This is a genomic window from Kitasatospora sp. NPDC048286 (assembly GCF_043201735.1).
In the GTDB taxonomy this organism is placed as follows: domain Bacteria; phylum Actinomycetota; class Actinomycetes; order Streptomycetales; family Streptomycetaceae; genus Kitasatospora.
Genome location: NZ_JBICZE010000008.1, coordinates 371,610 through 427,129 on the forward strand (window position 1 = coordinate 371,610; position 55,520 = coordinate 427,129).

General features: G+C 73.9%; 54 protein-coding genes (1 of these 54 only partly in view). 11 read left to right on the forward strand and 43 right to left on the reverse strand.

Translation table 11 applies throughout. The annotated features are described in order from the left end of the window. Nucleotides 1–120: 120 nt before the first annotated feature. The 8 genes from ACGF13_RS21670 to ACGF13_RS21705 form a co-directional block, all read right to left on the reverse strand. Nucleotides 121–981 (reverse strand): universal stress protein, encoded by an 861-nt coding sequence (locus tag ACGF13_RS21670; protein WP_392877447.1) that lies wholly within the window; start codon nucleotides 979–981, stop codon nucleotides 121–123. Nucleotides 982–1,129: 148 nt separating this feature from the next. Continuing rightward, the gene (locus tag ACGF13_RS21675) at nucleotides 1,130–1,921 is read right to left on the reverse strand and encodes a universal stress protein (RefSeq protein ID WP_392877449.1); all 792 of its coding nucleotides are present in this window, start codon (nucleotides 1,919–1,921) and stop codon (nucleotides 1,130–1,132) included. A gap of 44 nt (nucleotides 1,922–1,965) precedes the next feature. Next, nucleotides 1,966–4,341: a phosphoketolase gene (locus tag ACGF13_RS21680; RefSeq protein WP_392877451.1), complete on the reverse strand. Its 2,376-nt coding sequence runs from the start codon at nucleotides 4,339–4,341 to the stop codon at nucleotides 1,966–1,968. 226 nt (nucleotides 4,342–4,567) lie between these two features. Beyond that, on the reverse strand, nucleotides 4,568–5,347 hold the full coding sequence (locus tag ACGF13_RS21685; RefSeq protein ID WP_392877453.1) for a GntR family transcriptional regulator: 780 nt from the start codon (nucleotides 5,345–5,347) through the stop codon (nucleotides 4,568–4,570). Between the two features lie 210 nt (nucleotides 5,348–5,557). Further along, nucleotides 5,558–6,412 (reverse strand): sulfite exporter TauE/SafE family protein, encoded by an 855-nt coding sequence (locus ACGF13_RS21690; RefSeq protein WP_392877455.1) that lies wholly within the window; start codon nucleotides 6,410–6,412, stop codon nucleotides 5,558–5,560. Then, complete coding sequence (locus tag ACGF13_RS21695) at nucleotides 6,409–7,830, reverse strand: rhodanese-like domain-containing protein (protein WP_392877457.1); 1,422 nt, start codon at nucleotides 7,828–7,830, stop codon at nucleotides 6,409–6,411. Before ACGF13_RS21695 ends, ACGF13_RS21690 begins: the two co-directional genes overlap by 4 nt. A gap of 116 nt (nucleotides 7,831–7,946) precedes the next feature. After that, nucleotides 7,947–9,146 carry an FAD-dependent oxidoreductase gene (locus ACGF13_RS21700; protein ID WP_392877459.1) on the reverse strand — a complete coding sequence of 400 codons (1,200 nt, stop codon included), beginning with the start codon at nucleotides 9,144–9,146 and terminating at the stop codon, nucleotides 7,947–7,949. Nucleotides 9,147–9,291: 145 nt separating this feature from the next. After that, on the reverse strand, nucleotides 9,292–9,423 hold the full coding sequence (locus tag ACGF13_RS21705; RefSeq protein WP_392877461.1) for a hypothetical protein: 132 nt from the start codon (nucleotides 9,421–9,423) through the stop codon (nucleotides 9,292–9,294). Between ACGF13_RS21705 and ACGF13_RS21710 the strand changes: the two genes are divergently transcribed. From ACGF13_RS21710 to ACGF13_RS21725, 4 genes are all read left to right on the forward strand, one after another. Next, nucleotides 9,422–10,549, forward strand: a complete 1,128-nt coding sequence (locus ACGF13_RS21710; protein ID WP_392877463.1) for an NADH:flavin oxidoreductase — start codon at nucleotides 9,422–9,424, stop codon at nucleotides 10,547–10,549. The genes ACGF13_RS21705 and ACGF13_RS21710 overlap by 2 nt on opposite strands. A 121-nt stretch (nucleotides 10,550–10,670) precedes the next feature. Beyond that, nucleotides 10,671–10,904 (forward strand): DUF4279 domain-containing protein, encoded by a 234-nt coding sequence (locus ACGF13_RS21715; protein WP_392877465.1) that lies wholly within the window; start codon nucleotides 10,671–10,673, stop codon nucleotides 10,902–10,904. A 663-nt stretch (nucleotides 10,905–11,567) separates the two neighbouring features. Then, complete coding sequence (locus ACGF13_RS21720; RefSeq protein ID WP_392877467.1) at nucleotides 11,568–12,875, forward strand: aldehyde dehydrogenase family protein; 1,308 nt, start codon at nucleotides 11,568–11,570, stop codon at nucleotides 12,873–12,875. A 63-nt stretch (nucleotides 12,876–12,938) separates the two neighbouring features. Then, nucleotides 12,939–13,700 carry a maleylpyruvate isomerase family mycothiol-dependent enzyme gene (locus tag ACGF13_RS21725; RefSeq protein WP_392877469.1) on the forward strand — a complete coding sequence of 254 codons (762 nt, stop codon included), beginning with the start codon at nucleotides 12,939–12,941 and terminating at the stop codon, nucleotides 13,698–13,700. Between the two features lie 40 nt (nucleotides 13,701–13,740). Here the strand turns inward: ACGF13_RS21725 and ACGF13_RS21730 are convergent, their stop codons facing one another. From ACGF13_RS21730 to ACGF13_RS21765, 8 genes are all read right to left on the reverse strand, one after another. Next, nucleotides 13,741–15,018, reverse strand: coding sequence for a hypothetical protein (locus tag ACGF13_RS21730; protein ID WP_392877471.1), 1,278 nt, complete (start codon nucleotides 15,016–15,018; stop codon nucleotides 13,741–13,743). A 133-nt stretch (nucleotides 15,019–15,151) separates the two neighbouring features. Next, the gene (locus tag ACGF13_RS21735; protein WP_392877473.1) at nucleotides 15,152–16,828 is read right to left on the reverse strand and encodes an ABC transporter ATP-binding protein; all 1,677 of its coding nucleotides are present in this window, start codon (nucleotides 16,826–16,828) and stop codon (nucleotides 15,152–15,154) included. Continuing rightward, complete coding sequence (locus ACGF13_RS21740) at nucleotides 16,825–17,814, reverse strand: ABC transporter permease (protein WP_392877475.1); 990 nt, start codon at nucleotides 17,812–17,814, stop codon at nucleotides 16,825–16,827. The genes ACGF13_RS21735 and ACGF13_RS21740 overlap by 4 nt, the downstream gene beginning before the upstream one ends. Continuing rightward, a complete protein-coding gene (locus ACGF13_RS21745) occupies nucleotides 17,811–18,872 on the reverse strand; it encodes an ABC transporter permease (protein ID WP_392877477.1) in 1,062 nt (353 codons plus the stop codon). Before ACGF13_RS21745 ends, ACGF13_RS21740 begins: the two co-directional genes overlap by 4 nt. A 31-nt stretch (nucleotides 18,873–18,903) precedes the next feature. After that, on the reverse strand, nucleotides 18,904–20,622 hold the full coding sequence (locus tag ACGF13_RS21750) for an ABC transporter substrate-binding protein (protein WP_392877479.1): 1,719 nt from the start codon (nucleotides 20,620–20,622) through the stop codon (nucleotides 18,904–18,906). Between the two features lie 147 nt (nucleotides 20,623–20,769). Next, nucleotides 20,770–20,862: an Ms4533A family Cys-rich leader peptide gene (locus tag ACGF13_RS21755; RefSeq protein WP_317620150.1), complete on the reverse strand. Its 93-nt coding sequence runs from the start codon at nucleotides 20,860–20,862 to the stop codon at nucleotides 20,770–20,772. A gap of 147 nt (nucleotides 20,863–21,009) precedes the next feature. Next, nucleotides 21,010–21,273 carry a hypothetical protein gene (locus ACGF13_RS21760; protein ID WP_392877481.1) on the reverse strand — a complete coding sequence of 88 codons (264 nt, stop codon included), beginning with the start codon at nucleotides 21,271–21,273 and terminating at the stop codon, nucleotides 21,010–21,012. After that, nucleotides 21,270–22,442 carry an anion permease gene (locus tag ACGF13_RS21765; RefSeq protein ID WP_392877483.1) on the reverse strand — a complete coding sequence of 391 codons (1,173 nt, stop codon included), beginning with the start codon at nucleotides 22,440–22,442 and terminating at the stop codon, nucleotides 21,270–21,272. The genes ACGF13_RS21760 and ACGF13_RS21765 overlap by 4 nt, the downstream gene beginning before the upstream one ends. A 217-nt stretch (nucleotides 22,443–22,659) precedes the next feature. On the opposite strand from ACGF13_RS21765, the gene ACGF13_RS21770 reads away from it, so the two are divergent. Next, nucleotides 22,660–23,391 carry a hypothetical protein gene (locus ACGF13_RS21770; RefSeq protein ID WP_392877485.1) on the forward strand — a complete coding sequence of 244 codons (732 nt, stop codon included), beginning with the start codon at nucleotides 22,660–22,662 and terminating at the stop codon, nucleotides 23,389–23,391. A 459-nt stretch (nucleotides 23,392–23,850) separates the two neighbouring features. Here the strand turns inward: ACGF13_RS21770 and ACGF13_RS21775 are convergent, their stop codons facing one another. Next, nucleotides 23,851–24,069, reverse strand: a complete 219-nt coding sequence (locus ACGF13_RS21775) for a hypothetical protein (RefSeq protein ID WP_392877486.1) — start codon at nucleotides 24,067–24,069, stop codon at nucleotides 23,851–23,853. 116 nt (nucleotides 24,070–24,185) lie between these two features. Between ACGF13_RS21775 and ACGF13_RS21780 the strand changes: the two genes are divergently transcribed. From ACGF13_RS21780 to ACGF13_RS21790, 3 genes are all read left to right on the forward strand, one after another. After that, nucleotides 24,186–25,277 carry a DUF5937 family protein gene (locus tag ACGF13_RS21780; RefSeq protein ID WP_392877488.1) on the forward strand — a complete coding sequence of 364 codons (1,092 nt, stop codon included), beginning with the start codon at nucleotides 24,186–24,188 and terminating at the stop codon, nucleotides 25,275–25,277. A gap of 163 nt (nucleotides 25,278–25,440) precedes the next feature. After that, nucleotides 25,441–25,989 (forward strand): pyridoxamine 5'-phosphate oxidase family protein, encoded by a 549-nt coding sequence (locus ACGF13_RS21785; RefSeq protein WP_392877490.1) that lies wholly within the window; start codon nucleotides 25,441–25,443, stop codon nucleotides 25,987–25,989. 90 nt (nucleotides 25,990–26,079) lie between these two features. Next, complete coding sequence (locus ACGF13_RS21790) at nucleotides 26,080–27,036, forward strand: helix-turn-helix transcriptional regulator (protein WP_392877492.1); 957 nt, start codon at nucleotides 26,080–26,082, stop codon at nucleotides 27,034–27,036. 16 nt (nucleotides 27,037–27,052) lie between these two features. Here ACGF13_RS21790 and ACGF13_RS21795 read toward each other — a convergent pair whose 3' ends face one another. Next, nucleotides 27,053–27,688 carry a hypothetical protein gene (locus ACGF13_RS21795; RefSeq protein WP_392877494.1) on the reverse strand — a complete coding sequence of 212 codons (636 nt, stop codon included), beginning with the start codon at nucleotides 27,686–27,688 and terminating at the stop codon, nucleotides 27,053–27,055. A gap of 415 nt (nucleotides 27,689–28,103) precedes the next feature. Here ACGF13_RS21795 and ACGF13_RS21800 point away from each other — a divergent pair, with 415 nt between their 5' ends. Further along, nucleotides 28,104–28,790: a prolyl oligopeptidase family serine peptidase gene (locus ACGF13_RS21800; protein ID WP_392877495.1), complete on the forward strand. Its 687-nt coding sequence runs from the start codon at nucleotides 28,104–28,106 to the stop codon at nucleotides 28,788–28,790. 30 nt (nucleotides 28,791–28,820) lie between these two features. On the opposite strand, the gene hypE is transcribed toward ACGF13_RS21800, so the two are convergent. The 15 genes from hypE to ACGF13_RS21875 form a co-directional block, all read right to left on the reverse strand. Further along, nucleotides 28,821–29,906 carry a hydrogenase expression/formation protein HypE gene (gene hypE / locus ACGF13_RS21805; RefSeq protein ID WP_392877608.1) on the reverse strand — a complete coding sequence of 362 codons (1,086 nt, stop codon included), beginning with the start codon at nucleotides 29,904–29,906 and terminating at the stop codon, nucleotides 28,821–28,823. 31 nt (nucleotides 29,907–29,937) lie between these two features. Next, nucleotides 29,938–31,089: a hydrogenase formation protein HypD gene (gene hypD, locus ACGF13_RS21810; protein ID WP_392877497.1), complete on the reverse strand. Its 1,152-nt coding sequence runs from the start codon at nucleotides 31,087–31,089 to the stop codon at nucleotides 29,938–29,940. Beyond that, complete coding sequence (locus ACGF13_RS21815; protein ID WP_392877499.1) at nucleotides 31,086–31,379, reverse strand: HypC/HybG/HupF family hydrogenase formation chaperone; 294 nt, start codon at nucleotides 31,377–31,379, stop codon at nucleotides 31,086–31,088. The genes hypD and ACGF13_RS21815 overlap by 4 nt, the downstream gene beginning before the upstream one ends. A 6-nt stretch (nucleotides 31,380–31,385) precedes the next feature. Then, a complete protein-coding gene (gene hypF / locus ACGF13_RS21820) occupies nucleotides 31,386–33,698 on the reverse strand; it encodes a carbamoyltransferase HypF (RefSeq protein WP_392877501.1) in 2,313 nt (770 codons plus the stop codon). Beyond that, nucleotides 33,695–34,462: a hydrogenase nickel incorporation protein HypB gene (gene hypB / locus ACGF13_RS21825; protein ID WP_392877503.1), complete on the reverse strand. Its 768-nt coding sequence runs from the start codon at nucleotides 34,460–34,462 to the stop codon at nucleotides 33,695–33,697. Before hypB ends, hypF begins: the two co-directional genes overlap by 4 nt. Before the next feature lie 5 nt (nucleotides 34,463–34,467). Continuing rightward, entirely contained in the window at nucleotides 34,468–34,848 is a 381-nt protein-coding gene (gene hypA, locus ACGF13_RS21830) for a hydrogenase maturation nickel metallochaperone HypA (RefSeq protein ID WP_392877505.1), read from the reverse strand. Nucleotides 34,849–34,982: 134 nt separating this feature from the next. Further along, on the reverse strand, nucleotides 34,983–35,087 hold the full coding sequence (locus ACGF13_RS21835; RefSeq protein WP_392877506.1) for a DUF6893 family small protein: 105 nt from the start codon (nucleotides 35,085–35,087) through the stop codon (nucleotides 34,983–34,985). Beyond that, the gene (locus ACGF13_RS21840; protein ID WP_392877508.1) at nucleotides 35,081–35,590 is read right to left on the reverse strand and encodes a hydrogenase maturation protease; all 510 of its coding nucleotides are present in this window, start codon (nucleotides 35,588–35,590) and stop codon (nucleotides 35,081–35,083) included. The genes ACGF13_RS21835 and ACGF13_RS21840 overlap by 7 nt, the downstream gene beginning before the upstream one ends. Then, entirely contained in the window at nucleotides 35,587–36,954 is a 1,368-nt protein-coding gene (locus tag ACGF13_RS21845) for a hypothetical protein (protein ID WP_392877510.1), read from the reverse strand. The genes ACGF13_RS21840 and ACGF13_RS21845 overlap by 4 nt, the downstream gene beginning before the upstream one ends. Continuing rightward, complete coding sequence (locus ACGF13_RS21850; protein WP_392877512.1) at nucleotides 36,951–37,592, reverse strand: DUF6084 family protein; 642 nt, start codon at nucleotides 37,590–37,592, stop codon at nucleotides 36,951–36,953. The genes ACGF13_RS21845 and ACGF13_RS21850 overlap by 4 nt, the downstream gene beginning before the upstream one ends. Then, nucleotides 37,589–38,236, reverse strand: coding sequence for a DUF5947 family protein (locus ACGF13_RS21855; protein ID WP_392877514.1), 648 nt, complete (start codon nucleotides 38,234–38,236; stop codon nucleotides 37,589–37,591). The genes ACGF13_RS21850 and ACGF13_RS21855 overlap by 4 nt, the downstream gene beginning before the upstream one ends. Beyond that, the gene (locus ACGF13_RS21860; RefSeq protein WP_392877516.1) at nucleotides 38,233–38,700 is read right to left on the reverse strand and encodes a thioredoxin; all 468 of its coding nucleotides are present in this window, start codon (nucleotides 38,698–38,700) and stop codon (nucleotides 38,233–38,235) included. Before ACGF13_RS21860 ends, ACGF13_RS21855 begins: the two co-directional genes overlap by 4 nt. Then, nucleotides 38,697–40,484, reverse strand: a complete 1,788-nt coding sequence (locus tag ACGF13_RS21865; RefSeq protein WP_392877518.1) for a nickel-dependent hydrogenase large subunit — start codon at nucleotides 40,482–40,484, stop codon at nucleotides 38,697–38,699. Before ACGF13_RS21865 ends, ACGF13_RS21860 begins: the two co-directional genes overlap by 4 nt. A 168-nt stretch (nucleotides 40,485–40,652) precedes the next feature. Further along, on the reverse strand, nucleotides 40,653–41,717 hold the full coding sequence (locus tag ACGF13_RS21870) for a hydrogenase expression protein HypE (protein WP_392877520.1): 1,065 nt from the start codon (nucleotides 41,715–41,717) through the stop codon (nucleotides 40,653–40,655). A gap of 133 nt (nucleotides 41,718–41,850) precedes the next feature. Further along, entirely contained in the window at nucleotides 41,851–43,539 is a 1,689-nt protein-coding gene (locus ACGF13_RS21875; protein WP_392877522.1) for a hydrogenase maturation protein, read from the reverse strand. 148 nt (nucleotides 43,540–43,687) lie between these two features. Between ACGF13_RS21875 and ACGF13_RS21880 the strand changes: the two genes are divergently transcribed. Next, on the forward strand, nucleotides 43,688–44,119 hold the full coding sequence (locus ACGF13_RS21880) for a GNAT family N-acetyltransferase (RefSeq protein ID WP_392877524.1): 432 nt from the start codon (nucleotides 43,688–43,690) through the stop codon (nucleotides 44,117–44,119). A gap of 34 nt (nucleotides 44,120–44,153) precedes the next feature. Here the strand turns inward: ACGF13_RS21880 and ACGF13_RS21885 are convergent, their stop codons facing one another. The 3 genes from ACGF13_RS21885 to ACGF13_RS21895 all read right to left on the reverse strand — a co-directional run bounded on the left by ACGF13_RS21885 (nucleotide 44,154) and on the right by ACGF13_RS21895 (nucleotide 46,973). After that, complete coding sequence (locus ACGF13_RS21885; RefSeq protein WP_392877526.1) at nucleotides 44,154–45,545, reverse strand: amidase; 1,392 nt, start codon at nucleotides 45,543–45,545, stop codon at nucleotides 44,154–44,156. Next, nucleotides 45,532–45,741, reverse strand: coding sequence for a hypothetical protein (locus ACGF13_RS21890; protein WP_392877528.1), 210 nt, complete (start codon nucleotides 45,739–45,741; stop codon nucleotides 45,532–45,534). Before ACGF13_RS21890 ends, ACGF13_RS21885 begins: the two co-directional genes overlap by 14 nt. 92 nt (nucleotides 45,742–45,833) lie before the next feature. Beyond that, on the reverse strand, nucleotides 45,834–46,973 hold the full coding sequence (locus ACGF13_RS21895) for a PP2C family protein-serine/threonine phosphatase (protein WP_392877530.1): 1,140 nt from the start codon (nucleotides 46,971–46,973) through the stop codon (nucleotides 45,834–45,836). A gap of 289 nt (nucleotides 46,974–47,262) precedes the next feature. Here ACGF13_RS21895 and ACGF13_RS21900 point away from each other — a divergent pair, with 289 nt between their 5' ends. Next, nucleotides 47,263–47,754: a signal peptide protein gene (locus ACGF13_RS21900; protein WP_392877532.1), complete on the forward strand. Its 492-nt coding sequence runs from the start codon at nucleotides 47,263–47,265 to the stop codon at nucleotides 47,752–47,754. Between the two features lie 76 nt (nucleotides 47,755–47,830). On the opposite strand, the gene ACGF13_RS21905 is transcribed toward ACGF13_RS21900, so the two are convergent. The 7 genes from ACGF13_RS21905 to ACGF13_RS21935 all read right to left on the reverse strand — a co-directional run. After that, nucleotides 47,831–49,882, reverse strand: a complete 2,052-nt coding sequence (locus ACGF13_RS21905) for a transglycosylase domain-containing protein (protein ID WP_392877534.1) — start codon at nucleotides 49,880–49,882, stop codon at nucleotides 47,831–47,833. A 218-nt stretch (nucleotides 49,883–50,100) separates the two neighbouring features. Next, nucleotides 50,101–51,120, reverse strand: coding sequence for an ArsR/SmtB family transcription factor (locus tag ACGF13_RS21910; RefSeq protein ID WP_392877536.1), 1,020 nt, complete (start codon nucleotides 51,118–51,120; stop codon nucleotides 50,101–50,103). A gap of 28 nt (nucleotides 51,121–51,148) precedes the next feature. Next, complete coding sequence (locus ACGF13_RS21915; protein ID WP_392877538.1) at nucleotides 51,149–52,426, reverse strand: zinc ribbon domain-containing protein; 1,278 nt, start codon at nucleotides 52,424–52,426, stop codon at nucleotides 51,149–51,151. A gap of 3 nt (nucleotides 52,427–52,429) precedes the next feature. Further along, entirely contained in the window at nucleotides 52,430–52,993 is a 564-nt protein-coding gene (locus ACGF13_RS21920; RefSeq protein ID WP_392877540.1) for a phage tail protein, read from the reverse strand. Further along, nucleotides 52,990–54,948 carry a putative baseplate assembly protein gene (locus tag ACGF13_RS21925; protein ID WP_392877541.1) on the reverse strand — a complete coding sequence of 653 codons (1,959 nt, stop codon included), beginning with the start codon at nucleotides 54,946–54,948 and terminating at the stop codon, nucleotides 52,990–52,992. Before ACGF13_RS21925 ends, ACGF13_RS21920 begins: the two co-directional genes overlap by 4 nt. Then, a complete protein-coding gene (locus tag ACGF13_RS21930; RefSeq protein WP_392877543.1) occupies nucleotides 54,948–55,385 on the reverse strand; it encodes a GPW/gp25 family protein in 438 nt (145 codons plus the stop codon). Before ACGF13_RS21930 ends, ACGF13_RS21925 begins: the two co-directional genes overlap by 1 nt. A gap of 78 nt (nucleotides 55,386–55,463) precedes the next feature. Then, nucleotides 55,464–55,520: the final stretch of a PAAR domain-containing protein gene (locus ACGF13_RS21935; RefSeq protein WP_392877545.1), read on the reverse strand. Its footprint extends 255 nt past the window's final position; the window shows 57 of its 312 coding nt (coding positions 256–312); its start codon lies off the right edge, out of view; its stop codon occupies nucleotides 55,464–55,466.

The following is a 55,520-nucleotide window of genomic DNA, read 5'->3' on the forward strand; positions in this document are numbered from 1 at the left end:
CGACCCGTCCACCCCCGACACCGCGCTCTCGCCGTGATTGTGGGAGCGATGCTGCCGGCGCGTCGGGCCGTGCGCTCGCAGGTTCCCGCCCCCCCCCCCCGCCCGTCCGCTGGGCCGGTCTCAGTCGTGCGGCACGACCGCGACCGGGCCGTGCGCGTGGTGGAGGACGGCATGGGTGACGGAGCCCAGCCAGGGCGCGGCCGGGTGGAGCCTGGGCCGGCGGCGCCCCACCACCGTCAGGCAGGCGCTCCGGGAGGCCTCCACCAGCGCCCGTCCGGCCGACCAGGCGGTGAGCTCGGCCTGGACCCGGACCTCCGGGTGCTTCTCCCGCCAGGGGGCCAGCGCCTCCTGGAGCCTCGTCAGCTCCGCGGCCTCCAGCGCCTCCCTGACCTCCGGCTGGTAGACCACGCCCTCGGCCGAGTACGGCCCGGCGGGCACCTTCCGACTCTCCAGCACGCGCAGCGTCGCGCCCCGCGCCGCCGCCTGTTCGAAGGCGAAGGCGATGAGGTCCGGGCAGGCCTGGTCGCTGTCCAGCCCGAGCACCACGTCACCGGAGTCCTCGCCCTGACCGTCGGCCCCGGCCCGGAGCACCACGACGGGGCAGTTCGCGTGGCCCGCCACCCGCAGCGAGACCGAGCCGACCAGCAGCCCGGCGAACCCTCCCAGGCCGCGCGAGCCGAGCACCAGCAGGCCGTCGCGCCCTCCGGCGGCGGCGAGCGCGTACGCCGGGTTCCCGGGCACCTGGTCGCAGGTGAGCTCCAGCCCGGGCAGCACGCTCGCGAGGTGGTCCCGGGTGGCGAGCACCGACGGCGGCAGCGGCTCGCCGCCGGTGTCGGGCTCCCCGGGGGCCGGCGAGCCTGTACCCCCGACGTGGAGCAGCCGCAGCGGCCGGCCACTGCGGTGCGCCTCCCGGGCGGCCCACTCGGCGGCGGCCGCGCTCGGTTCCGATCCGTCGACTCCGACCACTACGGCGTACGGCATGATGACGGGCCTCCCTCGTTGGACGGTCGCGGCGAGGACGCCGACGACCCGGTGTGCGATCCACGATCGCGGTTGCCGCGGGCCGTTCCCAGGGGCCGAGCAGCCCCTGGGATGGCCCGAAGGTCCCGGTCATGACTCCGGAACGACGTCAGGACTCCGGGACGACGGCGACCGGGCAGAGCGAGTGGTGCAGCACGGCATGGCCGATCGGGCCGAGCGCGCCGACCAGGAGGGGGCGTCGCCTGCCCAGCACCAGCAGACGGGCCTTGGCCGACGCCTCCACCAGCGCCGGGCCGGCTCCCTCGCCCGTGCCCTCCGCGACGGCCTCCACCCCGGGCCGGGCGGCCCGCCACGGTGCGAGGAGACGGGCGAGGAGTTCGTCCTCGCTGTCCGCTCCCCCGCCGGCCGGGGCGTGCACGACGCGCAGCGGCAGCCCGTGCCGGTCCGCGGCGGCGAAGGCGAACTCCAGAGCGGCCTCGGCGGGCCGGCGGGCGTCCAGGCCCAGCACGATCCACTCCCGCGGGTCCGGGCCGGGCGGGTCCACCGGCAGGACCACCGTCGGGCAGCCGGCCCGGGCGGCCAGGTGGAGGGCGGTGGAGCCGACCCGCAGTCCGGGGAAGCCGCCGGCACCGCGGGCGCCGACCACGAGCAGTTCGGCGTCCTCCGCCGCGGCCAGCAGCGCCGCGGGGGCGAGGTCGTGGACCTCGTCGGCGCGGGTCTCCAGCCGGGGGAACCGCACCGCCAGGACGCGGCAGACCTCGTGCAGCGGGTCGGCGCCGGTCCGCCGCCCGGCGGACCGGCCCGACGGGTCGGACGTCGGGGGCAACGCGTGCAGGACGCGCAGCGCGCGGCCGAGCGACAGCGCCTCGCGGGCGGCCCAGTCGGCGGCGGCCAGGCTGGGGTCGGATCCGTCGACTCCGACGGCGACGGGTAGGTCCACGGTGCTGGTCTCCTGACGGTCGGCCCCCTGGTGGTGAGTCAGCCCTACCAGGTCCAGTCGGTGATCTCGGGCAGGTCGGTGCCGTGCTCGCGGATCCAGTCGTGGTGGAGGGTGCGCCGGTCGGCCATCTCCTGGCGCAGGGCGGCGGCCCGGACGGCGAGGCCGGGGACGCGGTCGATGACGTCCATGACGAGCCGGAACCGGTCGAGGTCGTTGCGGACCACCATGTCGAAGGGCGTCGTGGTGGTGCCCGACTCCTTGTACCCGCGCACGTGCAGGTGGGAGTGGACGGCGCGCCGGTAGGCGAGGCGGTGGATCAGCCACGGGTAGCCGTGGTAGGCGAAGATCACCGGCCGGTCGCGGGTGAACAGGGCGTCGAACTCGGCGTCGGGCATGCCGTGCGGGTGCTCCTCGGCGGGCATCAGCCGGGCCAGGTCGACCACGTTGACCACGCGGACGGCCAGGTCGGGCAGCCGGCCGCGGAGCAGCTGGGCGGCCGCGAGGACCTCCTGGGTGGGGACGTCGCCGGCGCAGGCGAGCACGACGTCCGGTTCCCGGGTGCCGTCCTCGGTGCCGGCCCACTCCCAGATCCCGGCGCCCCGGGCGCAGTGGGCGCGGGCCTGGTCGAGGGTGAGCCAGTCGAAGCAGGGCTGCTTGCCGGCGACCACGACGTTGACGTGGTCGCGGCTGCGCAGGACGTGGTCGGCGGTCGCGAGCAGGGTGTTGGCGTCCGGCGGGAAGTAGACCCGGACGACTTCGGGGCTCTTGTTGAGGACGTGGTCGACGAAGCCGGGGTCCTGGTGGGAGAAGCCGTTGTGGTCCTGGCGCCAGACGTGGGAGGTGAGCAGGTAGTTGAGCGAGGCGATCGGCGCGCGCCAGGGCAGTTCCCGGGTGGTGCGCAGCCACTTGATGTGCTGGTTGACCATGGAGTCGACGATGTGGACGAAGGCCTCGTAGCACGAGAACAGGCCGTGCCGGCCGGTGAGGAGGTAGCCCTCCAACCAGCCCTGGCAGGTGTGTTCGGAGAGGATCTCCAGCACGCGGCCGTCGCGGGCGAGGTGTTCGTCGACGGGCAGGGTCTCGGCCTGCCAGGCCTTGCCGGTGACCGCGTAGACGGCCTGGAGCCGGTTGGAGGCGGTCTCGTCGGGGCCGACCAGACGGAAGTCCCGGCGCTCGGCGGTGTCGGCCATCAGCTGTTCGAGCAGGTCGCCGAGCACCCGGGTGGGTTCGTGCAGTGTGCTGCCGGGCTTGTCGACAGGCACGGCGAAGCGCTCCAGCGCCGGGATCGGCAGGTCGCGCAGCAGCAGGCCGCCGTTGGCGTGCGGGTTCGCCCCGAGGCGGCGGTCGCCGTCGGGGACGCAGGCCAGCACCTCGGCCGCGGGCCGGCCGTGCTCGTCGAAGAGCTCCTCGGGCCGGTAGGAGCGCAGCCACTCCTCCAGCTGGGCGAGGTGGGCGGGGTTGTCCCGCACCTGGTCCAGCGGCACCTGGTGGGCGCGCCAGGTGCCTTCCACCGGCACGCCGTCGACCTCTGCGGGTCCGGTCCAGCCCTTGGGGGTGCGCAGCACGATGAGCGGCCACCGCGGACGCCCGGTGCCTCCCGTGCGGGCTTCGTGCTGGAGGGCGGCGATCCGGTCCAGGGCGGTGTCCATGGCCTCGGCCATGGCCCGGTGGACGGTCAGTGGGTCGTCGCCGCCGACGTACAGCGGGAGGTGGCCGTACCCGCGCAGGAGCGCGTCGAGTTCCTCCTCGGGCAGCCTGGCGAGCACGGTCGGGTTGGCGATCTTGTAGCCGTTGAGGTGCAGGATCGGCAGCACGGCGCCGTCGTGGACGGGGTCGAGGAACTTGTTGCCGTGCCAGGAGGCCGCCAGCGGTCCGGTTTCGGCCTCACCGTCGCCGATCACGCAGGCGACCAGCAGACCGGGGTTGTCGAAGGCGGCGCCGTACGCGTGCGAGAGCGCGTAGCCGAGCTCGCCGCCCTCGTGGATGGAGCCCGGTGTCTCGGGCGCGACGTGGCTGGGCACGCCTCCGGGGAAGGAGAACTGCCGGAACAGCCGGGCCATGCCGGACTCGTCGCGGGTGACGCTCGGGTAGGTCTGGCTGTAGGTTCCGTCGAGCCAGGAGTTCGCCAGGACGGCGGGCCCGCCGTGCCCGGGGCCCCAGACGCAGATCGCGTCCAGGTCCCGCGCCCTGACCACCCGGTTGAGGTGGGTGTGCACCAGGTTGAGGCCGGGCGAGGTGCCCCAGTGGCCGAGCAGGCGGGGCTTGATGTGCTCCGGGCGCAGCGGCTCGCGCAGCAGGGGGTTGGCCATCAGGTAGATCTGTCCCGCCGACAGGTAGTCGGCGGCCCGCCAGTGGGCGTCGAGCGCGCGGATCTCCTCGTCGGAGGGTCCACCGGAAGCCGTGCTGGGGTCGACGGGCATGGGTGCGCACTCCTCGGGTCTGTCGGCTCTCCGGCCGCCGGCGGCCGGCCGCTCCCATCGTCGCCCCTCGGCCGGAGCCTGCTCAGGGCCCAACAGGCCACATTCCACCGGGCGCCGGGGGCCGGTGGTCCCTGCCGTCCAGGTTTTCATCCGGACGGCCCCGCGTTCGTCCGGACGGCCCCGCGCCGCGCGCACCCGCCTGTTCGGCCGGGAGCGTGCGGTCCCGTCAGGGTGTCTGGACCGGGGCGCCCAGCCGGTAGTCGTGGGCGGAGAACGCGGCGGCGACGGCGAAGCGGTCCGCGCGGACGAGCGTCTGCCGCCACTCGATCGCACGCCCGTCGGCATCGCGGCCGAGCCGGTCGATCGCGAGCAGCGCGGTGGTCTCGGGGCAGTCGAGCAGGATGCGCTCCCCCCGGCCGGGGACCACGGCGCGGATGCGTTCCCAGCCGCCGCGGATGCGGGTGCCGCAGTGGCGTTCGAGCTCGTCGTAGAGCGCGGTGTGGGTGAAGTCGACGTCGAGCAGCGGGTCGGCCAGGTCGGCGGGGAGCCAGATCCGGTCGACGGCCAGCGGTTCCTCGTCCGCCAGGCGGACGCGTTCGAGGTAGACGAGCGGCGTGGACTCCTCGAGGCCCAGTCGGGCGGCGATGACGCCGTCGGCACGCCGGTCGAGCGCGCGCACGACACTGCGCTGGACGGCGCCGACCTCCTCGACGGAGCGGAAGAGGCTGTACGCCTCACCGATGTCCTGCTCCAGGGGGCGGCTCGCGGTGAACCGCGAGGCCTTGCCGCGCTGGGCGGTGACGAGGCCCTCCTCGCGGAGCTTGCGCAGGGCCTCGCGGACCGTGTGCCGGCTGACCTGGTACTCGGCGACGAGGTCGTGCTCGCCGGGGAAGACGTCGCGGAACTCGCCCTCGTCGAGCCGGCGCAGCAGGTCGGCGCGCAGCTGCGCCCAGAGCGGATTGCCCGGGGCTCGCGCGAGGGTCCTGGGGCCGGGCTCGGAGGTCACGGCGTCTTCCTGGGGATCAGGGGTCGGGTGGGTGGTGCGGGACACGAGGTGAATGTTCGTACCTCCGGGGGGATAGCACAAAATCGACGGCCGCCGGTCCCGCCGGGCGCGCCGATCGGGCGGCGATCGGGCACGACGGGCGGCGACCGCCGCCCGGGCGGGGTGCCCCGGGCGGCGGTCGCGCGGGCCGCGGTCGTCGTGCGGCGGCCGTCAGGCGAAGGCGCCGACCAGCATGAACGCCGCCACCGCGAGCAGGACGACGGCGAAGGCCCGCTGCAGCGCGGCCCCGGAGAGCTTCGCCGCCAGTCGCTTGCCGTCCCAGGCGCCGAGGACGGCGGCGCCCACGAACGGCCCGAAGATCGCCGGATCGATGGACACGCCCGTGACCGTCAGGCGGGTGGCGAGGGAGACGACCGAGTTGATCAGGACGACCACCAGGCTGGTGCCGACGGCCTTGCGCATCGGCAGCCGGAGCACGGACACCAGCGCGGGCACCGCGAGGAAGCCGCCGCCGACTCCCAGCAGTCCGGTCACCGCCCCGAGGCCTGCTCCGGCCGCGACCGTACTCGCGTACCCCTCCCGGCCGGCCGGCTTCGCGGACGCTCCGTCCGCGGCGCCCTCCTCGGCGCCACCCGCCGCCACGCCACCCGCCGCCACGCCACCCGCCGCCACGCCGCCATCCGCGGCCGGTGTCCGCCCCGCGGTTCGGGTGCCGCGCAGCATCGCCGCGGCGGCCAGCGCGGCCAGGACGGCGAACGCGGCGGTCAGCACCGGTTGCGGGATGCGGTGGGCGAGCAGGGAGGCCCCGATGGCGGGGATGACGCCGGCCGTGGCGAACAGCGCGCCGGTGCGCCACTTGACGTTGCCGGTGCCGGAGTGGCGGACGAGCGCGGTGACGGTGGTGGCGGTGACGATGACCAGGCTGGTGGTCCCGGCCTCGGAGGGCGGCAGGCCCAGCAGGTACACCAGGGCCGGGACCGCGAGCACTCCCCCGCCACCGCCCAGCGCGCCGAGCGCCACGCCGACCACGGCTCCGCAGAGCAGAGCGGTGATCAGGACGCTCACGCCGTGACGCCGTCCGAGGCCTGGTCGGCGGGGTGGAGGACCTCGCCGTGCCAGGCGGCGAAGCCGCCGCGCAGGTCGGTGGCCTCGAAGCCTCGGGCGCGCAGCACGGACGCGGCCACCGAGGAGCGGTTGCCGCCGGCGCAGACCACGGTCAGCGGCTGTTCGGTCGGCAACTCGCCGAGGCGGGCGAGCAGTTCGGGCAGCGGGAGGAGCCGGGCGCCGGGAATGGTGCCCTTCTCGCGTATCTCGCCGGGGCCGCGCACGTCCAGCAGTTCGACGTCGTCCGCGCCCTCGGTGAGTCGGTCCGCGAGCTCGTCGGCGTCCACCCGCACGACCTCGGTCAGGTGCGCGGCGCCGACGGCGTCCACCGGCGCGGCCAGGGCGCCCAGGACGCGGTCGAAGCCGATCCTGGCCAGCCGGTTCCGGGCCTCGAGTGCGGTGTCCGCGTCGCCGCACAGGATGACGGCCTCCTGGGCGTCCAGCACCTGGCCGGCGAGTTCGGCGAAGCGGCCGCCGAGGGGGATGTTGACCGCGCCGTGCAGGTGGGCGGCGGCGAACGCCTCCGGGTCCCGGGTGTCGAGCACGGTGGCGCCGCCGGCCCGGGCCTGGAGGAACTCCTCCGGGGTGAGCGGCGGGACGGGGGTGTCCTCGTCGAGGACCGGGCGGGCCTGGCGGTTGCGCACCGAGGTGAAGGCGAAGTAGGCGGGCGCGGCGGGCTGGCCGTCGGTCACCACGGCGACGAACTCGTCCTCGGTCATGTCGGCCAGGGCGTAGTTGCCGCCGCGCTGGTTGCCGATCGTGCAGCTCAGTTCGGTGGAGAGGTTCTTGCCACAGGCCGAGCCGGCTCCGTGCGCCGGGTAGACGCGCGTGTCGTCGGGGAGGGTCAGCAGGGCGCGGGTGGAGCGGTACAGCAGGCGGGCCATCTCCTCGGCGGAGCGGCCGCGCGAGCTGAGCAGGTCGGGGCGGCCGACGTCGCCGATGAACAGCGTGTCGCCGGTGAGCACGCCGAACGGGACGGCGTCACCGGCCTGTTCGCGCACGACGACGCAGATCGACTCCGGGGTGTGGCCCGGGGTGTGCAGGATCTCCAGGTCGACGGCGCCGAGGCCGAGGTGCTCGCCGTCGCCCAGCGGGTCGGTGTCGAAGTCGAGCGCGGCGGCGGAGCCGTAGGAGATGCGCGCGCCGGTGCGCTCGGCCAGCTCCAGGTGGCCGGAGAGGAAGTCCGCGTGGATGTGGGTCTCGATGACCCGCTCGATGGTCAGGCCGTGCTGTTCGGCGGTGGCGAGGTAGTCGTGGACGTCGCGCTGGGGGTCGACCACGACGGCCCGGCCGGTGGTGCGGTCGCCGACGAGGTACGAGGCGTGGGAGAGGCAGTCCAGGTAGAACTGCACGAAGACCAGGGGTCCGGCGGTCGTCATCTCAAGCTCCTGAGGGTGGGCGGTGGTTGAGCCCCGCGGCCGTGCGGGCGGGGCATGGGGTGGGGTGTCGCGGCGGTGCGGCGGGCTGTGCGGGGGCCGGGGTGCGCCCGTACCGGTCAGGCGAGCCCGCGGAGCATGAGGTTCCAGTAGAGGAACGGCAGGCCGCGCCGCTTGAGGTACCACATGTCGGTGCGCTCGCGGATGGTGTCGATCACCGGGATCGACGGGGTGGGCCGCCCGCTGTAGTCGAACTCCGCGAGCAGCATCTTGTTGCGGGCGGTGGTCAGCGGGCAGGAGGAGTAGCCGTCGTAGGAGGCCTTGGGCACCCGGCCGTTGAGGGCGGCGAGGAGGTTCTCGACGAGTACGGGCGCCTGCTTGCGCACCGCGGCGCCGGTCTTGGAGTTCGGGGAGGAGCCGGCGTCGCCGAGCGCCCACACGTTGGGGTACCGGACGTGCCGCATCGTGTGCTTGTCGATCTCGACGTAGCCGGCCGGGTCGTCGGCCCCGGCGAGCGGGCTGCGCTTGACCCAGTCCGGGGCGCTCTGCGGCGGCACCACGTGGGCGACGTCGTACGGCAGGGTCGTCGTGCCCCCGCTCCCCAGGTCGGTGACGACCACCTCGCGGGCGTCCGGGCGGACCTCGGTGACCTCGCTCCCGTAGTGGACCTTGATGCCGTACCGGCGCACCACGCCGTCGAGCACGCGGGCGAACTCGGGGACGCCGAAGATGGCGGCGCCGGGGATCACCAGGTGGACGTCGATCTTGCCGAGCACGCCCTGCCGGCGCCAGTAGTCGGCGGCCAGGTAGGCGATCTTCTGCGGGGCGCCGCCGCACTTGACGGCGCCGGTCGGCATGCTGAACACCGCGCTGCCGGAGCGGGTCTCGCGGATGAAGCGCCAGGTCGCGGGGGCGTACTGGGGCAGGTAGTTGCTGGACAGGCCGTCCTTGCCGAGCCCGGCTTCCAGCCCGGGCACCCGGTCCCAGTCCAGCTGGATGCCGGGGCAGACCACGAGGTGGTCGTAGGAGACGGCGCCGCCGTCGTCCAGCGTCACTTCCCGGGCCTCGGGGTCGACGGCGACCGCGGCGCGGCGTATCCACTCCACGCCCTTCGGCATGACGGACGCCTGTGACCGGATGCTCTCCGACAGCGGCGCCCGGCCGCCGCCGACCAAGGTCCAGAGCGGCTGGTAGTAGTGACGATCGCTCGGATCGAGCACCGCCACGTCCTGCTCGCCCGCGCGGCGGAGCCTGGCCGCGACGGTGATTCCCGCGGTCCCGCCACCGATGATCACGATCCGGTGATGCCTGGTTATCAAGGGGTCCCTCCCTCACGAAATGTACGGACATTAAAGTAGAGAGACCCCTCATCGACCGCAAGCTATCGTCCGTACATTTGCCTCCGAGGCAGGACGGACGGCGGCGGCCGGCACAGCAGCACGCAGTGGCGCACAGTGGCGCGGATCACAGCGAGCCGAGCGCGCGCGAAGAAATGCCGAGGCCACCGAGGTGGTTGGTACGGGCAACCGTTTCCACCCCGGCGTGCGCCATCGACATCGCCGCCCACACCGTCACCGCAACCGCGAGGAATCCCATGACCGTCACCGAGACCGCCGCCGACCGCGCGGCCGGGATCCTGTCCCGACCCGTCACGATCAACGGGCTGACCGTGCCCAACCGCATCGCGATGGCGCCGATGACACGCCAGTTCTCCCCGGGCGGCGTGCCCGGCGAGGACGTGCGCTCGTACTACGCCCGCCGCGCCGCCGCCGGCGTCGGCCTGATCGTCACCGAGGGCACGTACGTCGGCCACGAGTCCGCCGGCCAGAGCGACGAGATCCCGCGCTTCCACGGCGAGGAGCAGCTGGCCGGGTGGGCCCGCGTCGCCGAGGACGTCCACGCGGCGGGCGGCACCATCGTGCCGCAGCTCTGGCACATCGGCATGGTCCGCAAGCAGGGCGACCCACCGTTCGCCGACGCCCCCGCCGTCGGCCCGTCCGGCATCCGGCTGAACGGCACCGGGGGCACGGGGCGGGCGATGACCCGGGCCGACCTGGACGCCGTCATCGGCGCGTTCGCCGAGGCCGCCGCGGCCGCCGAGCGGATCGGCTTCGACGGCGTCGAACTGCACGGCGCCCACGGCTACCTGCTCGACCAGTTCCTGTGGGCGGGCACCAACCGCCGCACCGACGCCTACGGCGGCGACCCGGTCGCCCGCACGAAGTTCACCGCCGAACTCGTCACCGCGGTGCGCGAGGCCGTCTCCCCGGAGTTCCCGGTGATCTTCCGCTATTCCCAGTGGAAGTCGGACAACTACGACGCCCGCCTCGCCGAGAGCCCCGAGGAACTCGAGGCGATCCTCACCCCGCTCGCCGAGGCCGGCGTCGACGCCTTCCACGCCTCGACCCGCCGCTACTGGATCCCCGAGTTCGACGGCTCCGACCTCAACCTGGCCGGCTGGACCAGGAAGCTCACCGGCCGCCCCGCCATCACCGTCGGCTCGGTCGGCCTCGACGGCGACTTCGTCCGCGCGTTCGCGGGCGAGGGCGCACCGGTCCGGGGCATCGACAACCTGCTCGACCGGCTGGAGCGCGACGAGTTCGACATGGTCGCCGTCGGCCGCGCCCTCCTCCAGGACCCGCAGTGGGCCGCCAAGGTCCTCTCCGGCCGCTTCGCCGACCTGCGCCCCTACGACGCCGCCTCGCTCCGCACCCTGAGCTGACCACCACCCCGAGGGCCCGACCCCACCGCGGACGCAACACGTCGGCGGGGTCGGGCACTTACGGCCCGGCACTGACTGCCCGCCACTTACGGCCCGGCCGGACGGCACCTACCCTTTCCCCGTGCCGGTCGACCAGTACGTCCACTTCGCGCTCTCCAGCCTCCACACCTCCGCAGCGGACATGGCCGCCGTCCTCGGGCTCGAACCCGACGAGATCATGGTCCGCGGCAGCCGCATCCCCGGACCCAGGCCCATCCCCGCCGCCCACCGGTGGAAGATCGTCTGCCGCGAACCGGGCCTGTGCGTCGACGAGCAGATCGCCCGGGTCCTCGAACGGCTCGCTCCCCACACCTAGGCCATCGCCGCCCTCGCCCGCCGCCTGGACGCCGAGGAACCGGAAGGCCCCAGCGCCGTCCTGGAAGTCGTCCGGTACTTCAACGACGAACCCGACCCGCCCGCCGGCAAGGCCGACGCGGACACCGCCGACCCCAACCTCTTCGGCTGGCACCTCGACCGCGGCGTGCTCGACTTCCTGCACGCCACCGGAGCCGTCCTCGACGTCGACGAGTACGACATGACGCCGGACCCCGCCGCCGACTGACCGGCACCCACCGACGGCAGGCCCCTCTCCCCCGCCGAAACCGCCCGCCCCAAAGGCCCGCCGACCGGCGTCTCCCCGGGCGCGTGTGAGCCCCCGACCCCCGACCCCCGACCCGGCCGCCACCCAGGCCGTCTTCGGCAGCGGCTCACACGCCTGCCCCGGCCCGGACGACCCACACCTCCTCCCGCAGTTGCTCGCGCGCGCGACACGGCCCGCTGCCGCTGCCCGGCCACCCACAGGCTCACCGTCTACCGCCCCTGACGTCCGGCCGGCCAGCCGGTCAACCGGCCGGTCAACCCACCCGACGGAGGATGCTTGACAATCTCAACCTTTCATCCCTAGGGTCACCATTACTTCAGGTAGTGAAAATTTCTGCCAGCAAGCACCGTCTCCCCACCTCAAGACCGCGAGACCCTCATGACCGACGCCATCCCTTCCGTGGTCGCCCGCCTGCGGGCCGAATTCTCCACCGGCCGCACCAGGCCGCTCGCCTGGCGCCTGGACAAGCTGGCCGCCCTGCGCGCACTGCTCACCGAGCAGGCCGAGGTGTTCCAGCAGGCCCTGCACGCCGACCTCGGCAAGAGCGCCACCGAGGCGTACCGGACCGAGATCGGCTTCACCCTCAACGAACTCGACCACACCGTACGAAACCTGGCGGAGTGGCTGGAGCCGAGGCCGGCCGCCGTACCGGAGTTCTTCCGCCCCGCCGAAGCCCGGGTCGTCCGCGACCCGCTGGGCGTGGTGCTGATCATCGCGCCCTGGAACTACCCGCTCCAGCTCGCCCTGGCCCCGCTGATCGGCGCCCTGGCGGCCGGGAACACCGCCCTCGTCAAGCCCAGCGAACTCGCCCCCGCGACCTCCGCGGCCATCGCCGAACTGCTGCCGCGCTACCTCGGTGAGGAGGCGGTCGCGGTCGTCGAGGGCGCCGTCCCGGAGACCACCGCTCTGCTGGAGCAGCGCTTCGACCACATCTTCTACACCGGCAACGGCACCGTCGGACGGATCGTCATGGCCGCCGCCGCCCGGCACCTCACCCCGGTCACCCTGGAACTCGGCGGCAAGAGCCCGGTCGTGGTCGACCCCGGCGCCGACCTCGCCGTCACCGCCCGGCGGATCGCCCGCGGCAAGTTCCTCAACGCCGGACAGACCTGCGTCGCCCCCGACTACGTCCTCGCCGTCGGCGACACCGCGGCCGCCCTGGAACGCGAACTGGCCGACGCGGTGCGGGAGCTGTTCGGCGAGGACCCGGCCGCGAGCACGGAGTACGGACGGATCGTCAACGAGCGCCACTTCGACCGGCTCACCGCGCTGCTCGGCGACGGGCGGACCGTCGTCGGCGGCGAGCACGACCGCGCCACCCGCTACCTGGCCCCGACCGTCCTCGCCGACGTGCCCGCGACCGCCCCGGTGATGCGGACCGAGATCTTCGGCCCGATCCTGCCCGTCCTGCCGGTGCCCGACCTCGACGCGGCGATCGCGTTCATCAACGAGCGCGACAAGCCGCTCGCCCTCTACGCCTTCACCGAGTCCGCGGACACCAAGCGGCGACTGGCCGAGGAGACCTCCTCCGGCGCGCTCAGCTTCGGTCTGCCGGTCTCGCACCTGGCGATGCCCGAGCTGCCGTTCGGCGGCGTCGGCGAGAGCGGCATGGGCCGCTACCACGGCGAGTACTCGATCGACACGTTCAGCCACACCAAGGCCGTCGTCGACAAGCCCCTCGCCTGACCCGCGCCGCCCGGCCGAGACCGCACCAACCCCTGCCAACCCCTGCCCCCGGAGCTTCCACCCATGACCCCGAACGAGCACGTCACCGCCGTGGCCGCCGAGACCGACCGGTTCGCCACCGCCGTCCGGTCCGCCGACCCGACCACGCCCGTCCCCAGCTGTCCCGGCTGGAGCCTCACCGACCTCCTCCGCCACGCCGGCAGCGTCCAACGCTGGTTCACCGTCCTGCTGCGGCAGCGCATCCAGGCACCGCCCACCAGCCGGGACGTCGACCTGAAGCTCCCCGAGCGGGCGGAGGACTACCCGGCGTGGCTCACCGAGGCCGGCGCGGAGGCCGGGGCGACGTTCACCGAGACCGACCTCAACGCCCCGATGTGGGCCTGGGGCGCCGATCAGCACGCCCGGTTCTGGGTGCGCCGGATGCTCTTCGAGACCCTCGTCCACCGCGCCGACGCCGAACTCGCGCTGGGGCTGAAGCCCGAGATCGACCCGGGCCTCGCCGCGGACGGCGTCGACGAGTTCCTCACCAACCTGCCGTACGCCGCCTCCTTCGCCCCGCGCACGGCGGAACTCCGCGGCGACAACCGCACGGTCCGCTTCACCCGCACCGACGGGGACGGCGACTGGCTGGTGCGCCTGCGCCCCGACGGCTTCGGCCTGGACGCCGCCGACCCGAACAACCCGACCGCCGACGCCACCGTCTCGGCCACCGCCGCCGACCTGCTGCTCCTCCTCTACGGCCGGATCGACCGCTCGGCGCCCGGGGTCGCCGTCGCCGGAGACGAGGAACTGCTGGACCTCTGGTTCGCCAACTCGGCGTTCTAGCAAGGCTCCTGAGCACGCCGCACGAGAGGCCCGGGCGCGGTCACGACGCCGAGAACCCGAACCTGGAGGCGACCGGGTCGAGCGGCGTGTAGTACCCGGTAGAGAAGCAGGTCGTCGGGATCGACGTCGCGCCGCAGGGGACCTTCGTGTCGGTGTTCCCGGCGGTGATGACGCCGACCGGCGCCATGGCGTCGCCCTGCGGGTTGGCCACCGCCGGCCCCCCGCTGTCGCCCTGGGCGACGGCGACGCCGCCACTGCGGGACCTCACCTCGGTCGCGTCGGTACGGCCGGACGACGAGTGGACGCCCACGCGCGTGACCTCCAGCTCGCAGTGGAACCCGGACATGGCGCCGCTGAAGCAGGCGGACTGGCCCGGGTCCAGGCGCGCCGGGCCGTACAGCGGACGGGAGTCGCCGCTGTTCCAGGAGCCGCTGTAGAAGCGGGCCGCGGTCTCCTGGCCGGTCGTGACGACGGCGACGTCGAGGCCGTCGTCGTGGGCGGTGACCTCCCCGACGACGCGCTGCCCGTTGTAGACGTTCCCGCTGGTCTGACAGTGGGCGGCGGTGAGCAGCACCCGCCGGTTGCCGACCCAGCCGGGGATTCCGGTGGAGCAGCGGGAGTTGTCGCTCAGGGTGAGGTCGGCTCCGGCGTACCAGGGCGGGGCGTCGCCGGTGCGGCCGCCCCGGGTGGAGGTCTCCGGGGAGCCGGTCCCGGCGTGGACGGGGATGCCGGCGAGCTGCTCGGCCCGGGTCTCGTAGTCGCGTGCCGGGGCGTTCGCCGGCGCGAGGCGCGTGGTGGTCTTCGGCTGGTACGTCAGCAGGAGGCCGCTGCCGTCGTTGGCGGGTGAGATCGAGGACCATTCCGAGGTGTCGTTGCCGACGGCGGTGACGAACCGTTCGACGGCCCGGTCCATCTCGGAGCGGGAGTAGGCGGCCTGGTGGTAGCGGACATCGTAGTCGGGGCTCACCGGGCCGGCGGGGTCGTGCCGCATCTGTTCGCGGGTGCGGGTGCGCCAGGAGTCGACGGCCTCGGTGATCCCGGCGGGGACGGGGCCCTTCCAGTAGAGGTCGAGGCGGTGCTCGTCGCCGTGGTACACGATCGAGGTGAAGTCGCCGCCGTCGACGCGGCCGGTGTCGACGAGTCGGTGGATCTCGTCGGCGATGGGCCGCAGGTGGTTCTCGTGGTACTCGTCGGCCAGCAGGATGGCCGGTGCCATGCGGGTCTCGGCGGTGTCGCTCCGGGAGTTCCTCGCGACGGCCACGGAGGCCGCACCCAGGATCAGGACCACTGCCGCGTACAGGAGTTTCGATCCGCGCATGGGATCACCTTAGGGTGACCGATCGCCCACACAGGGCCATCGGCCGCGCCGCACCGTCACCACCGGTTTCCCACCGGCGGTCGCGCGCCCCCCGGGCCGGCCCGCACCCCGAGGAGTGCGAGCCGGTGCCCGGTCAGGCTCCGGCGGCCGCCAGCCGGGCGGCGCGCCGGGCGGTGGCCTCGGCCGGGTCCAGCACCGGTACGGCGGCCAACAGCCCCTTGGTGTACGCGTGTTGGGGCGAGTCGTACACCGTGTCGGCGTCGCCCTGCTCCACGATCCGCCCGGCCCGCATCACCGCGACCCGGTCGCTGACCTGCCGGACCACGGCGAGGTCGTGGGCGATGAAGACCAGCGCGAGGCCGAGGTCGCGCTGCAACTCGCCCAGCAGCTCGACCACCTGGGCCTGCGTGGTGACGTCCAGTGCGGAGACCGGTTCGTCGCAGACGATCAGCCGCGGCCGGGGTGCGAGCGCCCGGGCGATGCCGACCCGCTGCCGCTGTCCGCCGGAGAACTCGTGCGGATAGCGGTGGTACCAGTCGGGGTCGAGCCCCACGCGTTCGAGGAGTTCGCCGACCCGGGCGCGGATGCGGCGCTCGTCGCGCTCTCCGGCGATGCGCAGCGGGTCGGCGACGGACTCCCCGATGCTGCGGCGCGGGTTGAGCGAGGAGACCGGGTCCTGGAAGACCATCTGCAGCTCGCGCCGCAGCGGGCGCAGTTCCTTCTCGCCGAGCGCGCCGATGTCGCGCCCCCGGTAGTGGAGTTGCCCGCCGGTCGGCTCCAGCAGCCGGACGAGCATCCGCCCGAGGGTGGTCTTCCCGGAGCCGGACTCGCCGACGATGCCCAGGGTCTCGCCGGCCCGTACGGTGAGCGAGACCCCGTCCACGGCGGTGACGGGGGCGGCGCGCCGGCTGAGGGTGCCGCGGGGGGCGAACTCCCGGCGCAGGTCGGTGGCTTCGAGCAGGACGTCGCCCCCGGCCGGCTCGCTCGGACGGCCCGTCGTCTCCGGGGCGCCGGGCGCGTCGACCCGGGGCACCGCGGACAGCAGCGCCCGGGTGTACGGCTCGCGCGGGGCGCCCAGCACCTCGGTGACGGGGCCGTGTTCCACCGCCCGGCCGTCCTTCATGACCAGCACGCGGTCGACGCTCCCGGCGACCACGCCCAGGTCGTGGGTGACCAGGACCAGTCCGGCGCCGGTCTCCGCGCGCAACTCGTGCAGCAGGTCGAGGATCTGGGCCTGGACGGTGACGTCCAGCGCGGTCGTCGGCTCGTCGGCGACCAGCAGCCGGGGCTCGCAGGCCAGGGCCATCGCGATCAGCACCCGCTGGCGCATGCCGCCGCTGAACTCGTGCGGACGCGACCGCGAGCGCCGCGCCGCGTCGGGGATGCCGACGCGGTCGAGCACCTCGACGGCCCGGGCCCTGGCCGCCCGGCGGGTGACGGGCCGGTGGACCCGTACGACCTCGGCGATCTGGTCGCCCACCGCGTAGTACGGGTCGAGCGCGGAGAGCGGGTCCTGGAACACCATGGCGGCCAGTCCGCCGCGCAGCCGCCGGAGTTCCGCGTCCTCGGCGGTGACGGCGTCGACGCCGGCGACCCGGACGGAGCCGCCGATCCGGGCGCCGGTCCCGCGGTGCAGGCCGAGCAGTCCGTAGGCGACGGTGCTCTTGCCGGAGCCGGACTCGCCGACGATGCCGAGCGCCTGCCCGGCCTCCAGGGTGAAGTCCACGCCGTCGACGGCGCGGACGTGGCCGTCGCCGACCGGGAAGTCGACGACCAGGTCCCGGACGTCGACGAGGGGTTCGGTGCTCACGTCAGGACCACCCTTCGGTCGGTCACCGCGTACAGCACGTCCGCGACGACATTGGCGAGGACCACGCAGAACCCGGTGACGAGGGTGAGTCCGACGACGGTCGGCAGGTCGATCAGGCCGACGGAGGTGACCAGCAGCTTGCCGAGCCCCGGGAGGCCGAAGAGCGACTCGGTCAGCACCGCTCCCCCGAACATCGTCCCGAGGTCGATGGCGGTGAGCGCGATCACCGGGGTGAGCGCGCCGCGCAGCGCGTGCCTGGTCACCAGGTGCCGTTCGCTGACGCCGTACGCCCGGAAGGTCCGGATGTGGTCGTCGGCGAGGGTCTCCAGCAGGGAGGAGCGGGTCAGCCGGGCGTACTTGGCGGACTCGATCAGGGCGAGCGTGATCCAGGGCAGCAGCAGGCCCCAGAACCACTGCTCCGGGTCCTCGGTGAGCGGCGCGTAGCTCGGGAACGGCAGCCACTGGAGCTGGGCGCACAGGACGATGAGCAGCACCAGGCCGAGGACGAAGACCGGGACGGAGTTGCCGGTCAGGGTCAGCGCGGTCAGCAGGCGCTCGCTGAGCCGGCCGCGGCGCAGCGCGGAGAGCAGCCCGGTGCCGACGCCGAGGAGCAGCCAGAGCACCATCGCGCCGAGTGCCAGCGAGGCCGTCACCGGGAGCCGGGCGGTGATCATGTCGGTGACCTGCTCGCCGCTGCGGTAGGAGACGCCGAGGCAGGGGGCCGGGCAGTGCAGCAGTCCGGTGCCGGCGCTGAAGTCGCGGCCGGCGACGATGCCCTGGAGGAAGTGGGCGTACTGGAGGTACACGGGGGCGTCCAGGCCGAGGCGTTCGCGCACCTGGGCGACCTGGGCGGGGCTGCACTTCTCGCCGCAGGCCAGCTGGGCCGGGTCGCCGGGGGCGATGTAGAACACCGCGTAGACGATCACGGAGAGGGCGAGCAGCACGCCGAGCATGCCGAGGGCCTTGCGGAGCAGGAAGCGGGTCATGCGGTGGCCTCCTCGGTGGCGTTCGACGGGCCGGGGCGGCCCGCGTTCGACGAACCGGCGCCGGAGGGCCCCGTGCCCGCCGAGGCCGTGCCGCCGCTCGACGCCCCGACCCGCAGCCGGGAGGCCGCCCGGGGGTCGAGTTCGGTGCGGACGGCGTCGCCGAGCACGGTGAAGGAGAGCACGGTGACGAACAGCAGCGCGGACGGGAGCAGCACGTACGTCGGGTCCGCGCGGAACCAGGTGGTGGCGCCGGAGAGCATCTGGCCCCAGGACGAGGTCGGCGGCTTGACGCCCACCCCGAGGAAGGACAGCCCGGACTCGGCGATCACGTTGCCCGGCAGCAGCACCGACGCGTAGGTGACGACCGGCGCGGCGAGCGAGGGCAGCAGTTCCCGGCGGGCGATCCGCCACCGGGTGGCGCCGGCCAGCCGGGCCGCGGCCACGTAGTCGAGCTGCCGGAGGGCGAGCGTCTGCGCCCGGACGATCCGCGAGGTGCCGGCCCAGCCCAGCAGCCCGATGACCAGGGTCAGCAGGAGCGGGCGGGGGAAGTCGGAGGGCACCACGGCCATCAGCGAGATGGCGAAGACCAGCGAGGGCAGCGCGAGCATCACCTCGGTGGTGTTGCCGATCAGCTGGTCGAGCACCCGGCTGCCGAGGCCCGCGGCGAGGCCGACCAGGACGCCGATGGCGACCTGGACGACGGTGGCGCCGAGGGCGACGAGCAGCGAGATCCGGGCGCCGTGGACGAGCCGGGCGAAGACGTCGCGCCCGGTGCCAGGTTCGACGCCCAGCCAGTGGTCGGCGCTGATGCCGCCGAAGGAGCCGGTGGGCACGCCGCCGGCCGCCGAGTCGAGCAGGTCGTTGTGGAAGCTGGTGGGGTCCTGCCCTTCGAGCGCGCTGAGCAGCGGTGCCGCCGCCGCGATCAGGACGAGCAGGACGATGACGAGGCCGGCGGCGAGGGCGGTGCGCCGCGCGAGCAGCCGCCGCCACACCTGCCGTCCCCCGGGGGCCGGGGAGACCGCGAGGGCCTCCCCGACGCTGGGTTCCTGTGGAGCCATGATGGTCCGTTCGATCCGTCCGTTCCGGCCGTTACTTGACCGCGACCTGGGAGATGTCCAGCACACCGGTCCAGTCGCTGATCACGATGTTGCGGACGTCCTTGCCGGACAGCCGCTTGTACACGGGGTGGTACAGCGGGACGGTCAGGGCCTGGTCGCCGATGCTCTTGTCCAGGGCGCCCCAGCGCTTGGCGGCCTCGGCATGGTCGGTGATCTTGTTGATCTGGTCGATCTCGTCGTTCACCGAGGGGTCGTTCAGCTGCGCGGTGTTGAAGTTGGAGCCGTCGGTGACGATCTGCCGACCGTCGAAGATCGGCGCCAGGAACGGGCCGCCGGACGGCCAGTCGGCGCCCCAGCCGGTGAGGAAGAGGCCGGGCTCGGTGCCGACGCCGTGGATCGTCTTGGAGTACCTGGTGGAGTCCAGGGGCTCCAGCTGGACGGTGATCCCGGCCGCCTTCAGCCCGTCCTGGACGGCGGTGGCCACGTCCGGGCCGTAGGCCTTGCCGGCTGCGGTGGAGTGGGTGAGCGTGATGGTCAGGCCGTCCGGGTAACCGGCCTCCTTCAGCAGCTCCTTGGCCTTCTCCGGGTTGCCGGTGGCGCCGGCCGGGAACGGGTCGTACGGCGTGTACCCGAAGGTCTCCTGGTTGGGCAGGAAGGTGGTGGCGGGCTCGGCGAGCGAGGAGCCGCCGACGGAGTTGACCACCGAGGTGCGGTTGATCGCGTAGGCGACGGCCTGCCGGACCTTGGGGTCGTCGAAGGGCTTGACCTTGGGGTTGAACGCCAGGTAGTTGACGAAGCCGAAGTGGCCGGTGCCGACCCGCGCGGCGAGGGCCTTGTCGTCCTTGACCTGGGCGAGTTCGGAGGGGCCGAGGTTGGTGTCGGTGGTGACGGCTGCCGCGTCGGCCCCGGTGCTCGCGGTGAGCCGCTGGTTGATCACCGCCGGGTCGAGCCCGGACTGCACGTCGACGGTGTCGGGGTACGCCTTGCGCTGGTCGTCCGTCGCCGCCGACCAGTTGGGGTTGCGCTTGAGGACGAGGTGCGTGCCGTCGTTCTCGTTCTTGACGACCTGGTAGGGGCCGGAGGAGACGGGGTGGTCCTGGTACTTGGTCCCGGTGTCCTTGGCCTTCGGGACGGGCGCGAACTGCGTCTGGGTGGCGAGGTAGGGGAAGTCGCCCTCGGGCTTGTTGAGGCGGAAGACGATGGTCTTCTCGTCCGGCGTCTCGATGGCGTCCAGGGTGCGGCCGTCCTTGTACGGGCCCTGGTAGTCGGCGGCGCCGACCAGCCAGTCCCTCAGGAACGGTGCGCCACCGGAGAGTTCGGGCGCGAATGACCTCTCGATGCCGTACTTGATGTCGGCGGTGGTGATCGGCGAGCCGTCCTCGAACTTCAGGCCGTCCTTGAGGTGGTACGTCCACACCGTGGCGCCCTCCGAGGGGGTGCCGGTGTCGGTGGCGAGGTCGGGGACGACCTTGGTGCCGGCCGCGCCGTCGACCCGGTTGCGGGTGGTGAGGGTGCGGAAGACCAGGGAGGGGACGTTGCCGCCGCCGGAGGTGTAGAGCCGTGCGGGGTCGAACTGCTCCTGCGGGAGCTGGTTGAGGACGGTGAGGGTGCCGCCCTGCTGCGGTGCGGCGTCCTTGCCGGTGCCACCACCGCCGTCGGCCTTCGGTCCGCACGCCGCCAGCCCGACGACGAGCGCGGCGGTGACGGTCGCCAGGGCGAGGCGGCGAGGGGTGAAGGTGGTTCGAGACATCGGAAAGGGAGCCTTTCGCTACCGATGGTGTACGGAGGAAGGCGGGCGACAGTGAGGCCTCGGGAAGATTGAGCGGCACCGCGCCCGCGGGAAGGGGCGACGCCCCGAAGCGCGGCGATCACCGCGAAGGCTTCGGGACAGGCGGATTCAGCGACAGAGATTGTCGGAAACGCAGTGCGCGGCCACGCCGATCAGCGCCAGCTCAATGGCGGCGCACTCGATCGGGTGACGGTCAGACATGCCGAGAAGACTGTATGACTTTAAGCGGAATGTCAAAACTCCGGATTCGGTCCCCCCTCCGAGGAACGACCGTCAGGGATTTCCGGGCGGGGGTGCCGCGGCTCGTTTCCCTGCCGCCGGAACCATCGGCGGACCGGACCCGGACGCTCAGCTGTGGTTGACGATGATGGAGATGCCCCAGCCGATCGCGGCGAGGACCACCGCGAAGCACACGGCGGCGACGGTGACGCCGAACGCCCCGGCCCTGGCGCGTGACGCCCCGGCCGCACCCCCGACCCCGCCCCCGACCGGCCCGACCGGGGGGTAGAGGGCGCGCACACCGACGGCGAACACCGCGGGCAGGCCGGCACCGGCGAGGAAGCCGACCACGACGATCTTCCAGACCGCGTTCAGATCGATCCAGGGGTTCACGAGGCCACCTCGTCCGTGCGGGCCGGCTCCTCGACGACGGGCTCGGGGACGACCGAGCCCGTCCAGGCGGCATTGACGTTCTCCGGCGTGACGGCCGGGTGGCGGGACGCGGCGTAGAAGGCGACCGAGGCCGCCACCAACACGATGAAGACGACCACCACGCCGGCGGCGCCGCCGATCCCGTTGGCGGCCCAGTAGGCCAGCGCCCCGACCAGCCCCGCGGCCGGGAGGGTGAGCACCCAGGCCACCACCATGCGGCGGGCAATGTTCCACCGCACGACCGCGCCGCTCCTGCCGACCCCCGATCCGAGGATCGACCCGGTGGCGACGTGGGTGGTGGAGAGCGAGTAGCCGAAGTCGGCGGAGCAGAGGATGACGGCGGCCGAGGCCGACTCGCTGGCCATCCCCTGCGGCGGTTCGATCTCCACCAGCCCCTTGCCCAGGGCCCTGATGACCCGCCAGCCGCCGATGTAGGTGCCCAGGGCGATGGCCGTGGCGCAGGAGGCGATCACCCAGTCCGGCGCCTTCGCCCCGGCGTTCAGCGTTCCGTTGGCGATCAGGGCCAGGGTGATGACGCCCATGGTCTTCTGCGCGTCGTTGGTGCCGTGGGCGAGCGAGACCATGCAGGCCGAACCGACCTGGCCGCCGCGGAAGCCGCGCGTCCGCGAGCCTTCGGCGACGCCGCGGGTCACGCGGTACACGAGGTAGGTGCCGAGCGCGGCGACCGACCCGGCGATGACCGGCGACAGCGCGGCCGGCACGATCACCTTGGAGACGAGGCCCTGCCACTTGACGGCGGACGCCCCGGCCGCCGCCATGGTCGCCCCGACCACGCCGCCGACCAGCGCGTGGGAGGAACTGGACGGGATCCCGACGTACCAGGTCGTCAGGTTCCACAGGATGCTGCCGGTCAGGCCCGCCACGACCACGGTCAGCGTCACGTCGGCGCTCTCCACCAGGCCGCTGGCGATCGTGGCGGCGACCGCGGTCGACAGGAACGCGCCCACCAGGTTCAGTACCGCCGAGATCCCGACCGCGACGCGCGGCGGGAGGGCTCCGGTGACGATCGAGGTCGCCATGGCGTTGCCGGTGTCGTGGAAGCCGTTGGTGAAGTCGAAACCCAGCGCGGTGACCACCACCAGCGCCAGAACTACGTCGTTGCCGGTCACGGGGACGAACCTAGCCCGCGCACCGCTACCGCCCCGCGCTCCCACCACCGGGGCGGACCGGGAACCGCGAGGCTCCATCCGATCGGCCCAGCACGCCGCGGAACCGGCGAGGAGCGCCCGTACGGTCCCGGCCGCCGGGGTCCGACCGGCACTCGGGCCGGCGCCCGGTCAGTAATTCGCTGTCGCTGATCAGTTCGATCCTGCTAGCGTCCCGGACGTGGCAAAGCTGAACCAGATCATCGCCGTCGAAAAGGGCGTCAAGTCCAAGTCCTTCCAGGAGCTGACCCAGGCCCACCAGGACCTGCAGAAGCCCGCGCTGCTGGCAGGGATCTCCCGCACCTACCAGCCCAAGGACGAGGAGGGCGAGCAGCTGCCGCCGGAGTCCACCCGCGTGCAGCTGAAGGCCGAGGACATCCTGCGCTCCACCGCGCAGACCCTCACCCGGCTCTTCGACGTGACGGCCACCAAGGACTGGGCCAACGTCGGTGCCTCCGCCGACGTGGTGGTGGACGGCCAGGTCCTCCTCGCGCGGGTGCCGGTGCCGTACCTGCTCTTCCTGGAGAAGCAGCTCACCGACCTGTTCACCTTCGTGAAGAAGCTCCCGGTGCTGGACGCCTCCGAGTCCTGGAACCTCGACCCGTCCACCGACTCCTGGAAGACCGAGCCGGTGCGCACCATCCGGACCAAGAAGGTGCCGCGCAACCACGTCAAGGCCGAGGCCACGGACAAGCACCCGGCCCAGGTCGAGGTCTACTACGAGGACGTCGCGGTCGGCTACTGGACCACGGTCAAGTTCTCCGGCGCGTTGCCGGCCCGCCGGGTGAACGAGCTGGCCGAGCGGGTGGAGAAGCTCCAGCAGGCGGTCAAGTTCGCCCGCGAGGAGGCCAACGCCGCCGAGGTCACCGACCAGCGGGTGGGTGACGCCGTCTTCGGCTACCTGTTCCGGTAGCCTCATGATCGCCCGTCCGGGGAGCCGGGCGGGTGCACCGAGCGCCGAGGCTCCTGTCCGGGAAACCGGGCGGGAGCGGCTGCGCGGTGCGAAAAGCTGACACTGATGTTGAAGCTGACCAGGGGTCACAGTGGAGGTTCGAGTCCTCCCCCCGGCACCACCGGCCGGGGTAGCCCAAGCAGGCAGAGGCAGACCCCGTGAATCTCAGACTCTCGCTCCAGTCTCAGCATTCGCCGCCGAACACCGGATCGACCGGGTGTGGACGACCATCGACGAATGCAGGTTCGAGTCCTGTCTGTGCCGCTCCGTGGCACGGTAGTTCAAAGGCAGAACGCGTCGATTTCAATCTGATCCGCGACCCTTCAACGTGCCGGTGTGCGCAATTGGGCGGCAACCAGGGGCCCGGGAGCAGGCTACGCTCCCGGGTCCTCTAGCGTTCCCGACGCGGTCCGACACGCCCTAGCACGCCCCGGCCCGCCGTCGGCGGCGCAGGGCCAGCCGGAGGGCCAGGCGGAGCCGGCCGGTGGTCGGGCGCCCGGCGAGGACGGCTTCGAAGCGGCGGTGGTCGCGGGCCGCGCGCAGCACCGCGACGTCGTGGGTACCGGGTGCGGGCGGAGCCGGCTCGTCGTGCTGGGCGGCCCGGTAGCTGTCGAAGAGGTGCTGGTGCAGTGCGTTCATGCGCCCACCGTGCACCCCGGCCGCCCCACAAGTCCCGTCGATTGACGACCCCCGTCAAATGACGGAACCGCTCCCCCGCCCGCCCCGGCTGCAGGGGCGCCAGGCACCATGGACGGGTGAGCGTGACCATTGACATCACCGGACTGCCGCACGAGCGGATCATCTTCTGCCCCTCGCCCCTGGCCGAGCTGAGCAACGCGCTGCACGCGCTCGCCGAGCCCGCCCACCACGCCCGGCTGCACGCGTGGACGACGACGACCTCCGCCGCGCTCACACCGGAACTGGCCGACCGGCTGTTCGAGGCCGACTTCATGTGGCGCTCGACCCGCTCCGACTTCCTGATGCCGCCCCAGCCCCGGGAGACCCTCGCCGAGGAGCTCGACGACCTCGACCGCATGGACGACGAGAAGTTCGTGGGCGCGGCCCTGGAGATCTCGTGCAGCACCAGCCACTACCCCAGGGGCCTGCCGTCGCCGCTGGTCGACGAGTGGTCGCGGCGCCGCGCACTCGACCTGGCGGCGGCCCGCGGCCCGCGCCAGGCGGCCTTCGTCGAACGGATGCTCGCCGATCCCACCGCCACCCGCGCCTGGATCCGGCGCCTCCTGGAGGACTGCGACCAGGCGTTCTTCGCCGACACCTGGCGCCGGGTCCGCGTCCAGCTCGCCGCCGACGCCCAGCACAAGACCGAGCTGCTGCGCCGCAAGGGCCTGGCGGAAGCGCTCACGGCTGCGTCACCCGCGATGAGCCTGGAGGAGGACGAGCACGGCAGCCGCATCGTCGTCGACAAACTGATCCACGGCCGCACCGACGCCCGGGGCACCGCCGTCACGCTGCTGCCGACCGTCTTCGGCTGGCCGCACCTCTTCACCCTCTACGGGGCGGGCTGGCAGCCGGTGATCCAGTACCCGGCCGCCGCCCACGAGGTCGGCGGCACCGAGTCCGTGGAGACGGTCAAGCTGCGCCTGGACGCGCTGACCCATCCCATGCGGATGAGCCTGTGCCGCAACCTCGCGCGCAGCGCGTACTCGACGAGCGAGCTGGCCGACGCGTACGGCATCACCGCGCCGGAGGTCTCCCGCCACCTCGCCGTCCTGAAGAAGGCCGGGCTGGTCATCACCCAGCGCCGGGGCCGCTACGTCCTCCACCAGCTCGACATCCCGGTCGTGACGCGGCTCGGCAGTGACTTCCTGGAGTCCGTGCTGCGGTAGGGAGGGCCGGGCGGCAGGCGGGGCGGTCGTTCCGGGAGAGGTCCGTCCGGAGAGATCCGTCCGGGAAACACGACAGAGGATGTCGGGTTTGGCCGGGACAGTGGGGTTCACCGGCCGACGTCGTGGTGGCGCCCGGCCGGACACCGCACAGACAAGGATCCTCATGCGCGAAACACCCGACGAGCTCCGCCGGCTCCAGGCCCTCCTCGACGCCTCGCTCTCCCGCTCCACGGCGCACCTGCGGTCGATCGTCACCAGCGAGAACACGCTCACCGCCGAGCAGCTCACGCGCGTGCTCACCGGCATGTGCACGCTGGCGCTGTCCACCGTGACGGCGAAGGGCGAGCCGCGGATCAGCGGCGCGGACGGGCACTTCCTGCACGGGAGGTGGCACTTCGGCACCGCGCGCACCGCCGCCAAGGCCCGGCACCTCGCCGCCCGGCCCGCCGTCAGCGCCGCGCACATGCGCGGGGAGGACCTGGGCGTGTTCACCCACGGCACCGTGGAGGTCCTCAACCCCCACGACGGCGAGCCGGCCGCCGACTGGCCGGACCTGCTCGCGTACTTCCGGGACTTCTACGGCGCCGACGCCTTCGACTGGGACAACGACGTGGTCTACTACCGGCTGCACCCGCAGTGGATGACCGCGTTCGCCTTCGACCTCGCCAAGGTCGACCCCCTCCCGGACGCCTCGCGGGACGCCCGGCACTGACGTCCGAGGCACCGCCGCGACCGGAGAGAATGGTGGCGACGTCACACCGGACCGGTGTACGTGACGACGACGGACGGAGGAGGGAGCGACGTGCGGGCGAGCCGGGCCATCGCGCTGCTGCTGCTCCTGCAGTCCCGGCGGACGATGACCGCCGCGGAACTCGCCGCCGAACTGGAGGTCTCCGAGCGCACCGTCCAGCGGGACGTCGCCGCCCTGGCCGAGGCCGGCATCGCGGTGTACGCGGAACGCGGCCGCGGCGGGGGCTACCGGCTCGTCGACGGCTACCGCACCCGCCTCACCGGCCTCGACCGGGCCGAGGCCGAGGTCCTGCACCTGGCCGGGCTGCCGGGCCCGCTGCGCGACATGGGCCTGGCCGGGCAGGCCCTCGCCGCACGCCTGAAGGTCGCCGCCGCCCTGGGCGACGCCCCCGCCGCCGCCACCCGGCGCTTCCACCTCGACGCACCGGCCTGGTTCCGCGACGCCGGGACCCCGCCGCTCCTCGCCGAGGTGTCGCGCGCCGTGTGGGAGGACCGCGTCCTCCACGCCCGCTACGCGGCGCGCGGCGGCACCCGGGAGCGCCGGCTGGACCCGTACGGCCTGGTCCTGAAGGCCGGGCAGTGGTACCTCGTGGCGCGCGGCCCGTCCGGCCGGTTCGGCTCGTACCGGGTCGACCGCTTCGAGACCGCCGAGGCCGGCGACGAGCGGTTCGAGCGCGACCCCGAGTTCGACCTCGCCGACCACTGGGCCGCGGCGGCACGGGAGTTCACCCGCGCCATGCTGCGCGAGCGGGCGGTGGTGCGCCTGAGCCCGCTCGCCGTCGAGAACCTCGCCGTCCTGCTGGAACCCACCGCCGCCTCCGACGCCCTCGCCACCGCGGGCCCCCCGGACGCCGACGGCTGGGTCACCGTGACCCTGCCGATCGAGTCCTGGGAGATCGGCTACTTCGAACTCCTCCGCCTCGGCCCGGAAGCCGAGGTCCTCCACCCACCCGAACTCCGCGCCCGCCTCACCGAAGCGACCCGCCGCGCCGCCACCCTCTACACCTGACAGCGGGGCCGAAAGGTCACACGACGTGCCAGGCCGGGTCCTCGCGTGGTCCGGCGCCGAGGACGAGCAGCGCCTCCGCCGTGGCCGGCTCGCCCGGCTGCCGCGCGGACCTGCCGTAGGCACTCGCCGCGCGGCCGAGCGCGAGGAGCGCCTCCGCGCTCGCCGGCGCCGCCCGGCCACCGCGGAGGCGGTCGGCCGCCAGCCGGGCGAGCCGGGCGATCGTCTCGCAGGCGCGGATCGACATGGTGCGCAGGAACTCCGCCACGCGCCGGTCGCGGAGGAGCCTGCCCGCCGCCTCGCCGGCCCGCGCGACGAGCGTCTGCCAGATCCGGGAGACCGCGTCACGCACCGCACGGAGCTGTTGCCACTCGGGGACACCGCGCAGGGCGAGGTCGTCCCGGTCGGCCTCGCGGAGCGCGGCGTTCACGGCCACCGCCGCGCCCCGAGCGCCCGAGTGCCCCGTCGGGCCGGCCGCCACCGCTTCCGACGCGTCGGGGAGCCCGGCGACGTGCTGCCACCGGGCCTGGAGCGCCTCCACGTCGGCCTCCAGAACGGCCCGCAGGTCGTCGCAGGCGTCGAGCTCCTCGGGCGCGACCTCCTCCCAGGCCTCGGCCACCTCACACAGCTGCGCCCTGAGGTCCGGTAGGTCCATGCCTTCCGCCGCCGACCGGCCCGTCGGCCGATCGATGATCAACTCACCACCCCACAGGAGAAGTTCGTCCACGGCCGCCGCTCCGACAACGACGCCCTCCCAGTCCGGTGAATTCAGTGGGCTCATACTCCGACTTCCGTACGACGAAGGGACACGGCCGCCTCCCTGCCGCCACGCAGGACGGAGCGTCCGACGCGGACAACTCTCCCGAGGCGCTGAACGCACCTGGTGTAACACCTCTGTTCACCCCTGTCGACCGCCGCAACCCCGCTGTCAACCACTGCCCGGCCAAACCGCCCGCGAGAGTGCGCTGAACGGCGATGCCTCCGGGCTGGCGATGCCTTCGGGCTGGCGGCGGGGTAGGGATGGCGGCGGGGCGGATCCGTCCCCTCGCCCGGCGCCCGTGAGGAAACCGATGTCCGCACCCTTCCAGCACCGCCGGTTCGCCGTCGACGACGACGGCAACGACCTGGGGTACCTGCTGTCGCTGCCGGACGGCTACCAGGACGGGCCCGAGCCGTGGCCCCTGCTGCTCTTCCTGCACGGCGCGCTGGAGCGCGGCGAGGACCTGACGCTCCTGACCGCGCACGGGCCGGTGCGGCAGATCGCCGAGGGGGCGCGGCTGCCGTTCGTGGTGGTGGCCCCGCAGTGCCCGTCGCACAGTTCCTGGGTGGCGGAGCTGAGCGCCCTGGCCGGCCTGGTGGCGGAGGTGGAACGGGAGGTCCGGGTCGATCCGGACCGGCGGTACGTGACCGGCCTCAGCATGGGCGGCACCGGTTCCTGGGCGCTCGCCGCCCGCTACCCGCACCGGTTCGCCGCCGCCGTACCGGTCTGCGGCTCCTGGCTGCGGGAGTCCGCACCGCGGCTCACGACCGTACCGGTGTGGACCTTCCACGGCGACGAGGACGAGGTCATCCCGGTCGCCCACACCGAACGGCTGGTCGACGCACTGCGGGAGCTGGGCGGCCCGGTGCGGTTCACCCGCTACCCGGGGGTCGGCCACGACTCCTGGACGCGGACGTACGACGATCCCGAGGTCTACGGCTGGCTGCTCGCCCAGTCCCGCGGCCGCGGCGCCGTCCCGGCGGAACGGCCCGTGTGACCGCCCTGACGGACGCGCCGCGCCGAACCGTCAGCAGATCCGCGGCAGCTGCTCACCCATCGGCAGGTCGACCACCCGGGTGCCGCCGAAACCGGTCCGGGCGACGACCATCCCCGGGTGCTCCTCGACGCACTCGCCGATCACCACCGCCTCCGCGCCGAGCGGGTGGGCGCGCATGGCGGCGAGCACGGCGTCCGCCGAACCGCGCGGGACGAAGGCGACGAGCCTGCCCTCGTTGGCGATGTACATCGGGTCCAGGCCCAGCACCGCGCAGGCGTTGGCCACCGGCTCCGGAACGGGGACGTCGCGTTCGCCGATCACGACGCCGACCCCGGCGGCGACCGCGATCTCGTTGAGCGCCGCCGCCAGGCCGCCCCGGGTGGGGTCGCGCAGCACGTGCAGGTCGGCGGTGGCCACGAGCATCGCCTCGACCAGGCCGCCGAGCGCCGCACTGTCGCTGCGCACCTCGACGCCGAACTCCAGCCCCTCCCGGACGCTCATGATCGCCACGCCGTGCAGCCCGATCGGCCCGCTGACGATCACCACGTCACCGGGCCGGGCGCGCTGCGGCCGGATGTCGACCCCGGCCGGAACGAGCCCGATCCCGGCGGTGTTCAGGTAGACGCCGTCCCCGTGCCCGGCCTCGACCACCTTGGTGTCCCCGGTGGCGACCTCCACCCTGGCGGTACGGGCGGCGGCGCCGAGCGCCCGGGCGACCCGGTCCACCACGGCCATCTCCACCCCCTCCTCCAGGATGAAGCCGCAGGACAGGTAGGCCGCCCTGGCCCCGCTCATGGCGAGGTCGTTGACCGTGCCGTTGACGGCGAGGTCGCCGATGCAGCCGCCGGGGAAGAACAGCGGCCGCACCACGTAGGAGTCGGTGGAGAAGGCGAGCCGGGCGCCGCCCAGCTCCAGCACGGCGGAGTCGCCGAGTCCGGCGAGCACCGGGCCGCCGAAGGCCGGCGCGAAGAGGTTCTGCACCAGCTCGGCGGACAGCACCCCGCCGCCGCCGTGGCCCATCACCACCCGGGGGTGGTCGCGCAGCGGCAGCGGGCAGCTCCAGCCGGAGAAGTCCGGCCGCTCGGTGGGAAGTTCACCGGGAAGCCCGACAGGCAGTTCGCCGAGCAGTTCGGTGCGCAGTTCGATGTCAGCCAACGCGACCCGCCTCCTGGGGCTGCTGGGCCTCCCGGCCCCGGACGGACGTGTCCGGCACGCCCAGCCGCCGGTACAGGTAGTACGCCGCGCACGCCCCCTCGCTGGACACCATCGTGGCGCCGAGCGGTGTGCGCGGGGTGCAGACGGTGCCGAAGGCCTCGCACTGGTGGGGCTTCAGCAGCCCCTGCAGCACCTCGCCGCTGCGGCACGCCGCGGGTTCGCGGGTGGTGATCCCCGCGACGTCGAAGCGGTGCTCGGCGTCGTGGTCCCGGTAGCGGGGCGAGAGCCGCCAGCCGCTGAGCGGGATCACCCCGATGCCCCGCCAGGAGCGGTCGGCCACCTCGAACACGTCCTCCAGCATGGCGCGGGCCGCCGGGTTGCCCTCGGGGCGGACGGCCCTGGGGTAGGCGTTGTCGACGGTGTGCTCCCCGCGTTCCAGCTGCCGTACGGTCCGCCGGATGCCCTCCAGGATGTCCAGCGGTTCGAAGCCCGTGACGACGATCGGCACCCGGTGGCGCTCGGCCAGCGCCGGGTACTCGGCGGTGCCCATCACGCTGCAGACGTGCCCGGCGGCGAGGAAGCCCTGGACCCGGCAGTCCGGCGAGTCCATGATCGCGTCGATCGCGGGGGGCACCCGGACGTGGGAGACCAGCATGCTGAAGTTGCGCAGCCCCTGCTTCCTGGCCAGGTGGACGGCCATGGCGTTCGGCGGGGCGGTGGTCTCGAAGCCGATGCCGAAGAAGACCACCTCCTTGTCCGGGTTCTCCCGGGCGATCCGCAGCGCGTCGAGCGGCGAGTACACCACCCGCACGTCGCCGCCCTCGCCGCGGACCCGGAACAGGTCCCGGTCGGTGCCGGGCACCCGCAGCATGTCCCCGAAGGAGCAGAAGACCACCCCGGGCCGGGCGGCGATCGCCAGCGCGCGGTCGATCACCTCCAGTGGGGTGACGCACACCGGGCAGCCCGGGCCATGGATCAACTCGACCTCGTCCGGCAGGAGTTGGTCGATGGCGTGGCGGATGATGCTGTGCGTCTGGCCGCCGCAGACCTCCATCAGCGCCCACGGCCTGGTGACCGTCGCCCTGATGTCGGCGAGCAGCCCGGCCGCCAGCTCGGGGTTGCGGAACTCCTCCAGGTACTTCACCGTCCGGCCTCCTCAGCCTCTCCCGCCGCGCTGGCGGCTTCCCACGGGTCGCCGAACTCCTCCTGCAACAGCCCGAGTTCCTCGAAGAGGGCGAGGGTGCGCCGGGCCGACTCCTCGTCCAGGCGCTGCAGCGCGAATCCCACGTGGACGATCGCGTACTCCCCCACCGCCAGGTCGGGCAGGTACTCCAGGCAGACGTCCTTGACCACGCCACCGAAGTCCATCACCGCCATCCTGGTCCCGTCCCGCTCCCCGATCTCCGTCACCCTGCCGGGCACCGCCAGGCACATCCGCTCTCACTCCTCCCGGGTGGCCGACGACCGGGCGGCCACCATCAGCTGGCCCAGCGCCAGCCCTCCGTCGTTGGGCGGCACCCGGCGGTGCCGCAGTACGGTGAAGCCGTCCTCCCCGAGCCCGCTCGCACAGGCCGAGGAGAGCAGCGCGTTGGCGAAGACCCCGCCGCTGAGCGCCACGGTGGTGGTGCCGTGCCGCTCCCGGACGGCCGCGCAGATCCGCCGGACCAGCTCGGCCACCGCGTGGTGGAAGCGGACGGCGACCAGCCCGGCGGGGGCTCCCGCGGTCACGTCGGTCACCACGGCGGCCAGCACCGGCGAGGGGTCGGCGATCCAGCCGTCCGCCCGCTCCGACAGGCCGAACGCGTAGCCGCCGGTCCGCACGAAGGCACAGGCCGCCGCCTCCAGTTCGATCGCCGCCTGGGCCTCGTACCCGGCCCGCTGGCAGACCCCGGCGAGCGCGGACACCGCGTCGAACAGCCGCCCCATGCTGGAAGTCGGCACGCAGTTCAGTCCGCACTCCAACTGCCGTTCCAGCAGGGCGAGTTCCTCCGCCGCGCAGGCGCGGACCGGTGGCAGCTGGGGCAGCCAGGGCAGCCCGGCCGCGCGCAGGTGGGCGAGCGCCGTCCGGTACGGGCGCTCGACGGCCGCGTCGCCGCCCGGCAGCGGCACGTACCCGAGGTGGGCGAGGCGGCGGAACCCGTCGTAGTCGGCCAGCAGCACCTCGCCGCCCCAGATCGCGCCGTCCTCGCCGTAGCCGGTGCCATCGAAGGCCACCCCGAGCACCGGCCGGCCGCCGTCCAGGCCGTGTTCGGCCATCACCGCGGCGATGTGGGCGTGGTGGTGCTGCACCCGGTGCACCGGCCGACCGGCGGCGGTCCGCTCGGCGTGCCGCAGCGAGCGGTAGCCGGGGTGCCGGTCGGCGACCAGCAGTTCGGGCCGTACGCCGCTGACCGTGCCGAGCTGCTCGACCGCCCGGTCGAAGGCCCGCAGGGTGGCCAGGTCGTCCATGTCGCCGATGTGGCCGGACAGCCAGGCGTAGCCGTCCCGGGCGAGGGCGAAGGTGTTCTTGAGGTCGCCGCCGACGGCCAGCGCGGGGCGGACGGGCACCGGCAGCGGGACCGGCAGCGGCGCGTACCCGCGCGAGCGGCGCAGCGGCAGCTGCTCGCCGTCCACCACCCGCACCACCGAGTCCTCGCAGGGGACGTGGATCGGCCGGTCGTGGGTGAGCCAGCCGTCGACCAGCGGGGCGAGGCGCTCCAGTGCCTCCCGGTCCTCGGTGACGATGGGCTCGCCGGAGAGGTTGGCGCTGGTCATCACCAGCAGGTCCGGCCCGGGGGCGGCGAGCAGCAGGTGGTGCAGCGGCGTGTACGGGAGCATCACCCCGAGGTCGGGGCTGCCCGGCGCGACCCCCTCGGGCACCGGCAGGCCCCTACGGCGGAGCAGCACGATCGGCTTCACGGGCCCGGTGAGCAGTTCCCGTTCGACCGGGTCGACGGGCAGCAGGCGCTCGACGGTGGCGAGGTCGCGGGCCATCACGGCGAAGGGCTTGTCGCCGCGCCGCTTGCGCCGGCGCAGCAGGGCGACGGCCGCGGCGTCGCGCGCGTCGCAGGCGAGGTGGTAGCCGCCGATGCCCTTGACGGCGAGGATCGCGCCGTCGGCGAGCAGCTGCCGGGCCGCGGTGAGGGCCTGTTCCCCGTCGAGGTCGGGGCGTGCGGGCACGGTCAGCGCGAGCCTGGGCCCGCAGGCGTGGCAGGCGACGGGCTGGGCGTGGAAGCGGCGGTTCGCGGGGTCGGTGTACTCCCGGACGCAGTCCGGGCACATCGGGAAGCCGGCCATGGTGGTGTTGGCCCGGTCGTACGGGAGGCCGGTGACGATGGTGTGCCGGGGGCCGCAGTCGGTGCAGCTGATGAAGGGGTGCCGGTGGCGGCGGTCGGCCGGGTCGGCGAGTTCGGCGAGGCAGTCGGCGCAGACGGCGGTGTCGGGCGGGATCAGGGTGGTGCGGGGGCCGTCGGGGCGGGAGGGGACGATCCGGAAGCCGGTGGCGCCGGTGACGGCGAGCGGCGCGTGTTCCACCGAGTGCACCCGGGCGAGCGGCGGCGCGTCCCCGGCCACCCGTCGGCAGAAGGCCGCGAGGGCGTCCGGGCTGCCCTCGACCTCGACCAGGACGCCCTCGCCGGTGTTGGTGACGGTGCCGGCCAGTCCGAGTTCACCGGCCAGCGTGTGGACGAACGGCCGGAAGCCGACCCCCTGCACCAGGCCTCGGACGGCGACCCGCCGCCGCTCGCGGTCGAGCCCGGGGTGACCGGCCGTCACGCGTCCTCCCCCACGACGGAGTGGCCGTGGTGGTGCCCGTGTTCGTGCTCGTGTTCGTGACCGTGGTCGTGCGGCGCCGGCGCCGACATCACCGGCCGGTGCGGCTCGGCCCCGTCCAGCACGGCCAGCGCCCGGTCCAGCAGCGCCCCGACGCCCGCGCCCGTCCGGGCGGAGGTGTGCAGCACCGTCACCCCGGGGTTGACCCGCTGGACGTTCGCCAGGAACGCGGCCTCGTCGAACTCGGCCGCCTCGGCGAGGTCGGCCTTGGTCACCAGCACCAGGTTGGCCAGCCCGAAGGCCGTCGGGTACTTGAGCGGCTTGTCCTCGCCCTCGGTCACCGAGGCCAGCACCACCCGCAGCGTCTCGCCGAGGTCGTAGGAGGCCGGGCAGACCAGGTTGCCGACGTTCTCCACGAACAGCAGCCGGCACTCCGCGGGCAGCCAGCCGTCCAGGTGCCCGGCGAGCATCCGCGCCTCCAGGTGGCAGAGCCCGTCGGTGAGCACCTGCTTCACCGGGGCGCCCGAGCGGGCCAGCCGGCGGGCGTCGTTCTCGGTGGCGAGGTCGGCGGTGAGCGCGGCGACCGCCACCCCTCGCCGCCGGGCGAGGGTCAGCTCGGCCTCCAGCAGCGCGGTCTTCCCGCTGCCCGGGCTGGACAGCAGGTTCACCGCGACCGTGCCCCGCTCCGCCAGCGTCGCCCGCAGCCGGCGGGCGCTGTCGTCGTTGCGGGCGAGGACCGCCTGACGGAGGTCGACCGTGCGGCACATCGGCATCAGCCTTTCTGTTCGGCCCGGACGCCGGGGCTCCGTGACCACTCGACGTCGAGAATCTGCAGTTCACGGCCGGACAGCAGCTCCACGCCGCCACCGCCGTCGCAGCCGGGGCAGCCGAGGTCCGGCGGCATGCCGACCGCCCACTCGACCGCGCAGGGGGTGCAGCGGGCCCGGGCCGGGACGGACTCGGTGTCCAGCACCGCGCCCGCCACCAGCGTTCCGGCGCAGGCCAGTTCGAAGCAGAAGTCGAGGGCCTCGGGCACCACACCGGCCAGCTCGCCCACCCGCAGGCGCACCCGCGCCACCCCGGGGGCCCCGTGCTCGCGCGCGGCCGTGTCCACCTGCTCGACGACGGCCTCGGCGATCGACATCTCGTGCATGGGTCCCCTTCCCGGAGCGGGCGGCAACGCGCCCCATTACAGGGCGCGGTGGCGGCGTCGGCCCGAAGCCGCGCCGCCACCGGGTGCGGGGCTGCACCGTTCGCAGCAATCCGCACCGCACGGGTCGTCCCCGGTCACATCCGGGAGATGTGCAGGTACCGCTTGATGTCCGGCAGGCTCTGCCAGAGCAGTGCGCCGATCCCCGCCAGCAGGGCGACGCAGAACAGTTTCCTCAGCATGGTGTCGTCTCCTTCTCCGGTTGCGCGGCCTCGTCCACGACGCGCAGGACCACTCGGACCGCCTCCTCCACGGCGGCGGCGACGGGCTCGCTCAGCCCGATGCCCTCCTCCAGCGAGGCCGGCTCGCAGCCGACCACCAGCACCCGTTCGGGCGGCTCGCCGCCGGTGCCGGCGGCGAGCGTGGCGAGCAGGGCCAGTACGGCGTCCGGCCCCATCCGGTGCCCGTCCAGGACCGGTACCTCCAGCGGCTGTTCGGCGTCCGCCTCGATCAGGTAGACGGTGCCGGGCGCTCCGCCGCGGCAGGTGGCGTCCACCAGGACGGCGGTGCGGTGGCCGTCGAGCAGCCGGTACGCCAGGTCCACGCCGCGCACGCCGACGTCGACCAGCTCGACGCCGGCCGGCAGCGGGTGGGCGGCCAGCCGCCGGACGGCCTCGACGCCGAAGCCGTCGTCGCCGAGGAAGATGTTGCCCACCCCGGCGACCAGCACCGTGGCGCCCGTCACGACTCCTCCAGCGGTGTGACCTCGTCGGGTTGGAAGTAGCGGAAGCGCCCCTGGGCGCGCCACAGGTCGGCGCCCGGGTCGTCCTCGACCGTGACGGCCAGGTGCACCGAGCCGTCGACGTCGTACAGCACCGCCTCCACGATGCCGGTGCGCCCGTCCAGGAAGAGGTCCTGGGCGTCGGTGCGCCGCCGGCCCGGCCGCAGCAGGACCCGGCTGCCGGCGCCGACCTCCCGGCCGTCGACCAGCACCCGGTCCCGCTCGGGGTCGACCTCCGGGTCGTCGCCCGGGTCCCACCACGGCTGTTCGGCCACTCCGGCACCGCCGGTGACCTCGCGCAGCCCGCGGATGGCCCCGTGCAGCCGCTCCAGCACCTCGGGCGGCAGGGACTCGGCCAGGTCGATCACCGCGCCGGCCCGTTCGTCGGTGCCGCGGGCCTCCCGTTTCTCCTCCTCGGTCAGGGCCGCCGTCCGCAGTGCCAGGATCTCGTCGATCTCGGTGGCGTCGTACAGGGTGCCGAGGCTCTCGGGGGCGATCCGCGGGTGGTCCTCCAGGATGATCGGCGAGGACAGCACGACGCCGCGCTCGCCGTCCGGTCCGGCCAGCACCGGCCAGGTGCGCTGGTTGCGGCACCGCTCGACGGCCGGACGGGCCCACTCGGGCGGGTCGGTGACGGACAGGAAGCGGCCGTGCTCAAGCCCGAGCAGCAGGTGGGCGGAGACCAGTGAGCGCGGCAGCGCCTGGTCGCGGGTGGCCCGCCGGGGCGGCGTCCAGTCGGAGGTGTTCTCCACCTCGACGGTCAGCCGCCGCGCCAGGTACGGGCCGGGCACGTCCTCGGCCCGCAGCCAGACCAGGCCGTCGACCTGTTCGCGCCGCCGCACCAGCCGGCCGAGGACCTTGCCGTCCTCGCGCACCAGCCCGGTCTCGCCGACGCCCGGCAGCCGGAACGGCCGCTGCACCCCGTCGCCTTCCAACTCCTCGACGGGAATGAGGAGTTCGATCCGCTCCTCGACGCCCTCGTCCCACTCGACGAGGTCCCGGTCGGCCAGCGCCAGCCGCTCGACCGACTCGAAGCCGGCCGCCGTGGCCCGCTCGACGGTGCGCCGCTGGACCCGCAGGAAGCGCAGCTCGACCGCCAGCAGGTCCCCGCCGCGCGCCTCCATCACGCACTCGGTGCGCTGGTGGGAGTGCTCGCCGCCCTGCACGGTGTACTCGGGCGGCACCAGGACGCCGAACTGCCAGCGCAGCCGGTTCTTGGCCGCCGAGGCGCGGTACGGGTAGAGCACGTAGCCCTCCAGCAGCACCGCGTCGGCGATCTGCCGGGCGGCCGCGAAGCCGCGCTCGATCCGCTCCGGGAAGCCGCTCACCGGACCGTCCCCTCGCTCGCCGCCGCGAGCAGCTCGCGCACCGTCGCCTCCCAGGAGGGCAGAGCCCGCCGGGAGCGGTAGGCGAGCAACTCGTCCATCACCTCGTCCGGCAGCCGCAGCCAGCCGCTGCCGGGGAAGTGCCGGTCGATCGCCTCCCGCCAGACCCCGACCGGCATCCGCACCCTGGCCTCCCGGTCCCAGGGCACCGGGCTGACCTGGAACCCGGCGGGGCCGGCGAAGGCGGTGCCGGAGAAGAGCAGCAGCATCGGCACCTCGCCGCCGTCCAGCGCCCGGAAGTAGCGGGCCGAGGCGACGTCCTGGTCGTAGGTGCAGGGCACCGCGAGGTCGGTCTCCGTCTCGCCGGTGAAGCCGGGCACCAGCAGCGGCACGGTGGCGAACTGGACCGGGTTGAGCGTGGTCGCCCAGCGCTCCCGGCCGCCGAACAGGTCGGCCAGCCGCTCGCCCTCGGCGTCGCCGTACGGTCGGCGGCCCGGTTCGATCCGCAGCTGGCACTGGAGAACGAGGGCGTGCACCCGGGTGTCGGCCGACGCGGTGATCCGCAGCCGGAACACCAGGGTCGGCCCGGCCGCGTACGGGTCGGAGCGCACGCCGGTGCAGGCGAAGGCGAGCGCCGTCACGCCGTCACCTCCGCGGGCAGCGGGCGGGCCCGCTCGGCCAGCCGCGCGAAGAACGCGTCGAGTTCGGTGCGTGCCTCGGCGCCGCCGTCGAAGCCGTGCCAGCACCGCCGCAGCCGGCCGACCAGTTCGTAGCAGACGTCGATCGGCACCAGGAAGCACGCCACGCGCTCCTCGGTGCGGCGCAGCAGCAGCGCCTCCACGTCCGGCTCCAGGGCGTCGGCCAGCCGGCTGCCGCCGAGGGCGCGCCGCCAGGCCTGCTCGTCCAGCTCGCTCTCGGTGGCGCCGGCCGGGCCGGGGTAGAAGGCGAGGAGCTGGTCCAGCACGGTGTTGCGGAACAGGAAGGCGGTGCCGACCGGGATGCCCAGCACCGACCAGGCCTGCTGGTCCAACTCGCCGTCCGGGTCGGCGAGGTAGCGGTCCGGCACGGTGCGGTAGCGGCCGCCGGCCGCGCCCGGCTGCTGGAACAGCAGGCCGCAGGCGGTGCAGGCGCAGGCCAGGGCGCGCTCCTCGACGTCCACCAGGTGGCGGTGGCCGTCGGGCAGGTCCCGGCCGCAGAACGCGCACTGCTCGGGGCGCGGCGGGGCCGGTTCGCGCAGCCGGTGCAGCAGGGCCGTGCCGTCGCGGGAGATCCGGCGGGTGTTCATCGCGCCTCCGCGGGCTGCGGCGGGCGGGTGCCGATCTGCAGCAGCTGGGGAGCGCGTTCCAGTTCCACGGCCGTCACCTCGGGCGCGTGGCAGGCGAGGACGGCCTCCACCTCCTGTTCGCCGCAGCCGCAGCCGGTGGCGGTGCGGCGCAGCCGCAGGACGCCGGTGGCCTGGTCGAAGCCGGCCACCTCGACCCGCTCGGGCAGGTTGGCGAGGGCCCGGTCGATCCGGGCGGGGAGGTCCTCGGGGTGCAGGTCGTGCAGGAGCAGCAGCCCGGCCACGGCCGGGTCGTCCAGCATCCGGTCCAGCGCGGGCGGGGGCAGCGCGGGGACCATCCGGGCCAGACCCTGGCCGTAGAACTCCATGAGTTCCCTGACCAGTTGCTCGCCCGCCTGCTCCGCGCCGCTGCCGGCCAGGTCGTCCAGGGCCTGCTGGATCCGCTGCCCGGTCCGCTCGGCCGTCATGCGGTGAGCCCGCTCAGGCCGGTGGGCACGTGCATGGTCTGCACGGTGCGCCCGCCGCCGACGTACATGTGCACGCCGCAGGGCAGGCAGGGGTCGAAGCTGCGCACCGCGCGCATGATGTCGATGCCCTTGAAGGTGTCCGGGGGGTTCTCCTCGAAGATCGGGGTGTTCTGCACCGCGTCCTCGTACGGGCCCGGTGTGCCGTAGCTGTCCCGGACGCTGGCGTTCCAGGGGGTGGGCGGGTACGGGTGGTAGTTGGCGATCTTGCCGTCGCGGATCACCATGTGGTGCGAGAGCACGCCGCGCACGGCCTCGGTGAAGCCGCAGCCGATCGACTCGTCCGGCACCTCGAAGCGTTCCCAGGTCTGGCTGCGCCCGGCGCGGACCTCGTCGAGCGCCTTCTCGGCGAAGTGCAGGGCGGCGGCGGCCGCGTACGCCTGGAAGTAGGTGCGGGCGCGGTTGCGCTCGATGGCGTTGCTCCACTGCGGGATCTTCCACTCGAAGGTGACCTCGGGCTTGGTCATCGAGCGGGGCAGGTTGATCTGCACGCTGTGGCCGGTGGCCTTGACGTAGCCGATGTCGACCAGCCCGGACAGGGCGGTGGACCACAGCCGGGCGATCGGGCCGCCGCCGGTGTCGAGGGCGAGGTGGTCCTTCCCGTCGAACCAGCGCGGGGACATCACCCAGCTGTACTTGTCGTCGAAGTTCCGCTTCTGCGGGGCGGGGATGGTGTGCTGGTTCCACGGGTGCCGGGGGTCGACGGGGTTGCCCAGCGGGTCGTGGGTGACGAACAGGTCCTTGCCCTGCCAGTCCTCGTAGTAGGAGCTGCCGAGCAGGATGCGGATGCCCAGGTTGATCTGCGTCAGGTCGTTGGTGACGAGCTTGCCGTCGACCACGATGCCGGGGGTGACGAACATCCGCCGGCCCCAGTCCGTCATGTTGCGGTAGGTGAAGTCGCAGTGGTCCGGGTCGTTGAGGCTGCCCCAGCAGCCGAGCAGGACCCTCCTGCGGCCGACCTCCTCGTAGCCGGGCAGGGCCTGGTAGAAGAAGTCGAAGAGGTCGTCGTGCAGCGGCACGACCTTCTTCATGAACTCGACGTAGCGCATCAGCCGGGTCAGGTAGTCGGTGAACAGCTGCACCGTCGCGACCGTGCCGACGCCGCCCGGGTAGAGCGTGGAGGGGTGCACGTGGCGGCCCTCCATCAGGCAGAACATCTCCCGGGTGTACCGGCTGACCTGGAGCGCCTCGCGGTAGAACTCGCCCTCGATGGGGTTGAGCGAGCGCATGATGTCGGCGATGGTCCGGTACCCGTGGTCGCCGGCGTGCGGGGCCTCGGTGCGCTCGGCCTGCTCCAGGACGCCCGGGTTGGTCTCGCGGACCATCTTCTCGCAGTAGTCGACCCCGACCAGGTTCTCCTGGAAGATGTTGTGGTCGAACATGTACTCGGCGGCCTCGCCGAGGTTGATGATCCACTCCCCCAGGTGCGGGGGCTTCACCCCGTACGCCATGTTCTGGGTGTAGACGGAACAGGTGGCGTGGTTGTCGCCGCAGATCCCGCAGATCCGGCTGGTGATGAAGTGGGCGTCGCGCGGGTCCTTGCCGCGCATGAAGACGCTGTAGCCGCGGAAGACCGAGGAGGTGCTGTAGCACTCCGCGACCCTCTTCTGCTTGAAGTCGATCTTCGTGTGGATGCCCAGGCTGCCCACGATCCGGGTGATCGGGTCCCAGGACATCTCGGTCAGGCCGCTGCCGTCGCCGGCCGCCCTGGTGGTCGGAGTTGCCATCGTTGCTGTCGTGTCCTTGTCTCTGGGAGCGGGGCCCTCGGCGGGCGGGATCGGTGGGGGTGCGGGGCCTCGGCGGGCGGGATCGGTGCGGAGGACGCGGGGCCTCGGCGGGCGGGAGAGGGTCGGCGGCGGCCGCACACCGGGTGGTGTGCGGCCCTCCGGCGGTCGTCACCAGGGCGGTCGGTAGCCCGTGGTCAGCTGGCGGCCGGTGCGGCGCCACTTCGGTTCCTTGTCCAGGGTGTTCAGCGTGATCGCGCGCAGCCGGCGGATCAGCGTGCCGTACGCGCTGCTGGCGTTGGAGGAGACCCGGGAGCCGGGCGGCGGGTCCATGAAGGGCATGAACTTGTCCGGGAAACCCGGCATGGTGCAGGCGATGCAGATGCCGCCCACGTTCGGGCAGCCGCCGATGCCGTTGGTCCAGCCGCGCTTGGCGACGTTGCACTTCACGACCGGGCCCCAGCAGCCGAGCCGCACCAGGCACTCGGGGGTGCCGTAGTCGGTGGCGAACTGGCCCTGCTCGTAGTAGCCGCCGCGGTCGCAGCCCTCGTGCACGGTGGCGCCGAACAGCCAGGCGGGCCGCAGCTTGTCGTCCAGCGGGATCATCGGCGCGGAGCCGGCCAGCTGGTACAGCAGGTAGGTGAGCGTCTCGGCGAAGTTGTCGGGCTGGATCGGGCAGCCCGGCACGCAGACGATCGGCAGTCCGGCCTTGGACTTCCAGTCCCAGCCGAGGTAGTCCGGCACGCCCATGGCGCCGGTCGGGTTGCCGGCCATCGCGTGGATGCCGCCGTAGGTGGCGCAGGTGCCGATCGCCACCACGGCGGTCGCCTTGGGGGCGAGCCGGTCCAGCCACTCGCTGGTGGTGATGGGCTGACCGGTGGCGGGGTCGTCGCCGAAGCCGCACCAGTAGCCCTCCTTCTTGATCTTCTCGTTGGGGATGGACCCCTCGACGACCAGCACGAACGGCTCGATCTCGCCGCGGTCGGCCTTGAAGAACCACTCGACGAAGTTGTCCGCGCCCTGGGCCGGGCCGCACTCGAAGTCGATCAGCGGCCAGTGCACCGCGACCTTGGGCAGGCCGGGCAGCGCACCGGTGACGATCTCCTCGATGCTGGGCTGCATCGCGGCGGTCAGCGAGACGGAGTCGCCGTCGCAGCTGAGGCCCGCGTTGATCCAGAGAATGTGCACCACGTCGGTGTCGGTGGTTGCGGCTGTTGCAGCTGTTGCAGCACCCATGAGGATGCCTCCTCGGGGATGAGAGCCGGAGGGAATGGCTCGAAAGCCAGTCATAGCAACGGTCCGGTCCTGGCGCCGGTCCGCGTGGCGCGAACCGGGGCCCGGGGAGGCAAGCCCGGCGGGGCCGTTCGGGTCACGCCCGCGCGGTCGGCCCCGTCGCCACCGGGCGCTTGTGGACGAACGCGGAACGCAGCGCGTGGTACGGCGATTCGGGTGTGAAGAACTGCCGGTGCATCACCGCGAGCTCCTCCTCCCGGTACGCGTCGAGCGGCTTCATCCGCTCGTCGGCGTCGCGCGCGGCCTTCTTCGCCGCGATCCGCTGCTGGGTGGTGGGCGAGGCGGCGAGCAGGCCGGCCAGGTGGGCCGCCCGCCGCTCGAACTCCTCCGGCCCGCAGGCGAGCACCCGGTCGACCAGGCCGATCCGCTCGGCGGTGGCCGCGGAGACCGGGAGGGCCTGGTGGGTCAGCCGCTCGGCCGCCGCCGCGCCGACCCGGCGCGGGAGGGAGTACGTCCAGTACTCCGACCCGTACAGCCCCATCAGCCGGTAGTGGGGGTTGAGGACGGAGCCGCCGCGGCACCACACCTCGTCCGCGGCCAGCGCCAGCATCACCCCGCCGGCCGCGGCGTTGCCCCCGACGGCGGCGACCACCAGCCGGTCGGTGGTGGTGAGCACCGCGTCGACCAGCTCGTCCATCGCGGTGATGTTGTCCCAGGACTCGACGGCCGGGTCCGCCGCGGCCTCGATCACGTTGAGGTGGATGCCGTTGGAGAAGAAGTCCCGGCCGCCGCCGAGCACCAGCACCGAGGTCGGGCGGGCGAGGGCGAAGCGGTAGGCCGCCAGCAGCCGGCGGCAGTGGCCGGTGGACATCGCGCCGCCGGGGTAGGAGAACCGCAGGAGGCCGACCGGGCCTTCCTCGCGGTAGCGCAGGTCCGACCAGACCGGGCCGTCCTCCTCCTCCGGCATCAGCGGCGCCGTCGCCTCCGGCAGGGCGGGCAGCAGGCCGCCGAGCGCCGTCACCGCGGGGAGCTTGACGCCCGCGGGGCCGCCGGGGGTGTGGCGGCGCAGTTCCGGGATCCACACCGCACCGTCCACGGTGGCCCGGCAGAGGGCGCCGGCCCGGGTGGCGATCAGCTCGCCCGGGCGGCCGCGCAGTTCCGGCTCGCGGTGCCCGCCGTGCAGGTACCAGGTGCCGCCGCACAGTTCGTCGAGCACGCCGGGCCGGGAGTCCGCGGCGCGGAGCCTGCGCAGCACCTCCTCGGTGGGGTCGGTCGCCCAGTCGATCCGGCGCTCCTCCTGGCGCAGGACGGGCCCGGTGCGTACCGCGGCGCTCCAGCCGGGCCCGGACTGCGGCTGCGGCGCGTACGTGCCGGAGGCGAAGCGCTCCACGGCGAGCAGCGCGGCCGCCACCGCCGCGTCGGCGACCTCGTTGCGGTACAGGTCGCTCTTGCCGTACTCGGGCAGCAGGCAGGGCGCCCAGGCCCAGACCGGGCCGGCGTCCATCTCCGCCTCGGCCTGGAGCACCGTCACGCCCCATGCGGTGCGGCCCTCCTGGATCGCCCGGTCGAGGGAGGAGGGGCCGCGGTCGCCGGGCGGTCCGGGGTGGACGACGAGGCAGGTGAGCCGCGACCAGAGCTTGCGGGGGATCGCCGTGCGGAGCATCGGCGCGAGCACCAGGTCGGGTTTCAGTCGGCCCACCGTTTCGAGCAACTCCTCGTCATCACCGGCCAGTTGGACGTCCACGGTGTGGCGCCGGTCGCGCAGTTCGGCGTGCAGCCGCTGGCTGAGGCTGTTGAACGCGCTGACGAGGAGAAGAATCCGCATGTCCGCCTCCGAGGGGGTGGGGCTCCGGGGAACCCGGCGATCATCACCTCCGCCTCCGCGACCCCCCGCCCGGTCCGGCATGTCGCGCCGCGCGTTCACCCGAGCGGCCGGAGCCGGACGGCAGGGTCGAGCGGGTAGCATGTAAGCTATGACTCCGATAAGTGACCCTTACGAGCTTCGCCCCGGCGTGCCCACCGTCGAGGTCTTCCGCCGCCTGCGCACCGACGCCGGACTCTCCGACAAGGCGCCCGAGGCGGTCGCGGTCGCCCTCCCCAACACCTGGTACGGCGTGGTCCTCCACCACGAGGGCGAGCCCGTCGGCATGGGGCGGATCATCGGCGACGGCGGCACCGCGTTCCAGATCACCGACATCTGCGTCCACCCCGCGCACCAGGGCCACGGCCTCGGCAAGCGCATCATGGCGGCACTCACCGAGGAGCTGGAACGCCGGGCCCCCGCCACCGCGTACGTCTCGCTGATCGCGGACGGCCCCGCGCGCTTCCTCTACGAGAAGTTCGGCTTCGCGGACACCGCCACCCACGACTCGATCGGCATGTACCGCCTGATGGAAGGCCGTTGACGGCCCCACGCGCCGCCGGAGCGGCCCCGCGGGCTCAGACCATCGGGGCGAGCGCCCGCGCGGGCCGGGTCCGCTCGTAGGCGTGGCCGACCCGCAGCAGCGTGCGCTCGCCGAACGGCCGCCCGAGCAGTTGCAGGCCGATCGGCAGCCCCGCCGCGTCGCGGCCGGCCGGGACGGACAGGGCGGGCACGCCGGTGACGTTGGCCGGGGCGGAGAGCCGGACGTAGGCCTCCGGGACGCTCTCGGTGGTGCCGTCCGGCCAGCTGACGCTCTCCTGGCCGGCCCGGACCGCCGTCGTCGGCACCGTCGGGGCGGCGATCACCTCGACCTGTGCCAGCATCCGCGCCCAGGCCTCCCGGATCATCGTCCGGGCGCGCTGGGCGCGCAGGTAGTCGCCCGCGCCGATCAGTTCGCCGGCCTCCAGCAGCACCCGGACGTCGGCCTGGTACAGCTCGGGGACGGTGCGCAGGGTGCGCGCGTGGTAGGCGGCGGCCTCGGGCGCCGTCAGGCCCCACAGGGTGGGCACGAGGTAACGCGCCATCGGGATCTCCACCGCGACGGGCCGGGCACCGAGGGCCTCCAGCTGCGCGACCGCGCCGTGGACGGCCGCCGCGACCGCCTCGTCGACGTGGTCGAGGTAGTAGCCGTCCGGCACGCCGACCCGCACGCCCGTCAGGTCCGGCTCCCGCTCGGGCCGGTGGTCGACGGTGGGGACGGCCACCGAGGCGGGGTCGCGCGGGTCGTGCCCGGCGATGGCGTCCAGGACCAGCGCCGCGTCCTCGACGGTCCGGGTGATCGGCCCGACGTGGTCGAGCGACCAGGACAGCGAGGTGACGCCGTGCCGGGGCACCAGCCCGTAGGTGGGCTTGAGGCCGACCACCCCGTTCAGCGCGGCGGGCACCCGGATCGACCCGCCGGTGTCGGTGCCCAGGGCGAAGGTCGCCGCCCCGGCGGCCACCGCGACGGCCGACCCGCCGCTGGAGCCTCCGGCGACCCGCCCGCGGTCCCAGGCGTTGCCGGTCTGCGGGGTGGTCAGGCCGTAGGCGAACTCGTGGGTGTGGGTCTTGCCGGCCAGGACGGCCCCGGCGGCCCGCAGCCGGGCGGCGACGGTGCTGTCCTCGGCCGCGCGGTGGCCGTCGCGGACCCGGGAGCTCGCGGTGGTGGGCGTGCCGGCGACGTCGATCAGGTCCTTCAGCCCGACCGGGACGCCGTGCAGCGGCCCCCGGTACCGGCCCCCGGCGATCTCCCGCTCGGCCTCGCGGGCCGCGTCGCGGGCCTGCTCGGCGGTGACGGCGACGTACGCGCCGAGCTGCGGCTCCACCCGGTCGATGCGGCCGAGGACGGAGTCGACCAGCTCCACGGGGGACAGCCGCCGTTCCCGGATCTCCGCCGCCGCGGCGGCGAGGCTCAGCTCATACGGCTGCATCGGGCCGCTCCCCTCCCGCGCGGAAGACGGCATCGGGCGGGGTGTCCCCGTAGTCCAGCTCCCGCAGGACGGCGACGACGGACTGGAGGCGCCGGGCGGTGGCCGCCACCGCGGCATGGCGCTCGGCCGGCAGGTCGAGTCCGGCCCGGGCGGACCACCGGGCGGCCTCGGACGGGGTGAGTTCGGCGGAATCCACGGGTGCGCTCCTGACTGAGGCTGGTGCGGCGGGGTGACTCGGACGTCGGACGGAGGATCCCCGTCGGCGGCGCCGTCCACCCCACCGCGGGCTCAGCGCACCGGCGCCACCTGCTCCACCGGCGGCGTCCGGACGGCGAGCAGGGCGGTGTCGTCCGTCAGCCGGCCTTCGGTGTGCCGCAGGACCGCGGCGGCCACCTCGTCGACCAGGCGCCCCGGGTCGACCGTCCCCGGGCCGTCGGCCAGCCGGTCCAGCTGGGCGCGCAGGGAGAAGAACGCGCCCGTACGGTCACGGGCCTCCGTCACCCCGTCCGAGACGATCAGCACCGTCTCCCCCGGGCCCAGCCGCAGCCGCCGCACCGGCGGCAGCCCGCCGGCCAGCTGGGCCAGCCCGATCGGGGCGCCGCCGCCCGGCGGCAGCTGCCGAACGCCCTCGGAACCGAGCACGTGGGGGCTGTCATGGCCGAAGTTGACCACCTCCACCTCCCCCGGCGCGTCGGCGGGGAAGCCGACCACCACCGCCGTCGCGAACCGCTCCTCCCCCTCCCCCAGCCGCTCCGCCAGCAGGTTCTGCCGGTGCAGCCGCTCCTCCAGCCAGCCCGCGACGGTGGCCAGGTCGCCCTCGTGGAAGGCGGCCTCCCGGAAGCAGCCGACCAGGGCCGCCGCCGCGGAGACGGCCGGCAGGCCCTTGCCCTGGACGTCGCCGAGGATGACCCGCGCCCCGAACGGGGTGGCCAGCACGTCGTAGAAGTCGCCGCCCACCCGGGCCTCGACGTCCGCGGCCAGGTAGCGCGCCGCCGAGTCCACCCCGCCCCACCCCGGGGGCACCGGGCGCAGCACCACCTGCCGGGTGGTCTCGGCCGCGCCCTGGAGGTGGCGGACATAGCCGGCGGCGCGGACGCGGAAGATGCTGATCGGCACCGAGAGGGCGGCTCCCGCGATCACCAGCAGGAAGTCCTCGGTCCCCTGGGACTTCCCCCAGATGCTGTCCAGGGCGGGATAGGCGGCGATGGCGAGGAGGGAGAACAGCACGGTGGCGGCCGGCCCGCAGAGCCCGGCGGCGACCACCGGGACCATGACCAGCCAGCTGACCGACGCGAAGGTCATCGGCGTGGCCGCGTCCACCCCCACCACCAGCCCGAGCACCGCCAGGGGCACCAGCCAGGAGCGGTGGCCGTACCGGATCAGGATCGGCGTCCGCTGCCCCGGCTCCTCCACCGAACGCGCCCGCACCCCGTCCCTCCCCTTCTCGCGACCTGCCCCGACCTCCGGACGCCCCGCGCGGGCGAGGGCGCCGGGCGGAGGCTGCGCCCAAGGTAAGGGGCCCGCTCCCGGCGTGGGCGACGCCCCGGCCCGACGGCCCCGGCCGTCGCACGTTCGGCCCAGTCGCGGCGCCACTCCCGGCGCTCCGGCCGGGCCCGGCGTGCGGCCTTCCGGGTGAGGGGGCAGGGTGGTGCCGTACGGACCTGCCCGGACCAGTCGGCGCACCCGCGTGCCCTGGCCGTCGGCCGAAGGAGGCGCCATGCGCACCCGGAAGATCCCCCGTCGGAGCGTGGCCCTGGCCGCGGCCGTCGCCGCCGTGCCCACCGCCCTGCTCACCGCCCCGGCCCAGGCCGCGACCGGCACCGCGGCCGCGGCCGGCGCCCCGCCGACCGGCTTCGTGGAGCTGCCCACCTCCCCGCTGCCGCGCGACGACGCACAGCGGGTGGTCACCGTCACCTACCGCAACGACTCCTCGGCGGACCGGACGGTGGCCCCGCAGATCCTCATCGAGTCCCCCCAGAACGGCCCCTTCCTCGACCCGTCGAGCATCCGGCTCGAGGTGCTCTCCTCGGACGGCCACTGGCGCACCACGCCGCTCGCCAGCCAGACCGGGACGCTGTACACCAAGCTCGTCCCGGCCAAGCTCGTCCTGCACGGCCACCACACCCTGACCGAGCGCTACCGGGTCACCGTCGTCGGGGCGGCCCCCGCCCAGGGGACGGTCGAGCCCAGGGTGGCGCTCTACGGGTGAGTCCTGCCCCGAGTCACCGGCTCAGGGCCTGTCTCTCGGGTTTCGTCGGACCCGGCAAGGACCCAGGAGACAGGCCCTAAGGCAGCTGCACCGGGGTGAAGGTCCCAGCCGGGGTGCCGGCCAGGGCGCCGTCCATGGCGTCGCGCCAGATCGGGCCGGCCAGGGTGCCGCCGAAGGCCTGGCCGACCACCGTGCCGCCGATCCGCTGGCCGTCCAGCGGCTTCGGGTTGTCGGTGTCGCTGACCACGGTCGCACCCGCCATCTCCGGGGTGTAGCCGACGAACCAGACCTGGCGGCTGTCGTTGGTGGTGCCGGTCTTGCCCGCGCTGTCCCGGCCGGTGAGGCCGGCCGTCCGGCCGGTGCCGTCCTCCACCACACCCTTGAGCATCGCGCTGACCGTGTCGGCGGTGCCGGCCGACATCGCCGCCGTGCAGTTCGCCTGCGGCACCGCGAGCGGCTTGCCGTCGGGACCGGTCACCGAGGCGATCGCGGTCGGCGCGCAGTAGGTGCCGTGGGCGGCGAAGGCCGCGTAGACGGCCGCCATGCCCAGCGGCGTCAGGTCGTTGCTGCCCAGCGTCATCGACGGGACCACCTGGAGCTTCTCGCCGCCCGCCTGCTGGGTGATGCCCAGCTTCTCGGTCATCCGCGCGACCGAGCACAGGCCGGTGTCGGCCTCCAGCTTCGCGAAGTAGGTGTTGACGGACTGCGCCATCGCCGACTTCATGTCGAACCGGCCGGTGAGGCTCTGGCTGTCGTTGTGCACCTGCCCGGCGGAAGGGAACCGGCCGCCCGAGCAGTCCGTCATGGCCGGCCACGGGATGCTGTAGTCGGTGGTGTAGCTCTGATCGGCCGGTATGCCGCCCTCCAGGGCCGCCGCCGCGACGATCGGCTTGAAGGTCGAACCGGTCGGGAACCCGAGCCCGCCGCCCAGGGCCTTGCCGACGTTGTAGTTGATCTGGGTCTGGTGCTGCTTGTCGTCCACCCCGTACGGGCGGCTCTGGCCCATCGCCAGGATCCTCCCGGTGCCCGGCTGGACGATGCTCATCGCCGTCGCCGCCTGGTCGCCCGCGTCGACATGACCGGTGACCGAGGCCTGCAGCGCCGCCTGCGCCTTCGGGTCGAGCGTGGTGCGGATCTGCAGGCCGCCGCGCTTCCAGAGCGTCTGCCGCTCGGCCGCCGACTTCCCGAAGGCCGGATCCGTGAGCACCACGTTGCGCACGTAGTCGCAGAAGAAGCCCTCGCCCTGCTTGGCCAGGATGCAGCCCTGCTGCGGCGCCTGGACGTTCAGGCCCAGCGGGGAGGCGATGGCCTGCCGGGCCTCCTCCTGGGTGATGTGCCCGTACGCGGCCATCTTGCGCAGCACGGTGTCACGCCGCTCCTTCGCCGCCGTCGGGTTGACCGTCGGGTCGTAGCCGGTCGGCGACTGCACCAGACCCGCCAGCAGCGCGGCCTGCGGCAGGGTGAGGTCCGCGGCGTGCACGCCGAAGTAGCGCCGGGCGGCCGCCTCGACACCGTAGGCCTGCTCGCCGAAGAAGGTGATGTTCAGGTAGTTGGTGAGGATCTGGTCCTTGCTCAGGGTCTCCTCGACCTTGATCGCGTACTTCAGCTCCTGGATCTTGCGGCCCACCGTCTGCCGCTGCGCCTCGGCGACCTTCTGCGGGTCGTCTCCCGCCTCCTCGACGAAGACGTTCTTCACGTACTGCTGGGTCAGGGTGGACGCGCCCTGGGTCGCGCCCGAGGAGGCGTTGTTGTCCAGGGCGCGCAGCACGCCCTTGAGGTCGATCGCGCCGTGCTCGTAGAAGCGGTTGTCCTCGACGTCCACCAGCGCGGTCTTCACCAGCGGGGAGATCCGGTCCGCCGGGACGACCGTGCGGTCCCGGTCGTACACGGTGGCGATCGTGCCGCCCTCGGCGTCGAGGATGGTCGTCGCCTGGGACAACGGCGGGGTCCTGAAGTCGTCGGGCAAGCCCTGGAAGTCGTCCGCCGCCGACCGCGCGCCGAGCCCGACCGCCGCCACCGCGGGCAGCACCATCCCCGCCGCCACCACCCCGGCGACCACGCTCACCGCGATCAGCCGCGTCCCGTGCCCCAGCTTCCCCATGCCCGCCACCACCCGCCGTTGTGCCATGACGGGTGACCGTACGTGGCACAGATGAGGAACTCCTTGGAAGGCCGCTGCCGTACCCCGGGTGCCCCGGCCCCTGGTGGGTGACATTCGGCGGGCAATGGATGGAACGCCCCCGGGGTGCGAACGGCCCCTACGTCACGGCGAACCTGATCGCGATGAAGGACGGCGCCCAGCGGTGCGGGGGGCTGCTGCTGGTGTGAGTGCGCGGGCCGCACCGCTCAGGACGGATCGGAACCGGGCGGTTCGGTGCCGTCGCCGAGCAGGCCGAGGCCGAGGGCGGTCGGGCTGTGCAGTGCGGTGTTGCGGTACCGGGCGGTGCGGACGAGGCCGGCCTCGCGCAGCACGGTGGCGTGTTCGCTGGCGCTGGAGGGGGTGGTCCCGGCGAGCGCGGCGAGTTCCTTCGTCGTGCAGCCGGGGTGTTCGGCGATCGTCTGCAGGACGGCGGCGCGGGTCTGTCCGAGCAGCGCGGACAGGGCGGCCGCCGTCCCCGCCGGGGCCCGGTCGGGCCCGAGCAGGGCCGGCCAGCCCGCCGGCCGGCTGTCGTCGATCGGGTAGGTGATCACGGGCAGGGGCAGGCCGTGGGTGTCGTCGCTGACCATGGCCCGGGTGGCGAACACGGACGGGCCCAGCAGGACGCCCTGCCCCCGCAGGTGCAGGTCGTGGTCGACGCCGCTGCGGACTTCGAGCACCGGCGGGTTCCAGCGCATCCAGCGGGGGTTGGCGCCGGCCAGCAGGAGTTCGACGCCTCCGCCGAGGAACTGCCGCAGCCGCACGGACCGGTCGGCGGCGTGGCGGTCGACGAGCTGCGGCCAGTGGCCGCCGACCAGGTGCTCGTAGAGCAGCCCGAGGCTGTCGGCGAGTTCCTCGCGCAGCGCCCGGTCGTCCGCCAGGTGCCGGGCCCACCCCGGGACGGGCTGGTGCTCGGCGATCGCGGCGAGTTCCGCCTCGACGAGCCGGCGCGGGGTGGCCCGTACGCGTTCCAGCAGTTCCTCCGGGTGGCCCGCCACCGCGGGCATGAGGAAGGTCGGCCCCCAGCCGTCCGCCGGGACCAGGGACAGGGCCATGCGGGCGCCGTCGGGCAGGCCCGCGAGGACGCTCCGCCGCCACGGATCCAGCCGCGCCGCCTGGCTCCGTTCCTGCAGGGCCCTTGCCGCGGCCATGAGTTCGGAGAACGGCATCGGCTCCGCCGGCCGGGTCCTGGCCAGGTCCTCGGCGGTGAAGTGGATCCGGTAGACCATCGTTTCCCTCCGGTAGCGCGCGCCAGGGTCAGGTGCGCTTGAAGAATTCCACCTCCGAGAGCGCGATGGCGCGGCCGGGGCCCGTCCCGGCGGCCTCGCGGACGGTGAGCTTCACCTGGGTGACGTCGCTGATCCCGGTCGGCACGGTCTGCGGGCCCGGCTGGTCGTTGAGCGCGACCTGCTCGGTGTGCACCTTGCCGTCCTCGGAGGTGACCTCCATGGAGACGACGATGGGGCGGGCCTGCTGGCGGAACTGCTGCTGGTCCACCGAAGGGCCGGTGTGGACGATCAGGTCCACCAGCCGGAACGGGGTGCGGAAGGAGAAGGTGACGGAGTCCCCGATCGCGGGTGCGCCCCAGTAGGTGTTGGTGAGGCCGTCGTCGGCCGCGCCGGCCGGATGGCCCTCGACGGCCGCGCTCGCCGTGGTGGCGGAGGGGGTGATCGGCGCGGTGCCGCGGACCTTGTCCAGCACGTCCTGGAAGGCGACCTTGCCGGCCGGGTAGAGCAGGATCCCGGCGACGACCAGCGCGACCAGCACGAGCAGCGCGATGGTGCGGCGCAGCGCGTTGCCGGAGCCGCCGATCCGCACCCGGCGCCGGAACGGCCAGCGGGTGCGCCACCAGGGCAGTTCGGGCGCGGCCGCGGTGGGGGTCAGCGGTGCGGCGCAGCGGCGGCAGAACTTCCGTTCGGGCAGGTTGGGCGTGCCGCACCGGGGGCAGGGCGGGCCGTCCTGGGTCTCGACGGTCTCGGCCGGCCGGCTGACGGGGCGGGGGGCCACGGGCTTGGCGGGCTGGACGGCCACCGGGTCGGCCTGCGGGGCGGGTGCGGCGGTCTGAGCGGGGGCCGGCCGTACGGGGGCGGGGCTCGGGCGGGCGGGCTCGGCGGCGGGCGGGGGCTCGGGGGCCGGGGTCTCGACGGGCGCCGGGCGGGCGGGCGGCTGCTGTGCCTTGGCCTCGGGTTTGGGCTCCGGCTTGGGCTCCGCCTTGGCTTCTGTCCTGGCTTCCGCGGTGGTTTCCGCCTTGGCCGCCGGTTCGGTTGTCGGCTCGCTGCGCGCGGTCCGGCGCGCGGCGCTCCGCCGCGTGGATTCGGCGGGCGCGGGCGCGGGCGCGGGCTCCGCCGTGGGTACGGGTGTCGGCTCGGGCTCGGGTTCGGCCTTCGCGGGTGCGGGCACCGCCGCGGGCGCGGCCGTCGGCGCCGCCGCCGGGGTGGCGGGGGTGCCGCGCGACCAGCCGAGGTAGGCGCCGCAGTTGCCGCAGAAGTCGTCCCCCTCCCCGTTGGCCGTTCCGCATTCGGGGCACACCGGCATCCGTCAGCCCTCCGTTCGCCCGGGTGGGCCGGGCAGGATCTCCACCCGGCAGGTCAGGTGGACGGGACAGCCCGCCCTGACGACGGACCGCACCTGGTCCTCGTCCGGCGCCGGTCCGCGCAGCGGCCAGACCCGGACCAGCACCTCGCCGCCCGGCGCGGGCGCCGGCGTGGCGTCCGGGTCGGTGGACCAGGAGGCGCCGCCGCCGTCCACGATCTCGGCTCCGGCGCCGAGCACCAGTCGCAGGCGTTCGGTCAGGCCGCGGCGGGTGCCGCGCCAGCGGTGGAGTTCGACGGCGCGCTCGACCACGGCGCGGCGCACCTCCACCGGCCAGGCCGGGTCGACCTCCACCGCGACCCAGGAGGCCAGCCAGTCGAGGAAGTCGGCCGGCGCGAGGCCGGGCCGGAAGTAGGCGGGCAGGTTGTCCAGGGTCGCGAACACCGGGGCGAGGACGGTGTCCAGGCCCGCGGTGAACCGCTGGGCGAAGTCGTCGTCGGCGAACAGCGCCGGCAGCAGTTCGCCGATCGGGTGCGGGCTGGGCAGCCCGGGGACGGCGGCCCGGGTCATGAGATTCCCTCGGCGGCCGTGGTGACCACGACCTGGTGCTGGTGGGAGAAGACCAGGGCGTCCGGCGGGACCTCGACCCGCTCGGCGGGGGCGCCCCGGCGTCCGGTGATCGGGTCGGCCGGGAACAGCCTCACCTCCTCGACGCCCGCGACGGCGGACACCCGCTGGAGCACGGCGAACACCTCCCCGTACTGCACCGCCCGGCCGAACGGCCAGCCCGTGCCGTCCGCTCCTCCGCGCAGCGGGTTGAGGTACCGGTACAGCGCGGCGAGCACCTCCTCGCGGACCCGGTCGGGGTCGGCGGAGCGGGTGGTGAGCCGGGCGACGACCGTGACGCCCTGGTAGGAGGGGGGCTGGACGAGCAGCCGGGTGCCGATCAGCCGCCGCTCGTCGAGGGCGGTCGCGACGGCGGCCAGCATCTGCTCGTCGGGGATCAGCTGTTCGAAGCGCAGCCGGTCGCCCTCGTCCGCGACGGCGTCGGGGACCACCAGGACCCGCACCGCCCCGGCCTCCGCGCCGCCGGCGGGCACGCAGCTGATCCGGGCGGCGGACGGCGCGGCCTGCCGGGCGATCAGCTCGAAGTCCCCGGCGGTGACGGCACGTTCCTGCAGGCGCAGCTGGTGCGGGGCGCGGGCCTTGGCGTTCTCCACGGTCTCGCCGTCGACCCCGCCGCGGGCCGCCTCCCGGTTGTCCACCCGGGCGATGTACGGGACGGAGCTGCGCAGCACCGTGACGGTGCCGCGGGCGACGTTGCCGGCGATCCCGCCGCCGGTGCGGTAGCGCGGGACGCGCAGCTGGGCGCCCTTGGGCGGTACGGCGCCGAAGGCGCGCAGGCTGCCGTCGGGCTCCCGGACCGCGGGCGGGAAGAGGAACTCGCCGGTGGTCGCGTCCAGCACCACGTGCCGGTCCGCGGGCGAGGACTCGCCGAAGTGCTCGACGACCGTCCAGCGTTCCCAGCCCTCGCCGGCCGCGACCTCGACCACCGGGGGCTCGCCGTCGAGCAGCACCGGCGGCCGGGCGAGCCGGAAGCGCTGGCCCGCGACGCCCTCGGAGGCGCCGAGCGGCGCGTCGGTGACGGTCCGCGCGTGGACGGCGGTGGCGGTGCCGCCGACCGTGAACACCTCGGCCCGCCGGATGGTCGGGGACTCGGAGTAGAAGGGCTGGCCCGGCTGCGGCTCGGTGACCCGGCAGCGCAGCCAGCCGGCCCGCCGGCCGGCGACGACCGAGGCGGTGTGCCCGGCGGGCACGAAGACGACCACCTCGCCGGGCCGGTTGAGGCCGCCGGTGGTGTCGCTGCCCGTCTCGCAGGCGATCCAGCGCGCGCCGTCCCAGACCTCCCAGGCCAGCGGAGGCTGGCGCGGGTCGACGCCGACGCCCTCCACCCGGCTGTCCAGGCGGACGATCAGGATGCAGCGCGGCACCACGGCGGGCAGGGCGAAGAGCATGGCGTCCCCGGCGACCGGGCGCGGCTGGAAGCACGGCACGTCCGCGCCGTCGGCCAGCCGGGCCGTGCCGTCGGACTGCTCGCCGGAGGCGGAGACGGTGACCAGCCGCTCCAGCGAGCTGGGGACGATCGGCAGGTCCTCGGCGGTGGAGAAGACCACCGCGTCGTCGGTCTCGGTGCGCAGCGTGGAGACCTCGGTGCCGGCCCGCAGCAGGACGGTCTCGGGCTGCGGGGCGGAGAGCCAGAAGTCGACTTCGGTGCGGGCCGCGGCGGGCGGGAAGAGCCGGATGCCGAGCAGGTCGAGGAAGGCGGCGTAGTTCTTCTCCGGGACCCGGTTCAGCCGGTAGAGCAGCTGGTCCACCAGGTAGGCGAAGGTCTCGATCAGGGTGACGCCCGGGTCGGAGACGTTGTGGTCGGTCCACTCCGGGGCGCGCTGCTGGACGTAGCGCTTGGCCTCGTCGACGAGCTGCTGGAAGCGGCGGTCGTCCAGGTTCGGGGAGGGCAGGGCCATCAGTACGCACCCCCGCTCGTCGCACTCAGCGGCTCGGCCTCCGGGTGCTCCGGGATGGTGTAGAAGGGGAAGACCAGGTTGCGGCGGTCGTTGGTGGCCCGCACGGTGTAGTGGACGTCGATGTAGAGGGTGCCCTCCTCGACGCTGTCGAAGGCGATCACCACGTCGTCGACCTCGATCCGCGGCTCCCAGCGCTCCAGCGCGATGCGCACCTCGCGGGCGATCCGCCCGGCGGTGGTGCTGTCGCCCGAGGCGAAGACGTACTCGTGGATGCCGCAGCCGAACTCGGGCCGCATCGGCCGCTCGCCGGGGGCGGTGCCGAGGATCAGGCGGATCGCCTCCGCGAGCTCCTGGTCCCGCTCCACCATGCCGATGCCGCCGGTGGCGTTCACCCGCAGCGGGAAGGCCCAGCCCCTGCCTATGAAACTACCGCTCATGCGCCCACCTCGCTGCGCTCGGCAGGGGCATTCGCCCACTCGCACCTCTTGATGATTCGCTCGCTTCGCTCGCTCATGTCAGCCCCCGATCAGCACGTTGAACGCGCCGACGGTGACGGTGGCGCCGCAGGTCGT

Bases quoted from the DNA above. Each gene is read 5' to 3' on its own strand.
- ACGF13_RS21680 (WP_392877451.1), bottom strand. From the start codon at position 4,341: ATGCCCGTCGACCCCAGCACGGCTTCCGGTGGACCCTCCGACGAGGAG.
- ACGF13_RS21710 (WP_392877463.1), top strand. From the start codon at position 9,422: ATGACCGTCACCGAGACCGCCGCCGACCGCGCGGCCGGGATCCTGTCC.
- ACGF13_RS21755 (WP_317620150.1), bottom strand. From the start codon at position 20,862: ATGTCTGACCGTCACCCGATCGAGTGCGCCGCCATTGAGCTGGCGCTG.
- ACGF13_RS21910 (WP_392877536.1), bottom strand. From the start codon at position 51,120: ATGGTCTACCGGATCCACTTCACCGCCGAGGACCTGGCCAGGACCCGG.
- ACGF13_RS21720 (WP_392877467.1), top strand. From the start codon at position 11,568: ATGACCGACGCCATCCCTTCCGTGGTCGCCCGCCTGCGGGCCGAATTC.
- ACGF13_RS21885 (WP_392877526.1), bottom strand. From the start codon at position 45,545: ATGCAGCCGTATGAGCTGAGCCTCGCCGCCGCGGCGGCGGAGATCCGG.
- ACGF13_RS21795 (WP_392877494.1), bottom strand. From the start codon at position 27,688: ATGGACCTACCGGACCTCAGGGCGCAGCTGTGTGAGGTGGCCGAGGCC.
- ACGF13_RS21870 (WP_392877520.1), bottom strand. From the start codon at position 41,717: ATGGGTGCTGCAACAGCTGCAACAGCCGCAACCACCGACACCGACGTG.
- ACGF13_RS21750 (WP_392877479.1), bottom strand. From the start codon at position 20,622: ATGTCTCGAACCACCTTCACCCCTCGCCGCCTCGCCCTGGCGACCGTC.
- ACGF13_RS21905 (WP_392877534.1), bottom strand. From the start codon at position 49,882: ATGGCACAACGGCGGGTGGTGGCGGGCATGGGGAAGCTGGGGCACGGG.
- ACGF13_RS21730 (WP_392877471.1), bottom strand. From the start codon at position 15,018: ATGCGCGGATCGAAACTCCTGTACGCGGCAGTGGTCCTGATCCTGGGT.
- ACGF13_RS21670 (WP_392877447.1), bottom strand. From the start codon at position 981: ATGCCGTACGCCGTAGTGGTCGGAGTCGACGGATCGGAACCGAGCGCG.
- ACGF13_RS21930 (WP_392877543.1), bottom strand. From the start codon at position 55,385: ATGAGCGGTAGTTTCATAGGCAGGGGCTGGGCCTTCCCGCTGCGGGTG.
- ACGF13_RS21725 (WP_392877469.1), top strand. From the start codon at position 12,939: ATGACCCCGAACGAGCACGTCACCGCCGTGGCCGCCGAGACCGACCGG.
- ACGF13_RS21855 (WP_392877514.1), bottom strand. From the start codon at position 38,236: ATGAACACCCGCCGGATCTCCCGCGACGGCACGGCCCTGCTGCACCGG.
- ACGF13_RS21925 (WP_392877541.1), bottom strand. From the start codon at position 54,948: ATGGCCCTGCCCTCCCCGAACCTGGACGACCGCCGCTTCCAGCAGCTC.
- ACGF13_RS21900 (WP_392877532.1), top strand. From the start codon at position 47,263: ATGCGCACCCGGAAGATCCCCCGTCGGAGCGTGGCCCTGGCCGCGGCC.
- hypA (WP_392877505.1), bottom strand. From the start codon at position 34,848: ATGCACGAGATGTCGATCGCCGAGGCCGTCGTCGAGCAGGTGGACACG.
- ACGF13_RS21740 (WP_392877475.1), bottom strand. From the start codon at position 17,814: ATGACCCGCTTCCTGCTCCGCAAGGCCCTCGGCATGCTCGGCGTGCTG.
- ACGF13_RS21860 (WP_392877516.1), bottom strand. From the start codon at position 38,700: ATGACGGCCGAGCGGACCGGGCAGCGGATCCAGCAGGCCCTGGACGAC.
- ACGF13_RS21695 (WP_392877457.1), bottom strand. From the start codon at position 7,830: ATGACGACCGCCGGACCCCTGGTCTTCGTGCAGTTCTACCTGGACTGC.
- ACGF13_RS21835 (WP_392877506.1), bottom strand. From the start codon at position 35,087: ATGCTGAGGAAACTGTTCTGCGTCGCCCTGCTGGCGGGGATCGGCGCA.
- ACGF13_RS21875 (WP_392877522.1), bottom strand. From the start codon at position 43,539: ATGCGGATTCTTCTCCTCGTCAGCGCGTTCAACAGCCTCAGCCAGCGG.
- ACGF13_RS21745 (WP_392877477.1), bottom strand. From the start codon at position 18,872: ATGGCTCCACAGGAACCCAGCGTCGGGGAGGCCCTCGCGGTCTCCCCG.
- ACGF13_RS21880 (WP_392877524.1), top strand. From the start codon at position 43,688: ATGACTCCGATAAGTGACCCTTACGAGCTTCGCCCCGGCGTGCCCACC.
- ACGF13_RS21815 (WP_392877499.1), bottom strand. From the start codon at position 31,379: ATGTGCCTGGCGGTGCCCGGCAGGGTGACGGAGATCGGGGAGCGGGAC.
- ACGF13_RS21705 (WP_392877461.1), bottom strand. From the start codon at position 9,423: ATGGGATTCCTCGCGGTTGCGGTGACGGTGTGGGCGGCGATGTCGATG.
- ACGF13_RS21915 (WP_392877538.1), bottom strand. From the start codon at position 52,426: ATGCCGGTGTGCCCCGAATGCGGAACGGCCAACGGGGAGGGGGACGAC.
- ACGF13_RS21775 (WP_392877486.1), bottom strand. From the start codon at position 24,069: ATGAACGCACTGCACCAGCACCTCTTCGACAGCTACCGGGCCGCCCAG.
- ACGF13_RS21865 (WP_392877518.1), bottom strand. From the start codon at position 40,484: ATGGCAACTCCGACCACCAGGGCGGCCGGCGACGGCAGCGGCCTGACC.
- ACGF13_RS21800 (WP_392877495.1), top strand. From the start codon at position 28,104: ATGTCCGCACCCTTCCAGCACCGCCGGTTCGCCGTCGACGACGACGGC.
- ACGF13_RS21785 (WP_392877490.1), top strand. From the start codon at position 25,441: ATGCGCGAAACACCCGACGAGCTCCGCCGGCTCCAGGCCCTCCTCGAC.
- ACGF13_RS21920 (WP_392877540.1), bottom strand. From the start codon at position 52,993: ATGACCCGGGCCGCCGTCCCCGGGCTGCCCAGCCCGCACCCGATCGGC.
- hypB (WP_392877503.1), bottom strand. From the start codon at position 34,462: ATGTGCCGCACGGTCGACCTCCGTCAGGCGGTCCTCGCCCGCAACGAC.